We start from the raw sequence: 56,461 nt of genomic DNA, 5'->3' as shown, positions 1-56,461 counted from the left end.
TTACAGGGTCCATGTCGACGAACCGTCTCTGGAAGACATTTTTTTGGACCGTGAACAAGAAAACAGCGGATATTAGGCAGCCTCCGGAAAGGCACGGTACTGGAAAAATACGCCCGCACATAGAAGAGGAAGTGCTTGAATGTTTATCAAGTATAATGAATATGACCTTTTAGAACTTTTTGAGAATGAACCGGTAATTATCACACATCAAGATGCTGGTGAATTTAATTATACATATGAAGATAATCAAAATTTTAAATTGATTTTAACCCTGGAAGTCTATCAAAAAACGTGCGGCCTTAGCATAACATATAACGATTGCATCGTTTTTGCAGGTGATTTTATAAATGTTACCAGAATAAAAAAAGCTGACAAACATTCAATGGTGATATTCGTTGAGAATGAAGAGAAAGTAAGGGTAAAGTTCTCTAAACAGGTTGGGATAGAACTGCTGTAACTGTTGCTGCGAATATGAAATATAAAAAAGACCCCGCGGCAGGATAACCTTTTGCACAACAATCGGGTGTGAAAGGTTGTCCGGCCGCTTTGCTTTACAATCAACACAGCGGAGCTTTTCCGTTCAACAAACTATTCAACGATCCCGTTCCGTATCGCAAAAACGACGGCCTGCGTCCTGTCCTGGGCGCTGCATTTTTGCAGGATGCGGTGGACGTGCGTCTTGACGGTGCTTTCGCTGACGAAAAGCTTGTCTGCGATGTCTTCGTTTCTTAAGCCATAGGCCATTTGCTGGAGCACCTCCAGCTCTCTTTTTGTAAACGGCTCAAGCAGGTCTCCGTCCTGCGGTTGATATTGTTGTTTTGTCCGGAACGTTTCGCTGATGATTCTGGCGGCTGTGGCGGTCCGGAAGATGGCTTCTCCTCTGGCTGCGGCGCGAATGGCGTCAATCAGTTCTTCGGGAAGGGTATCTTTCAGCAGATAGCCGACTGCACCCGCGCGGATGCCTTCAAATACATATTCTTCAGTGTCAAAGGTCGTTAAAATGACGATTTTCGTATCCGGATATGCAGACATGATCTGTTTCGTCGCTTCAATGCCCGAGCAAGACGGCATTTGGACATCCATGAGGATGACATCGGGTTTTGTTTGTTTTGCGAGTGATGTGATTTCGTCTCCGTCGCCTGCTTCGCATGATACGGTCATATCGTGTTGTGCATTGATGACATAGCGGAAGCCTTCGCGTACAAGCGGCTGGTCGTCGGCGAGCGCGACGCGGATTTTATGATCGTTCATCTGCTTCCTCCTTATTGATTTGTTGCGAAAGCGGCAACTGTAATTCGACTTGCATGCCGCTCGGCTGGAGTGCCTTGATAGAGAAGGAGCCGCCTGCTTGCTCGGCGCGCTCTTTCATGCCTGTCAATCCGAACCCGAATGTGAGATCTCCGCTGAATTTGCCGTCGTCTGAAACAGTCATATTCAGACGGCCTTCATCGTTTGACAGGACGATGTCCGCACGGGAAGCGCCTGCATGGCGCAGAATATTTGTCAGCGATTCCTGCAAAACGCGGTATACCGTCTCGCTGATGTTTTGCGGCCATGATTCTTCTTGCAGGCCGGACGTATCCAAAGAAATGGCCAAATCGCTGCGTTCCCCGGTTTGGTGAATAAGGCTCCGGATCGCGGCGAGTCCCACCATGGCTTCGCTTTTGCCCATTTGATGTACGACCGATCGGACTTCCTGAAGGCATCCCCTTGCGACGGTGAGCACGTTTTGGATGACTTTTTCCGGATCTTCGGCGCTTCCTTTCAATACATACGGAAGCGATTGGAGCTGGACGATGACAGACGTCAGTTCATGGCCGATGCTGTCGTGTATGTCGCGGGCGATCCTCGTCCGTTCTTCAAGGACGGCATACCGCAAGGAAAGGACTGATGCTTCCTTGAGTTCAAGGTGTGCCTGTTGAAGCTCTGCGTGTGCTTTCTCTAATTCCTTGTGCATGTGCGCCAGCTTGGCGTGATTTCGCTCCGTCTCTTACCGGGCTTCTTTTCTGATGCGGAAAGAGGTAAAGAGAATATACAGCCCGGTGATCACCGCTGCGTTATCGACGAGCACACCCAAACCGCTATGATAAACGCTAAAGACCAGCAAGCTGTTGAATATGACCAAAAACGCAACGAATATCGCTGATAGCCTTCCCGGAAGCTTTGAAGAGACATAGACGGTTAAAAAGGCCATTAAAAATAACGCAGACCCTTGTTCATGCCCGGACACGATCCATAACAAGCCTGCCGAAAGCCAAAGGACTGCAAATATACTTAAAAGGGCAGCAACCGGCGTTAGGCGGGGAATGATCCAGACTGCCGCCACAAAGAGCGCGAATACCGCCGCAGTAAAGAGCGGATCGGCATTGGCAGGAGAAGAAAGAGATTGTATGAGATTTGCAATAAGAATGGAGCTCGGCAAAAGCGGTCGATAATGCCGAGCTGAAAATTGTCTGACCATGCAGATCCTTCTTTCAGTTAGTGAATCTGTGCTTTGACCTTTGTGAGCCTGCTGTATTCCTTGAACAGCATGAAATTGCGGGCGGCAATGGTGCCGAGCGGGACGAACAGCATGGAATGGACAATCGCTGAAAACCATTCGTTATCCTCTGGCAGCCATGTTCTTAAAGCCATCCGAAGCAGCAGTACGGCTATGATGAGGATGACACTACCGAGAGAACCGCGTGATGTAATATTTCCGCTTTCCTCATCAATTCGAACGGTCACCATTTTTCCGATGGCACATCCGATTCCCAAGCCGATGACCAGTAAAATGCCGCTTATTATGATGTGCAGTGTAGAATTGAAATATCCCGGCTGAACGGAAGAAGACACCCCCCAAAAAAGCAGAATGGGAAAGAATAGCAGCTTCCAGGGCCGCACTGTCCGTTCACGGTACATATTTAAAATCATAAGGGCAAAAACCACTAAAATGTATGGACCCATTGTCATTGTCATGTTGATCAAATCCTTTCTGCAACGAGTATAACGAACGCTGGAAAGGAATGCGTCAACCGGCAGATTGATTTTTGATCACTACATCTGTTCCTGCCTCAAAAATTCGCATAACATGGCGTGGAATTGTTTAATATGCTCACTGTTTCTTTTCCATATCATATAAGTCTGTGAAGCCGGCAGCTCCAAATGCGGCGTCTCGATCGGCATCAGTCCGTCTTGATCATGCTTGATTTTGAAGGCAAAAAACTTCAATATCTAAAACTAAATGTAGAAAAATTTATAAAGCGTGCTTTGCGTTCTTGAACCAAAAATAATAAAAAAGAGCAGGTGACCCCGACCAAAGAATCACTGCTCCAAACAATAAAGTAAATTTAATTATAGCATAATTGATAGAAGCATTGGTGCACACACAGATTTTGATCATACAGATGTATGATCAAATTACATGAACTTGAAAGCCAAAGTGAGAATATTGTTGTAGGAGACAACATTACCGCATTTTTGCAACAGGAATAGCTATCTTATTTGTCGCATTTCCCCATGTTGTAAAAAGAAAAGGGGAACGCCATGAAAAAGAACAAGAACCTTATTATATACCGAAAACTGCAACTTCTTCACAGCTCACTTTTTGACACGTTTGATCGGGCGCTCAATATTTACGATGGCAAAGGTACGATTAATCCTGTATATGTAAGAATCGATAATGCTAAACAGCTGCTAACAAAATCATTAGAAGCTGCCCCATGTTATATCGAGACATCTATGGACGATATAGATTATGAAAAGACTCAAGCGCAAAATGATGAGAAGTTGTTTTCCTAGGCTTATACAATCAATTTCGCACCCGAAAAAAAGCCAAAAGAGATCATAAGACTCTCGTCTTTCATTTGCGAGCGAATGCCCTTCCGAAGAAGGACATTATGGCCATTGAAAATGGATATAACACCTTGGAATATACAATCAACCAACCAAATCATCTTTACAAAGTCAAAACAAATCCCGGGGCACAACCTTGTCATTGAATTTTTTAGACGGAACAACCGGTGCTGCAAGCTTTATAAAAACTATAGATGTATATCTGATTAAAAAAAGATATTATCATAATGTTTACCAATTAGAAAACCGTAGCAATTCTTTGGCACACAGTTTTTCTGTCATCATTATTCAAGCATAAAGTATCTACATCTGCTGCACCTAAGGGCTTGATGATAGAATAAAAACATCGGTGCAATTCACGAAACACCTTTGTTGTTGTAGATGGAAGAAGAAAAGATCCGTCTGATTTCAGTGGATATACAACCTCCCCTCGTACTTAGCTGCTGGGGAAATGATCATTTAAAATAAGGAGTTTAAACAATGAAAACATGTCCATACTGCGGCAGCAAAGCCGAGAAAATAGACCTTTCACGATATTATTGCGAATTCTGTACCATGAACATTCCTTCAGACCTTGTTAAAGAGGCCGGAGTAAGAATTAGCGTAATTTACAAAGAAGGTGCATCAAAAAAAGACCTAGAAAAAAGCACCCCTGAGTTGATGACACTTCCTACCGTCGATCTTCTATTCTTATTGAAGAAAGCAAGAAAGGTAAGAAACGACATCACAGGTGAGATACGTAAATTAAAGAAGGAAATTCAACAGGCAGGAAGTGCTTCTTCTTTTAAAGAAGCTTATGTGGTACTCAATGAAGATTATATATTCGTCTCTAAAAAAATGTACGTAGTTGAAAACATTATGAAGACCCGATTAGGCTATATACCGCCGAGGTTGGATAAACCCTTTTTTGAAAAATACCTTAAAAACGTGAAGAACAAAAAAAAGAATTTCGAACCAATGATTGATTTCAGCCAATACGATAGTCAAGACATAGATGACATTTTGAATTCTAAATGAAGGGATAACTACATCCTTTGTCGTTCTGCATGCGGGATCCGTTGTAGATTGAGCTCGCCGGTTTTCTTCCTGGAACAACGGCCTTTATCAGGTGATATTACCCTTCTACTGTATTAAAGCCGATTGCGTTATTTGAGGTTTTTTGTAGATTGATTCTAAAAAATACATAAAAGTAAATATATTGTTTATATGTGTCATAGAACAAATTTTTAACTAGTGGTTTGTACGTTATAGAACAAGGGAGTCCGAAGGCATTCAAAACAAAAAAACGCCCTGATAAAAAGGGCGTTATAAAAGGGGGGCAGGCAAGAATTCAGTATCTCCACAAAATCGACATATCACCGGTCGTTTTCTCATAGACGACATTGCCTTTTTTGTCATGTTTGACGACGTACTTGCCGCCGTTCGTGACATTTTTGTATTCAGTTGTTGATGTACCGTCATCGTTTTGTTTCAATGTAAACCGGATGTCTGCAATGAGCGTGTCGCTGTTCAGATCAGCGTAGTATGAATGGAACCTGACATGGCTCCAGTCGTCTTTTTTGTCGGGGATGTCCGAAATGATGCCGACTTTTTCGTGAGGTTCATTCACGATTACTCCGTTATCCTTTTTCAGGCTGCCGGTCTTAATATCAGCATTCTCCAAGACTTGTTGAATCTGGCTAAATTCGGCTTTTGTCGGCACGGTATACTTATCTTCCGGCACGTCTTTCGCAAAGCTGGCAGGCGTACTGAATACGATCGTCAATACGGATAGGATCACCATCAACGACAGTTTTTTCATGCATCTTCCTCCTTTAGCTGATCAATTGATTCGGGTCCCACTCTATCATCGTTAAAATATTTTGTAAAGTTTGAATATTATATCGATTCAACCATTTTTTTCGGGGAGTTTCAGCCGGTTTTTTCCTGTCGATCTGTTCATGCAACGGCCGATCAACTGAAAACTCATGCTCAAATCCTCTTGCATTCTGCAAAAGAAAAGGCGATTTTCCCTGGAAATAGAGAAATATTCTGTTTTTTTAATTTTATCACTCTATTTGTTATTGACAAAGTGAAATTTAGGTCGTATATTAAATGAATAAATTTTCAGGCAAAAAGAAACGCGATGAATGGGAGCAGTAGAAGACAATCATTAGCCAAGAGAGCTGCGGGTCGGTGTGACGCAGCCTAATGAATCTTTGAACTCGCCCGGGAGTGGACTTGCTAACAGGGAAAGACATCAATTCCTGAAGGCTTTACGATTAACCCCCGTTACCGGGTTTACAAGCGGATTCTATTAGTGGAATCAAAAAGAGTGGTACCGCGGTAGGCTTTAATAGCTCATCGTCTCTTAATCTTCAATGATGAAGAAAAGAGACGGTGAGCTTTTTTATTTTCAGCAGAGGAAGTGGCAAAGAATGGAGAAAAAGACGCAGAAACTGGAGAGAACGATGACATCGCGGCACATTATGATGATGGCTTTGGGAGGAGCCATCGGTGCCGGATTGTTTAAAGGAAGCAGCAATGCGATAGATTTAGCGGGGCCGTCGGTTCTGATCGCTTATCTAATCGGCGGAATCATCCTGCTGTTCATCATGCAGGGTCTCGCCGAAATGGCGGTCAAAAACAGCGAAGCGAGAACGTTCAGGGACCTCGTTCAATCGGTTTTAGGACCTTATGCAGCGTATTTTTTGGACTGGATTTATTGGAAAATGTGGGTGTTGAATATTGCGGCAGAGGCTGTCGTGGCGGCGACTTTTTTGCAATATTGGCTTCCGGGCATGCCGGTGTGGGTGCTGGCGCTGTTTGTCGCCCTCGTCATTACAAGCGTCAATTTGCTTTCTGTTAAAAGCTTTGCCGAGACGGAATATTGGCTCGCCTTGATTAAAATCACAGTGATTGTCGTCTTTATTATTGCCGGATTTATTTTATTATTTTTCTCATTTGGCAGTCATACAGCTGTAGGTTTTTCTCATTTAACCGATCACGGCGGGTTCTTTCCGAACGGAGCCGGAGGGCTGGTCACGGCGATGCTTGTTGTCATTTACTCTTACGGAGGAACCGAAATCATCGGCGTGACATTGGCGGAGACAAAAAATCCTGAGCAGGTTGTGCCGAAAGCCGTCCGCGGGACGCTGACGCGGATTATTGCTTTTTATATCCTTCCGTTTTACATCATCGTCAGCCTGATACCGTGGAATCAAGTGAATCAGGTGTCCGAAAGCCCGTTTGTCATGGTGTTTAAATTGATCGGAATTCCAGGGGCGGACCATGTCATGAACGCCGTCATTTTATTGGCGGTCATCTCTTCGATGAACTCCGGACTCTACGGTTCTTCGCGGATATTATATACACAGGCTGCAGACGGCCGGGTGCCGAAAATCTTTTCAAAGCTGTCCGGCAGAAAGGTTCCGGTATATGCGATTTTGCTATGTACTTCTTTCTTATATTTAGGCGTATTGTTTTCAATCTTTGCGGGCAGCCAGGCATTCGAGTATTTGATGGGGTCTTTAGGCTATACGGTGCTGATGATTTGGCTCGTCATCGCCTTCGCCCACTTGAAGTCAAGAAAACGGACTCAGACGGCCCCAGGCGGCTACTATGTCAAATGGTTTCCTTATACGACCTGGCTGGCGATACTGGCGCTTTTGGCAATTTTAATCGGCGTCATTTGGACAACTTCGATTGCTATCACGTTGGTGACGGCAGGAATATACTTGCTCATTACCATCGCTTATCTCGTCAAAGGACGAAAACTGGCGTAAAAATGACTGCCTCCGCATTAAGGAGGCGGTTTTTTTGAATAACGGTTCGAATTTGATCGAACTAATTTCTTTAATTATCATCTTCTGTTGTGGTATCGTCTAAGTACGATATCGAATAGGAAGAAGGAGAAAACATGCCTGGACAGCATTTCAAAAACACCAAATACTCCGTATTGAATTTGTCTCCCGTCGTCCAAGGCGGGACTGTTGAAGAATCCTTTCAGAATTCCATGGATTTGGCCCGTCACGCCGAAAAATGGGGCTATCACCGGTTCTGGCTGGCCGAGCATCACAGCATGGAGGGCGTGGCGAGTTCAGCCACAGCTGTTTTGATCGGCCATATCGCCGGAGGAACAAAAACGATCCGCGTCGGATCGGGAGGCATTATGCTGCCGAACCACTCTTCGCTCGTCATTGCGGAACAATTCGGAACGCTTGAATCCCTCTATCCGGGAAGAATCGATCTGGGGCTTGGCCGGGCGCCGGGCACCGATCAATTAACAGCAAGGGCATTGAGAAGAAACATTAACAACGGCGAGGATTTTCCCGAGCAGCTTGCCGAGCTGCGCAATTATTTTCAGCCGTCCGGTAATGTCCGGAACCATGTGCGCGCCATCCCCGGCGAAGGGCTGAATGTGCCGATATGGCTTCTCGGTTCGAGCGGATTCAGCGCCCGTCTCGCGGGTGAGCTCGGTTTGCCGTTTGCATTTGCGGCTCATTTTTCGCCGGCTAATACGATTCCCGCTTTAGAGCTGTACCGGAGTTCATTTACACCCGGCGTGCTGGATGAACCGTATGCGATGGTCGGAGTGACGGTGATCGCGGCTGATTCTGATGAAAAAGCGCAGCATCTTGCGACATCACACTATCAGAAATTTTTGGATCTCGTCCGCGGGAATTCGACAAAGCTTAAGCCGCCTGTTGACGATATGGACCAGATCTGGTCCCCGCGTGAGAAAGCGATGGTCAATGAACAGCTCAGCTCAACGATCATCGGCGGACCGAAAGAAGTGAAAGCAAAGCTTGAAGACTTTATTCAAACGACACAGGCAAACGAAATCATCGTGAACTCAGAAACCTTTGATCATGCAGACAGGCTGCGGTCCTTCGAAATCATCGCAGACGTCTGGAAAAGCTGACAAAAGCCGAAAAAAAGCAATGGAATGGGAAGCCAATCCATTGCTTTTTTATGTCTATTCAAGTTGAAAGCCGGGAAACATCTGAACGCCGGAGATAATCGTATTTTAATAAAATATTTGCACATTCAGCCTATTAAAATATTGAAAGAGAAACAAAGAATAAGTCGCTGGAAGAGATAGAAAAGCTTTGGGTAAAATAAAAGCGCTTTAAGGCCCTTTCGAGAAAAGGGCTTTTTTTCGTCTGCACCTTTTGATCAGTTGCTGTATAAGCTGGAGAATAATAGGAAACAATTGATGATGACAAAAAAACGTTTTGTCGAAACGGTGCGAATATTGTCAAGGAATTGGTTTCTTAACAGTTGAATAAACATTTTAACCCTGTTACAATAAGACATGTAAGCAGGAGTAATTTTTTTTGGCTGAGGCGGGACGTTTTCAGTCACAGTGGGACATTTTTTGTCCAGGACGAGATGAAAGGAACGTTTTGGCATGAATCAATTAATACAGGCTCAAAAAAAATTATTGCCGGATCTTCTCGATGTCATGCAAAAAAGGTACGAAATCTTGCAGTACATAAGGCTGACTGAACCGATCGGCAGAAGAAGCCTCGCCGCCAGCCTCGGCATAAGCGAACGCGTATTAAGGGCGGAGGTTCAGTTTTTAAAAGAACAAAATCTTCTCGAGATCAAAACGAGCGGCATGACATTGACACCTGAAGGCTCTGACCTGCTGTACATCCTCGAAGATACGATGAAAGACGTTTTAGGGTTGACTCTTTTGGAAAATACATTAAAAGAGAGGCTGAATCTTGAACAGGTTATCATCGTATCCGGAGACAGCGACCATTCCCCATGGGTCAAAAAAGAGATGGGGAGAGCGGCCGTCGCATGCATGAAAAACAGGTTTCAAGGGGAAAATATCGTCGCCGTAACCGGAGGCACGACCCTCGAAGCTGTGGCTGAAATGATGACGCCCGACTCGAAAAATCGCAAACTGCTTTTTGTTCCGGCAAGAGGCGGACTCGGCGAAAACGTCAGAAATCAGGCGAACACGATTTGCGCCCATATGGCTGAAAAAGCTTCCGGTACATACAAACTGTTATTCGTGCCGGGGCAGCTGAGCAAAGAAGCCTATTCTTCTATCATCGAAGAGCCTTCCATCAAGGAAGTGCTGCAAACGATTCGATCATCCAGTATGGTCATCCACGGTATCGGGGATGCTAAAACAATGGCTGAACGAAGGAATACGCCGGAGGAAGATTTGCGGAAGATAGAAGAAAACGAAGCTGTTGCAGAGGCGTTCGGCTATTATTTTGACCGCCACGGAGAAGTCATTCACAAGGTGCACAGCGTGGGCATTCAGCTTGAGGATCTCGATTCGATCCCGAACATCATCGCGGTGGCGGGAGGCTCATCAAAGGCGGAGGCCATTGAGGCCTATTTTAAAAAGCCGCGCAACACGGTTCTGATCACTGACGAAGGAGCCGCAAAACAGTTATTAAGGGAAGTTTCTTCCCTCAATATAAATTAAAATATCTCTTACTTACTTAAAGGAGGAAATCATCATGGCAGTAAAAGTCGGTATTAATGGTTTTGGTCGTATTGGACGCAACGTATTCCGTGCAGCGTTAAATAATCCTGATGTTGAGGTTGTGGCGGTTAACGATTTAACAGACGCTAACATGCTTGCTCACCTATTACAATATGATTCAGTTCACGGCAAACTTGACGCAGAGGTGTCTGTTGACGGAAACAACCTTGTTGTTAACGGTCAAACGATCCAAGTAACAGCTGAACGCGACCCTGCTAAATTAAGCTGGGGAGAAAAAGGCGTTGAAATCGTCGTTGAATCAACTGGTTTCTTCACAAAACGCGCTGATGCAGCTAAACATTTGGAAGCTGGCGCGAAAAAAGTCATCATCTCAGCTCCTGCGAGTGAAGAAGATATCACAATCGTTATGGGTGTTAACGAAGATAAATACGATGCTGCAAACCACCATGTCATCTCTAATGCATCTTGTACGACAAACTGCCTTGCGCCGTTTGCAAAAGTGCTTAACGACAAATTCGGCATCAAACGCGGTATGATGACAACTGTTCACTCATATACTAACGATCAGCAAATCCTTGACCTTCCGCACAAAGACTACCGTCGTGCGCGTGCGGCAGCAGAAAGCATCATTCCGACAACTACTGGTGCTGCGAAAGCCGTTTCTCTTGTACTGCCTGAACTCAAAGGCAAACTGAACGGCGGCGCAATGCGCGTTCCGACTCCAAACGTATCACTTGTTGACCTTGTTGCGGAACTTGATAAAGAAGTAACAGCAGAAGAAGTAAACGCAGCGCTTAAAGAAGCAGCAGAAGGCGAACTTCAAGGCGTTCTTGGCTACAGCGAAGAGCCGCTTGTTTCTAAAGACTACAACGGCAACACAAACTCTTCTACAATCGATGCCCTTTCTACAATGGTTATGGAAGGCAGCATGGTGAAAGTCATTTCTTGGTATGACAACGAAAGCGGCTACTCTAACCGTGTTGTAGATCTTGCAGCTTACATTGCAAAACAAGGTCTTTAATAAAATAGAATCGGACTTGGTTCTTTAAGAGAGAAGCGCTATAATGAAAGCGGACAAGGGAAGGGGACAGACACTCCCTTTCCCTTTTTCCGTATGCGGCGCCTTGGAAGTCGAATGAAAACGCCGCATTTGGGGATTTCCGTTTTCGGGCTTGTAAATCAATCAAAGGAGGATCTCCTAAAAGCCATGAACAAAAAATCAGTAAAAGACATTGATGTAAAAGGCCGTGTTGTTTTTTGCCGCGTTGACTTCAACGTGCCGATGAAAGACGGGAAAGTGACGGATGAGACGAGAATCCGCGCCGCACTTCCGACGATTCAATATTTGACTGAGCAAGGTGCGAAAGTTCTTCTCGCAAGCCACCTCGGCCGTCCAAAAGGACAGGTTGTGGAAGAGCTTCGTTTGACTCCTGTGGCGGCCCGCCTCGGAGAACTGCTTGGCAAAGAGGTGAAAAAAGCGGATGAAGCATACGGCGACGCCGTAAAAGCGCAAATTTCCGAAATGAAGGACGGAGACATTCTCGTTTTGGAAAACGTACGCTTCTATCCGGGAGAAGAAAAAAATGATCCCGAGCTGTCAAAAGCGTTTGCCGACCTTGCGGATGTATATGTCAATGACGCATTCGGAGCGGCCCACCGCGCCCATGCTTCAACAGCAGGAATCGCTGAGCACCTTCCGGCTGTGGCAGGCTTCCTGATGGAAAAAGAGCTTGAAGTGCTTGGAAAAGCCCTTTCAAACCCTGATCGTCCGTTTACAGCGATCATCGGCGGAGCGAAAGTAAAAGACAAAATCGGCGTGATCGAAAGCCTTCTTGAAAAAGTCGACAATCTGATCATCGGCGGCGGTCTTGCTTATACATTCGTCAAAGCGCTCGGCCATGAAGTCGGAAAATCCCTTCTTGAAGAGGACAAAATTGACCTGGCCAAGTCGTTCATGGACCGCGCCAAAGAAAAAGGCGTGAATTTCTACATGCCTAAAGATGTGCTTGTTGCCGACGATTTCTCAAATGACGCCAATACGAAAATCGTTCCGATCAGCGAAATCCCAAGCGACTGGGAAGCGCTCGACATCGGTACTGAGACTCAGAAAACGTATGCCGACGTCATCAAAAACAGCAAGCTTGTCGTTTGGAACGGACCGATGGGCGTATTCGAACTCGATGCGTTCGCTAAAGGAACAAAAGCTGTCGCTGAAGCTTTAGCAGAGGCAAAAGATACATACTCTGTCATCGGCGGCGGAGACTCTGCAGCTGCAGTTGAAAAGTTCGGTCTTGCTGACAAAATGAGCCACATTTCAACAGGCGGCGGAGCTTCTCTTGAGTTTATGGAAGGAAAAGAACTTCCTGGCGTCAAAGCTTTGAACGACAAGTAAGCAAAACACACAGCATAAGGAGTGGAGCACATGAGAAAACCAATTATAGCCGGTAACTGGAAGATGCATAAAGTGCTTTCAGAAGCTGTCAGCTTCGTTGAAGAAGTGAAATCTTCCATTCCCGCAGCAGATAAAGCAGAAGCCGTTGTCTGTGCGCCTGCGCTGTTCCTTGAAAAGCTGACATCAGCTGTAAAAGGCACCGACCTGAAAGTCGGCGCGCAAAACATGCACTTTGAAGAAAGCGGCGCTTTCACCGGAGAAATCAGCCCTGTTGCTCTGAAAGACATCGGGGTTCAATATTGCGTGATCGGCCACTCTGAGCGCCGCGAAATGTTCGCCGAAACCGACGAGACCGTAAACAAAAAGGCGCACGCAGCCTTCAAACACGGAATCGTGCCGATCATCTGCGTAGGTGAAACGCTTGAAGAGCGTGAAGCCGGTAAAACAAATGCCCTTGTTGCAGATCAAGTGAAAAAAGCGCTCGCCGGACTGACGGCTGACCAGGTGTCTGCTTCTGTTATCGCTTATGAGCCAATCTGGGCGATCGGAACAGGCAAATCTTCAACAGCACAAGACGCAAACGAGGTGTGCGCACACATCCGCAAAACGGTCGCTGCAGAATTCGGACAAGCGGCAGCCGACAGCATCCGCATCCAGTACGGCGGCAGCGTAAAACCTGCGAACATTAAAGAATACATGGCCGAGTCTGATATCGACGGCGCTCTTGTAGGCGGCGCAAGCCTTGAGCCTCAGTCTTTCGTTCAATTATTGGAGGCAGGTCAATATGAGTAACAAATTAGCCGCACTCATCATTTTGGATGGGTTTGGACTAAGAAACGAAACTGTCGGAAACGCAGTAGCCCAAGCGAACAAACCGAATTTTGACCGCTATTGGAACAAGTATCCGCATCAGACGCTGACAGCTTCAGGCGAAGCGGTCGGACTTCCCGAAGGGCAAATGGGAAACTCTGAAGTCGGCCACTTGAATATCGGCGCCGGACGGATCGTCTATCAAAGCCTGACGCGCGTCAACGTAGCGATTCGCGAAGGCGAATTTGAGCGGAACGAAACATTTCTAAACGCGATGAAGCACGTCAAAGAAAAAGGCACAAACCTTCACCTGTTCGGACTGCTGTCTGACGGCGGGGTTCACAGCCACATCAACCATTTGTACGCGCTCTTAAAGCTTGCGAAAAAAGAAGGCGTTCAAAACGTCTATATTCACGGCTTCCTTGACGGACGCGACGTAGGTCCGCAAACGGCCGAGAAATATCTCAAAGAGCTTGAGGAACAAATTGAAGAAATCGGCGTCGGCGAAATTGCGACGCTGTCAGGCCGCTATTACTCAATGGACCGCGACAAACGCTGGGACCGTGTTGAAAAAGCGTATCGCGCCATGGTATACGGCGAAGGGCCTGCATACAAAAATCCGTTTGATGTTGTGAAGGATTCCTATGAAAAAGGCATTTACGATGAATTCGTCATCCCTTCCGTCATCACAAAAGAAAACGGAGAGCCTGTTGCGACAATCAAAGACAACGACGCGGTGATTTTCTACAATTTCAGACCGGACCGTGCGATCCAGATTTCCAACACGTTCACGAATGACGATTTCCGCGATTTTGACCGCGGTGACAAGCATCCGAAAAACCTTTATTTCGTCTGCTTGACTCACTTCAGTGAAACGGTTGACGGATACGTGGCATTCAAGCCGGTCAATCTCGACAATACGGTAGGAGAAGTTTTATCCCAAAACGGACTGAAGCAGCTCCGCATTGCAGAGACCGAAAAATATCCGCACGTGACCTTCTTTATGAGCGGCGGACGCGAAGAGAAATTCCCGGGCGAAGAACGGATTCTCATCAATTCGCCGAAAGTTGCGACATATGACTTGAAACCTGAAATGAGCGCCTATGAAGTGAAAGACGCGCTCGTGAAAGAAATCGAGGCTGACAAGCACAACGCAATCATCCTCAATTTCGCCAACCCGGATATGGTTGGACACTCCGGTAAAGTCGAGCCGACGATCAAAGCGATCGAAGCGGTCGATGAATGCCTGGGCGAAGTCGTTGACGCGATTCTTGCAAAAGGCGGCCACGCAATCATCACGGCCGACCACGGCAACGCGGACGTGCTGATTACAGAAGAAGGCAAGCCGCACACCGCCCATACGACAAACCCGGTTCCCGTAATCGTCACAAAAGAAGGCGTGACACTAAGGGAAGGCGGAATTCTCGGAGACCTTGCACCAACGCTTTTAGATTTGCTCGGTGTCGAAAAACCGAAAGAAATGACAGGAACCTCACTAATTCAAAAATAAGATTCAAAGGAGAGAAACAAACATGCCATACATTGTTGATGTTTATGCACGCGAAGTATTAGACTCCCGCGGTAATCCGACGGTTGAAGTCGAAGTATACACAGAATCAGGAGCTTTCGGACGCGCGCTTGTTCCAAGCGGCGCTTCCACAGGCGAATACGAAGCGGTTGAGCTTCGCGACGGCGACAAAGACCGTTACCTTGGCAAAGGTGTTTTAACTGCCGTTAACAACGTAAACGAAATCATTGCTCCAGAGCTTCTCGGCTTTGACGTTACAGAACAAGTAGCAATCGACAAATTGTTGATCGAACTTGACGGAACTGAAAACAAAGGCAAGCTCGGCGCTAACGCGATCCTTGGCGTATCAATGGCCGTTGCCCGCGCTGCTGCTGATTTCTTGCAAATTCCTCTATATCAATACCTTGGAGGATTCAACTCTAAAACGCTTCCTGTACCGATGATGAACATCGTTAACGGCGGGGAGCATGCGGACAACAACGTTGACATCCAAGAATTCATGATCATGCCTGTCGGTGCAGAAAACTTCCGCGAAGCGCTTCGCATGGGAGCTCAAATTTTCCACAGCTTAAAAGCTGTCCTGAAAGCAAAAGGCCTGAACACTGCTGTCGGTGACGAAGGCGGATTCGCTCCAAACCTTGGATCAAACGAAGAAGCGCTTCAAACGATCGTTGAAGCGATCGAAAAAGCCGGCTTCAAACCTGGCGAACAAGTCAAACTTGCAATGGACGCTGCATCTTCTGAGTTCTACAACAAAGAAGACGGCAAATATCATCTGTCCGGAGAAGGCGTTGTGAAAACATCTGCTGAAATGGTTGACTGGTATGAACAGCTTGTTTCTAAATACCCAATCATCTCAATCGAAGACGGCCTTGACGAAAACGACTGGGAAGGCCACAAACTTCTTACTGAGCGCCTTGGCAAAAAAGTTCAGCTTGTCGGTGACGACCTGTTCGTTACAAACACGAAAAAACTTGCTGAAGGCATCAAAAACGGCGTAGGCAACTCTATCCTGATCAAAGTTAACCAAATCGGTACGCTGACTGAAACATTCGATGCGATCGAAATGGCAAAACGCGCAGGATACACTGCTGTTATCTCTCACCGCTCCGGTGAAACTGAAGACAGCACAATCGCTGACATCGCAGTTGCAACAAACGCAGGACAAATCAAAACAGGTGCTCCGTCCCGTACGGACCGTGTTGCGAAATACAACCAGCTTCTTCGCATCGAAGACCAACTGGCTGAAACTGCGCAGTACCACGGAATTCAATCTTTCTACAACTTAAGCAAGTAAGCATAAAAAGAGCTTGGCCGCATGACGCGGCCAAGCTTTATTTGTTGTTCGATGGTTTTAGCAAATAGGCCGGGAGGAATCCGGTAAGACCAATCATGATGAAGCCTATAATAGATAATACCGCTATCATCATTGAGGAGAGAAAATCATGAAGGATATATGCTGTGCTGGATAACATTATTCCCAACCCTAAGCTAATCAGAATTACTTTTTTATTTTTAAAAAGTAAATGTTCTGATTTCCTGATCTTATGATAAATCAAAGGAAGACTAACATAGCACCCGATCATAAGTGTAAATAGCATTGCTAACATAAATTGCGGTAAAGTTGAAAAATCATTTGTTCCAATTATTTCTCCAAATGAAACCGACCAACTGCTTAACATAACAAATCCGAAAAGGTACAAAACCGACAGCACCAGTTTGAACATTTGCAAATCCCCCAATCTCCATTCATCTTACCATCAAAGATGAATAGTCTGCAGGATTTCATATTGACAATCCGCTTACACATTATATAATCTAATTGATAATGAAAATCATTTGAAAAAGGGGATACTTACATATGCCGATGAAACGAATAAAATGGGTTGCGCTTTTTGCGGCGCTTTTCCTGATACTTTCGGCCTGCGGGAATCAGAAATCTGCAGGTTCGAATAAAGGCTCAGGAAAGGCGGAAAGCTCATATGAGGTCAAGCATGCAATGGGAACGGCGACCATTAAAGGAACGCCGAAAAGGGTCGTCGTGTTAACGAATGAAGCGACAGAGGCCGTGCTTGCTCTCGGCGTCAAACCTGTCGGAGCCGTTCAGTCATGGCTCGGTGACCCGTGGTATAAGCACATCAAATCGAAAATGGACGGCGTTGAAAACGTCGGTACGGAAGTGCAGCCGAATATCGAAAAAATCGCCAGCCTAAAGCCTGATTTGATTATCGGGAACAAAGTGCGCCAGGAAGAAGTGTACGACAAATTAAGCGCAATCGCGCCGACCGTCTTTGCCGAAACGCTGTCAGGGGATTGGAAAGGCAACTTTAAGCTGGCGGCTGAAGCGCTGAATCAAAAAGAAAAAGGCGATCAAGTCATCGCCGATTTTGATAAGCGGGTCGAGGACATTCATAACAAGCTCGGTGACAAGGTGAAGCAAAAGGTCTCACTCGTCCGCTTTACAGATGCCGATGCCCGCATTTATCATAAAGCCTCATTTGCCGGAACGATTCTTGACCAGCTCGGCTTTGCAAGGCCAAAAGGGCAGGAAGCCAACGATTTGGGACAATTGAAAGTGACGAAAGAACAAATTCCGGATATGGATGGGGACGTGCTCTTTTATTACACGTATGAGACTGGAGATGACAAAGCAAGCGCGATCGAGAAGGACTACGTCAATGATCAGCTTTTCAAAAACTTGGGCGTTTATAAAAAAGGCAACGTTCATAAAGTAGATGACGCCGTCTGGAATACGGCAGGTGGCGTACTTGCAGCGAATCTGATGCTGGATGATATTGAAAAGTACTTTCTGAAGTAATCGTGTAACACCAAACCAAACGGATGATAGACTAATTCGTTTGGTTTTTTTATTTATGAAAACACTCCTCCTTTTCATAAATATAGTATAAAATAACTATTATAGAAAGAGAATAATAGGAGGAAAGGCATGGATTTTTGTAAAGAATGCGGGCGCGAGCTGGCAGAGCAAGCGCAATTTTGCAAACATTGCGGGACTCCTGTGAATGGCAGGCAAACTGACGCGGAAGAACCCGTCAATCAAGATCCGGTACATAAGCGAAAAATCTCAAGGAAAAGCATGATGATCTGGGCGGCGATTGCCGCGGTATGCGTCCTCCTGTTTGCGGGCTATAAGGCCGGAGAAGCCTTGACGTCAAAGGAAAAATTAATCGGCGACTTTGAAAGCGCGCTGAAGCAAAACGATGAAAAAAAGGTCGCGGAACTGCTTCATTCATCAGACGTGGACTTGACGATTACGAAACAGAACGTCAAACCGCTGATGACATATTTAAACGATCACCCCGATGAGAAAAAAGAACTTATCAAGTCTTTGAAGGATCAGAGCGGGGACGGTCTTGTTTCCATCGAAAAAGCGGGAAAACAATTTTTGATTTATGACCGCTATGTGCTGAATGTGAAGCCGGTTTATTTGACGGTTAAGGCAAGCGAGAAAGGCGCCGGCCTTTACCTAAACAATAAAAAGCTGCTGACAACGGAAAAGGAAAACTTCGAGAAAAAATTCGGCCCGTTCGTTCCCGGTTCGTACGATGTGGAAGCAAAACTGAACTCCGATATCGGCGAACTGAAAAAATCGAAGCATATCAATGCGCTGGACGAGGACGCAAGCGCTGATGTGTCCCTTGATGCGAAAAAAGCGAAGCTCGTCTTTGACGACGGTTATGATAAGCTGAAAGGAACGTTATGGATCAACGGTCAAAAAGTAAAGATCAATCCTTTTCAAGGAACGTCATTCGGTCCCGTTTTGACGGACGGTTCGATGTCTGCCGCTGTCGAAGCGGAGTTTCCGTGGGGGAATCTGAAAAGCGAAAAAACGCCGATTGAAGATGCCGAAATCAAAGTCAATCTCGCTTCTGACCAAGGTTTTATGAACATGATCATGAACACGGTCGTTCAAAATACGAAGGAAACGATGAAGGCTTTTGCAAATGGAAGCGTCAATGGCATGACCGTTGCCGCACCTTCTTTTAAAAGCGATTTAAAAGAGATAATCGGCGGGATGAAGAGCAGCAATACGTATTATAAAGGAACGTACCTATCCACTGCCTTTGACCTTGATTCGTTCCGGCTGTATCACGAGGGCGGCAAGTGGAAAGCGGACGTCGGCGGCATTGAAAAGCACAAATCGGCCTACTATGACGATTACAGCGCGCCGGATTTGGCGGAAAACGAAAACGGCCATACATACACATTGGTATACGCCGAAGACGATAAAAAGTGGCTGGTCGAAAAAAGCGATTCTGCGTTAGTGTATATCAAAAACAAAAAAGAGATCAAAGACGAAAATCCGAAACAATATACATCAGCATGGGCTTCAGCTAAAGGCACTTCCAAAAACGTTCCGGCGGGCGGAGAACTGACAGATCAAAAAGTGACTCAAGCGATTGAAGGGTATGTTTACGACCTGCAAAACGCCGTCAATGGCAATGATTTCGAGCTTGTCGCAGACGATTTGAAAGCAGGAAGCCAGCTATACGCCGACCAAAAAGCGCTCGTTGCGAAACTGAATCACAGCGGCACAAAAGAAGAAGTCGCCGATGTCAGCGTGAAAAGCTGGAGTCAGGACGGCTCAGACGTGACGATAAAAACGCTTGAGAAAATCAACATTATCAAAAACGGAAAAGAGCAGCTGAAAACCTATAATTGGACATATCATGCTGTTGTAGAAAACGGTGAGCTGCTTCTGACATCAATTGAATAATATAAAAAAGCCTTTTTTCCTAAGCGAAAAAAGGCTTTTTTTCTGATTGATTTAAAACAGCGATCCTAACAGGGAGCGCAAGATATCTATTATGTATTCAAGAAACAGATTTCCCATGATCCGGACAGCGATAAACGTCGCCAGGTAAACGAGAAGCGTCGTGTAGATGAAATCGATGGAGCCCGCTGCTTTCTCGCGGTAGCTGAACAGCACGGCCGGCGGAATGAGAAACGCGATGCCGCAAAAAGCGAAAAATAATAGATATAAAAATAAGTCTGTTTTCAAAAGCGATAACAAGAATGAGCAAAGCAATAAAGCCGTAAAAGGAATGAGGGCGGCGCCGAAGCGGCCCATCACTTCCCTAAATGAAGCCTGAATCCCTTGAATTCGCACTCCTGCGTATGTAAACACAAATAATAAGAAAATATAAATAGCAAACGTAAAAGCAGGCTTTACCACGATGTCAAAAAATCCGGGCATGACGCCGGTTCTGCCGAATATTCCGGAATATGTGCCCATAGAAGCGTAAAAACTTTTTAAACCGAAATAAAACATGAGCGGCACGGTCAATGCAAAGATCACCATCGTGATGATGCTGTTCAGCATATGCTCTTCTCCGGCCTTTTTCGTTTCTGCATACGGGCGCTTCATGACGCGCACAAAGAAAGAAAAATACATCGAAGAGGCTTTTTTTGCCGCATCAACGTATTGCTTGGCCTGCACTGATTCTCCGGCCGGCTGCCCGCCGTCGTGTTCAGCGGAAAGGCTTGCTCCGCAGTTTTCGCAAAATTTTCCGCCATCTGTTTGATGGCCGCATTTGGTACATGTCATCAAATATTGTCTCCCTTTTAAAAAAATAGTTATTTTGTACTATGTTGCATTATAAATGAAAAAGATGCTGGTTGTATAGACCTGATCAATGTTTAAGCAAACACGTCCCGAGGTAATGATCGAATATCTTTACGAAAGGAGAGAACCTATGTTTTCTTTTATCATCCATGTTTTCGTCTCATTGTTTGCCGTCACAAATCCAATCGGCAATGTTCCGCTCTTTTTGGCTCTGACTGAGGGCTATCAAGCGGAGGAGCGCACCGCTTTGGCGAGAAAGGCTGCCATTTTGTCATTTCTTATTTTACTTGCGTTTCTCATCTTCGGCGGAATGATCTTTCGCATTTTTGACATTAACATCCACGCCCTGCGGGTTGCAGGCGGCATCTTTATTTTCGGAATCGCCTACAATCTGCTCAATGCCAAGCAATCGCACGTTCAGTCGCTCCACAAAAATGAGCATCAGGAAAGCAAAGAAAAAGAGGATATTTCCGTGACGCCTCTCAGCATTCCGATTATTTCCGGACCGGGAACGATCGCCACTGTAATGAGCCTTTCGGCGGGAAGCCGCAGCCTGATTCATTTCGGCGGAATGATCGTCGGGATCGCCGCCGTACTGTTATTAACCTTTATAGCTTTTCATTATTCCACGTTTATCGCAAAAAGGCTCGGACAGACGGAGATGAACGTCATCACGCGGCTGATGGGCCTGATCTTGGCGGTAGTCGCCGTCGGCATGATCGGAACGGGGCTGAAAGGAATGTTTCCGGTTTTGGCGGGATAAAGCAAAAAAGCTGCACGGTCTGCAGCTTTTTTTACGGCTTGGGTACGTATTTGAAGATGTCTTCGCTTTCAAGGAATTCAATCAGGTTGTCAAGCCATTGGCAGTAATCGAGCCATTTTTTCGTTTCCTCTAGCAGGTCGTTGATCTTCTCCTCTGTTTCGGGTGAAAGACTTTCCTCTTCAAGCGCATCCAGCAGCTCTTTTCTTATCTTTTTTCCGATCATCCGGTTTTTTTTGACGACCTTGCTCCAATTGGCGGTGAACAGTGAAATAAACGTCTGGTAGTAATCCTGTTCGACATCGTACAAGTCTTTGCGGACGCCTTTTTCAAAGACCTTTTCTGCTATATTTAAGTCGAGCATTTCGCGTACGACCTGGCTCATTCTCGTTTTGCTCATGCCCGTCGCCTCGGACAGTTCGTTTAACGTCAGCGGCTTTCTGTTCATGTAGATGATTCCCAAAACGCGGCCGACAGTTGATGATATACCGTACGTATTCATATTTTCAGCGATTTTTTCGATAAAGTGCTCCTTCGCTTGTTCAACCGTTTGCAAAGCTTTTTCTTCCAAAGCATATCATCCCTTCAGACAGCCAATTTTAATGCCAATATATCATAAATGACTTTCCTCTTGAAAACAATAAAACATCAGTAAATGAAAGAAAACGGCAGTTATTTTAAGAATGGCCGATCTCATCAAGACTGAATATATTTTTTTATGTCTTATTCAAATAATATGAACACATTGTAAACTTTTTATTTTACAAAGTGTATTTTATAATGGATGAGATGTTGCAATTTTTAAAAAACATTCAAGCGGAGGTGTGCTGATGCTGAAGTTAGACAATGTATCCAAGGTTTATAAAGGCGGCAAAAAGGCCGTCAGCAATATCAACCTTGATATAGAAAAGGGTGAATTCATCGTCTTTATCGGGCCCAGCGGATGCGGGAAGACGACGACGATGAAAATGATCAACCGGCTGATTGAGCCGACTTCAGGAAGCATTTACATCGATGGAGAAAACATTTTGGATCAGGATCCCGTCCAGCTGCGCCGGAAAATCGGCTATGTTATTCAGCAAATCGGGTTGTTTCCTCATATGACGATCCAGCAAAATATTGCCCTTGTGCCAAAGCTTTTGAAATGGCCGGAAGAAAAAAGAAAACAGCGGGCGGAGGAATTGCTTCAGCTCGTCGATATGGGACCGGAATATTTGAACCGCTACCCGCACGAATTAAGCGGCGGACAGCAGCAGAGAATCGGGGTGCTGAGGGCGCTTGCGGCAGAGCCGCCGTTGATTTTAATGGATGAACCTTTCGGAGCGCTTGACCCGATCACACGCGATTCGCTTCAGGAAGAGTTTAAAAAACTGCAGAAATCGCTGAACAAAACGATCGTGTTTGTCACCCATGACATGGATGAAGCGATTAAGCTCGCCGATCGGATCGTGATTTTGCGGGCGGGTGAAATCGTTCAGGTCGGAACGCCTGATGAGATTTTGCGCCAACCGGCAAACGAATTCGTCGAGGAGTTTATCGGAAAGGAACGGCTTCTTCAGTCGCGGCCCGATGTCGAGTTCGTCGAGCAGGTAATGAACCCGAATCCGGTCACCGTCACAAGCGAAAAAACCCTTTCAGAAGCGATTCAGATCATGAGGCAGCACCGCGTCGATTCATTGCTGGTCGTTGATGAAGCCAATGTGTTAAAAGGCTATATCGATGTCGAAATCATTGACCAAAACCGCAAAAAAGCCGGAACGGTCGGCGAGGTTCTCAATCAGGACGTGTATTCGGTGCAAAAAGACACGCTTATCCGCGATACTGTCCGAAAGATTTTGAAAAGAGGCTTCAAATACGTCCCTGTCCTCGATGAAAACAAGCGTCTTGTCGGCATTGTCACAAGGGCGAGTCTCGTCGATATCGTCTACGATTCGATTTGGGGCGAAGAAAAAGACGTCGTCATGAATAACTAAGGAGGCGGAAGGATGTATCAGGTGATTCAATTTTTGCAGCAGAACGGCGGAGAGATGCTTTATAAAACATGGGAGCATTTATACATTTCCATCTTGGCGGTGCTCTTCGGCATTGTTGCGGCTGTTCCGCTCGGCGTGCTTTTGACGAGGATGAAAAAGGGAGCGGAGGTCGTAATCGGCGCCGTCAATATCGTGCAGACATTGCCGAGTTTGGCGATCTTAGCGTTTTTTATTCCGCTGCTCGGCGTGGGGAAGGTTCCGGCGATCGTCGCATTATTTTTCTATTCAGTCCTACCGATTCTAAGAAATACGTATACCGGTGTAAAAGGGGTCAATCGAAATTTGTTGGAGTCTGGAAAGGGAATCGGTATGACTGCATGGGAACAGATCCGCCTCGTCGAACTGCCCTTGTCGGTTCCGGTAATCATGGCGGGAATCAGGACATCGACCGTCTACTTGATCGGATGGGCGACGCTCGCCTCGTTTATCGGCGGCGGGGGCCTCGGCGACTACATTTTTATCGGGCTCAACCTGTACCAGCCTGAATATATTATCGCCGGAGCGGTTCCCGTTATCATATTGGCCGTGCTGATCGATTATATCCTTCAGAAAACCGAAAGCAAAGTCACGCCTGAAGGATTAAAAGGGATGAAGGAAGTATCGTAAGGAGTTGGCTTATATGCAGAAGAAAACATTGAGGCTGATCTGTGCCGTTATGCTGGTGTTCTCGCTTTTTGCGAGCGGCTGTGCGCTCCCGGGACTGGGCGGGGCGTCTGACAAAACGATTAAAATCGGCGCTCAAAGCATGACGGAATCCGAGATTCTCGCCAATATGCTCTCCCAGCTCATCGAGCATGATACGGATTTAAATACGGTGCTGGTGAAAAATCTCGGTTCAAACTATGTGCAGCACCAGGCGATGCTCAGCGGGGATATCGATATTTCCGCAACGCGCTATTCCGGAACAGACCTGACGAGCACGCTCGGCAGAAAAGCGGAAAAGGACCCGGAAAAAGCGCTCAAAATCGTCCAGAAGGATTTTAAAAAGAAATTTAATTATAAATGGTTTGATTCCTACGGATTTGATAATACGTACGCGTTTACGATCACGAAGAAACTGGCCGAAAAAGAACACTATGAAACGATTTCTGATTTAAAAAAAGACGCGGACACGCTCAAGCTCGGCGTTGACAATGCCTGGCTGAAACGAAAAGGCGACGGTTATGAAGGGTTTAAAAAAACGTACCGCTTCGGGTTCGGTTCAACGTTTCCGATGCAGATCGGGCTTGTCTATGACGCCGTCAAAAACGGCAAGATGGATATCGTCCTCGCTTATTCAACGGACGGCAGGATCAAAGCCTATGATCTGAAAATATTGAAGGATGACAAGCGCTTTTTCCCGCCGTACGACTGCTCGCCCGTCGTTCCGGAGAAAGTGCTGAAGGAGCATCCCGAACTTGAAGGCGTCATCGGTAAATTGATCGGAACAATCGACACTGAGACGATGCAGGAGCTCAATTACGAGGTCGACGGAAAATTGAAAGAGCCGTCTGTCGTCGCCGAAGAATTTTTAAAGAAACACAACTATTTTCAGTAAAAAGGATGGTGATGCAGCAGATGGAAGTCCTTCAACAGCTTTGGACATACTACGCGCAAAACGGAGGCTATGTTCTTCAGGAATTTTTCCGCCACTTTTTAATGTCGGCGTACGGCGTGCTGTTCGCCGCGATCGTCGGCATCCCGGCAGGCATTTTGATCGCGAGGTACCGAAAAATCAGCGGCTGGGTTTTTGCCATTACAAACGTGATTCAGACGATACCGGCGCTGGCGATGCTTGCCGTGCTCATGCTCGTCATGGGGCTGGGGGCAAATACGGTTATCCTTTCTTTATTTCTGTATTCGCTTCTGCCGATCATCAGAAACACCTATACGGGAATCGTCAGCATCGAGCACGCCTATCTCGAATCGGGCAAAGCGATGGGCATGACGAAGCTGCAAGTACTGCGGATGGTTGAACTTCCCCTGGCGATGTCCGTGATCATGGCCGGCCTTAGAACCGCTTTGGTGATCGCGATCGGCATCACCGCCATCGGAACGTTTGTCGGCGCCGGCGGACTCGGCGATATCATCGTCAGAGGATCGAACGCCACGAACGGAACGGCGATCATTCTCGCGGGTGCGATCCCGACCGCGCTGATGGCCGTGATCGCCGATCTTTTGATGGGCTGGGTTGAGCGCGTGTTAAGCCCGGTGAAAAGCAGCAAAGGACGTTCGCCAGGCCCTGGAACCGCATAACCACAGTAAAAAGCCGAAATTTCTTTTAAAAAGGAAATTCGGCTTTTTACTGTTTTCGTTTCTTGGCTTCAGCGACAAGAAAGTGAAAATACTGCTCAAGATGTAAAATATCCTCGCGGGAAAGGCAGTCCCACTTTTCCGCGTCAAACAGCCACAAATCCTCTGCATCCAGTTCATCTGCGATATCGCAAATGGTGCGGTAGCCCGGCGGCTTTTCTCGGATTTCGCCCGCGCTCATGTAGCCTGCGATGTCCATCAGCTGTTCATAAGGAATCTTTAAGGCTTCTGCCAATTTTTTGATCGTCGCGGGTTTCGGGACTCCGCGGTGCCCGTTTTCGATTCTGGAGATCGCGGCAGCGCTCACACCGGCATACATCGCCAGCTGATTAACCGATAATTTCCTTTGTTCCCGCAGTTTTTTAAGCTGCTCTCCAAACGTCGTCATCGCCATAACCTCTCAATCTTATGATATGTACATTTTAAAGTAAATGTTGACTAAAGGAAACAGTTTAACAGGAAAAATATTGACAAAAGTTAACATAAGGGATAAAATAGCAGCAAGAAATGTGTACGGGCTAAAAAGAGGAACGATGGCAGAGGATCAGGATTTGCCGTCCCGGCTTTTTGCTTCCTGAACGAGAAAGTCAAAATATTTGTCAAGGTTTTCAATGTCTTTTTTCGAAAGGAGCTTCCATTTTTCGCTGTCGAACAGAGACAGATTCTCCAAGCCGTGCCTTGAGACGACATCATGGATGGTATCATAGCTGCTCCTTGATTCCTGCACCGTTGAGGCGCTGATATAGCCGGCTGATGCCATCAATTCCTCATACGGAATCTTCAGAGCGTCTGCAAGCTTCCTGATCGTCGCCGGTTTGGGGACACCGCGCTTCCCGTTTTCGATTCTCGAAATGCCGGCGGAGCTGACGCCGGAATACATGGCAAGCTGATTGACGGTTAGTTTTTTTCGTTCTCTTAATTGTCTTAAATGGCTTCCAAAGTTTGTCATGGATAAAACCTCGCAATCTCTTATTATCAAATATTTTAGTATGAATATTGACTATAGGAAACATCTGGATGATAAAAGTATTGACAAAAGTTAACAAAGTGTATATGGTGGATGTAGATAAAAAGAAATATATATTCGCATGAGGGGGAGGTAAAGTGGTAAAGAAGATCCATATCAAAAGAGATTTTGTCCTTCAGTATATGATCGAACATAATCTTTCCTTAAATCAGCTTGCCATCGAAATCGGCGTATCCCCGGCAACACTGAGCAGAGTGTTAAATGGAGAAAGGAGGCCTGGCCAGCTTGTCATCGGCAAAATGATTCATTACTTCAACAAGAAATTCGAAGATCTCTTTTATTATCAGGATGTTGACAAAAGTCAATAAAAAAGGAGAAAAGGAGGCATTTCACAAAGTGAAAAATACCGGAATCGTAAGGAGAATCGACGAGCTGGGAAGGGTGGTCCTCCCGGTTGAAATGCGCAAGGTGCTGAATATCAAGGAAAAGGACCCGCTTGAAATATACAGCGACGGAGACAGCATCATTCTCACGAAGTACGCTGCCAACATGGCATGTCTGATGACTGGAGAAATCACAACGCAGAACAGAGCGTACGCCGGCGGCAAAATCGTGCTCAGCCCGCGCGGTGCAGAGCTGCTTCTGAAAGATATGATGGAGGCGCTGTCGAAAAAGAAATAATGTTACATATCATGAAGCGGCGATCTTTCCGCTTCTTTTTGGTTTAGGGCACAACGGAGCCGCAAAAAATAAAAAAGACGCACGGACAGCTCGTGACATGCACTTCGTTTTCATGTAAAATAAAAATATTGTCAGCCAGTTTGTCTGGAGGTGTAGGGAATGGCCACATTTTTAACCGTCTTATTAGTGATTGTCAGCATCGTACTAATCATTGTCGTTTTGCTGCAATCCAGCAAAAGCGCCGGGCTGTCTGGTGCAATTTCCGGGGGAGCTGAGCAGCTTTTCGGAAAGCAGAAAGCAAGAGGGCTCGATTTGATTCTTCACCGCATTACGGTCGTATTGGTCGTGCTTTTCTTTTTCCTAACGATTGCGCTTGCTTACTTTGTATAAGGCAATGAAGCATGAGGTCTGATGTTGAAGTCAGACCTTTTTTCTTATTTAACGGATGAAAGTTTGTTTCCATTTCAAACGTGGAAGAATAGATATGAAAAGGAGAGACTGTAAATCATGAAAATCGTCAAACCACAACCTTTTACATTTAAAGGCGGAAAAAAAGCCGTCCTTCTTTTGCACGGATTTACCGGAAACACGGCCGATGTGCGCATGCTCGGAAGGTATTTGAATGAAAGGGGCTATACGTGCCACGCCCCGCAATATAAAGGACACGGGGTGCCGCCGGAAGAGCTTGTACATACAGGTCCGGAAGATTGGTGGAAAGACGTCATGGAGGGCTATGACTATTTAAAATCGGAAGGATATGAACAAATTGCGGCTTGCGGACTGTCTCTCGGAGGGGTTTTTTCGCTGAAATTGGGTTACACTGTACCCGTGAAGGGAATTGTCCCAATGTGCGCGCCGATGTACATCAAAAGCGAAGAAACGATGTATCAAGGCGTCCTTGATTATGCCCGGAATTATAAGAAGTTCGAAGGAAAATCCGCTGAACAAATTGACGCGGAAATGGAAGAATTCAAAAAAACGCCGATGAACACATTAAAAGCATTACAGGAGCTGATCGCAGATGTCAGACATCATGTCGACATGATTTATTCGCCGACATTTGTGGTGCAGGCCCGCCATGATCATATGATTAATACGGACAGCGCGAACATTATCTACAATGAAGTCGAGACGGATGATAAGCAAATCAAGTGGTATGAAGAATCAGGACATGCCATCACTTTGGATAAAGAGCGGGACACGTTGCACGAGGATGTGTACAGGTTTTTAGAAACGCTGGATTGGCAGACATAAGGAGGTCTGGTTAGTGGAAAAAGAAGAATTTATGGATAAGCTTCTCGCCTTTATGAAGGAAGAAGCGTATAAACCTCTGACAGTACAGGAACTGGAGGAGATGCTTGAAATTACGGATGCAGATGAGTATAAAGAGCTTGTCAAAGCCCTAGTTACTTTAGAGGAACAAGGGCTTATTGTCAGGACGAGAAGCAACAGATACGGGCTGCCGGAAAAAATGAATTTAATTAAAGGGAAGATTTCAGCGCACGCAAAGGGCTTCGCGTTCCTCCTGCCCGAGGATTCTTCCCTTGACGATGTCTTCATTCCGCCGTCCGAGCTGGGGACGGCAATGAACGGCGATACCGTCCTCGTCCGTCTCAGCACACAGACCGGCGGAACAAAAAAAGAAGGAACCGTGATCCGTATCGTTGAACGAAATATCGAGACGGTTGTCGGAACTTATACTGAGACGAAAAGCTTCGGCTTCGTCATTCCGGATGACAAAAAAATTACGAATGACATCTTCATCCCGAAACACGCCAAAAACGGCGCAGTCGAGGGGCACAAAGTCGTCGTCCGCCTGACAAGCTATCCTGAAGGCCGGATGAGCGCAGAAGGAGAAGTCGTTGAAATTCTCGGCCATAAAAATGATCCGGGAATTGACATTCTCTCCGTCATTCATAAGCACGGGCTGCCGGGAGAATTTCCCCCGGAGGCGATGGAGCAGGCAAACGAAACGCCGGAAACGATCGATGAGAACGACCTTAAAGGAAGACGGGATTTGCGCGATCAAACGATCGTGACGATCGACGGAGCAGATGCGAAAGATTTGGACGATGCGGTCACCGTCACAAAGCTGAAGAACGGCCACTATAAGCTCGGCGTCCATATTGCCGATGTCAGCCACTATGTCACAGAAGGCTCGCCGATCGACAAAGAGGCGTATGAACGGGGAACAAGCGTCTACCTCGTCGACCGTGTGATCCCGATGATCCCGCACAGGCTGTCAAACGGGATCTGTTCATTAAACCCGAAAGTAGACAGGCTGACGATGTCCTGTGAGATGCTGATTAACAAGCAGGGCCAGGTTGTCGAGCATGAAATTTTCCAAAGCGTCATCAAAACGACCGAGCGGATGACGTATTCAGACGTCAACAAAATTCTGGTCGATGATGATGAAGAACTGAAGCAGAAGTATGAAGCGCTTGTGCCGATGTTCAAAGATATGGAAGAGCTTGCCGCCGTTTTGCGCGAGAAGCGGATGGCGCGCGGAGCGGTCGATTTTGACTTTAAGGAAGCAAAAGTGCTCGTCGATGAAGAAGGAAAAGCGAAAGACGTTGTGCTGCGGGAGCGGTCAACGGCAGAAAAGCTGATCGAGGAGTTCATGCTTGTCGCCAATGAAACAGTCGCTGAGCATTTTCACTGGATGAACGTTCCGTTTATTTACAGGATTCACGAAGATCCGGATCAGGAAAAGCTGCAAAGGTTTCTCGAGTTTGTCACGACGTTCGGCTATGTCGTTAAAGGAACAGCGGGGAACATCCACCCGAAAGCACTGCAAAAGGTATTGGATGATGTCAGGGACACGCCTGAGGAAGCCGTCATCTCAACGGTGATGCTCAGATCGATGAAGCAGGCCAAATACGACCCGCAAAGCCTCGGGCATTTCGGGCTGTCGACGGAGTTTTACACGCATTTTACATCACCGATCCGCCGCTATCCCGATTTAATCGTTCACAGGCTGATCAGGACGTATTTAATTCAGGGGAAAACGGATGAGGCGACACGGGAGAAGTGGGCTCATCTTTTACCTGACATCGCGGAGCATACCTCCAATATGGAGCGCAATGCGGTCGATGCAGAGCGGGAAACGGACGATCTGAAAAAAGCCGAATATATGATGGATAAGATCGGCGAAGAATTTGACGGCGTCATCAGCTCGGTCACAAACTTCGGGATGTTCGTCGAACTTCCGAACACAATCGAAGGGCTGGTGCATGTCAGCTTTATGACCGACGATTTTTACCGTTTTGACGAACAGCACTTTGCCATGATCGGCGAAAGAACGGGCAACGTCTACCGGATCGGCGACGAAATCACGGTGCGCGTCGTTGATGTCAATAAAGAAGAGCGAAACATCGATTTCGAAATCGTCGGCATGAAAGGGACGCGCCGCCGGAAGAAACCGGATGCCAAGAAGAAGTCAGACGTCAAGAAAAAACCGGCTTCCGAAGAAAAAGGCGACTGGTTCACCCGGCCGAAAAAGAAAAAAGTGAAGAAAAAACGCGGGTTTCAAAACGCGCCGAAGCAAAAAAGAAAGAAAAAGAAAAAATAGCGGCACACTTCGGAAAAGGCGGCGAATTGTAAGACAGACGCCGATTTGGTAGAATAATACGTATTCGCTACCTTTTCAGGAAGGAAAGAAGCAAGCGGGAGGAGGTTGCCGTATGCCAAAGGGAGAAGGGAAAGTCGTTTCCCAAAATAAAAAAGCAAATCACGATTATTTTATAGAGGAAACATACGAAACAGGCATCGTTCTGCAAGGAACCGAGATCAAATCGATCCGCGCCGGCCGGGTGAACTTAAAGGACTCTTTCGCCAAAATCGAGAGGGGAGAAGTGTTCCTGCATAATATGCACATCAGCCCGTACGAGCAGGGAAACCGCTACAACCACGATCCGCTGCGGACGAGGAAGCTTTTGATGCACCGCAAGCAGATCAACAAGCTCATCGGCTTAACGAAAGAGCAGGGGTATTCGCTCGTGCCGCTCAAATTGTATTTAAAAAACGGCTTTGCCAAAGTGCTGCTCGGTCTTGGAAAAGGGAAAAAGAAATTCGACAAGCGGGAAGACCTGAAGCGGAAAGACGCGAAGCGCGAAATCGAAAGGGCTTTTCGCGACAGGCAAAAAGGGTTGATGTAAAGCCTGGATGTATGTTATCATATTTGAACGTGATCACAGAGATTACCATTTCAATCTCGCCGTGATCTTGTTATAATAATGATGCAGCCAGTTTTTCCGTATACCTTGTTTACAAGGGGACGTTACGGATTCGACAGGGACGGATCGAGCTTGAGCTGCGAGCCGAGAGGCGATCTCGTAAAAACGCACCTAAATATAACTGGCAAATCTAATAACCAGAACTTAGCTTTAGCTGCCTAATTAGCGCAGCGAGCTCTTGCCCGCATCGCCTATGTGCCGGTACAGAGCCCATAACCGAGTAGGCTACGCTTGCGCCTCCGTCTGAGGGCGCAGGAAGAGATTCATCAGACTAGCTCTCCGAAGGCCCGCCCGCAGGCACGACGATGAGCGAATCTAAATATGCAGGGCTACGCTCGTAGACGCTGAAGTATCGACGTTTCTGGACGTGGGTTCGACTCCCACCGTCTCCATACATAGTGATGAACTCGGTGATCCAGGAAGGGTTAAGGCACTCTTTTTGACCGACGAAACGAGATTATGAAAAAACCGCTGATTGTAAACAGCGGTTTTTTTATGTCATAAAATTTTCAGGTATTAAAACCAATTAGTCAAGCTTTAAAGCATTGCTTTAATCGGAGGCTTGTGAAGTTTTTAATGTTATGTAGAAAAAGTTAACTTCATTTCTCCCCAATTGTATAGAAGTACGGCATGAAACCTTAGTGGGAGAAACACTTTTTTATTTTATTTGAGAACGTTAATCTTCCCATTTTATAATTTTTCTTAAGATAAATAATATTACCAGTATAACTACAAAAGAAATTAAAAAGTTTAAAAAGAAATCACCTGTGAAAAAATTGAATGTTCTGTTCAAAAGGGAAAACATAATCTGACTCACTAAAGTTACTGCAAATACCATGCCAACCAATTTCACATTCGTATTTTTCATTACCAAATTCCCCTTTCGTATTAGTAAATTATACCCTTTAACAAAATATCCCTAGATTGTAATGTATAAATATATCAACAAATACAAAAACAGGGGGTATATTATGAAGAAATTTCTAGCCTTATTGATGACATTTTCTATGATAACACTAGTGGTTGGTCAGCAGTCAACTGTCCAAGCAGACGAAAAGTGTAAAACTTGTGAAAGTTCTACGACATTACCTTCACCTTCTTCATCAGACCTAAAACAAGCAGTAGACATTTTAAAGAAAAATGGAATTAAAACATCTTCCTTGAATACGGAAAATTCAACTGTTGTTAAAGATCAAGAAGAGAAAATTGTGATCATATCGGATAATGTAGACAAAGATAAAAAGCAAATGCATTTCAACCAATATTATGTAAATATAAACAACAATAAATATCTAGCTTTAGAGCATAAAATTGAGAAACTAGACAACAATAACTTTAAAGTCGAAATAATTAACTTAAATGTCGGAGCGAAGTATATTGTTAAATTGGACAAAGACGGAAACAAAATTGATGAAAAATTTGTTTCTCCCAAAAATGAAAATAGCTTTCAAACACAAAACTCTTCAAGCCTATGCCGAAAAATTGTCAACGCTGTCTTAGGTACTGGAACAAAAGCAGCCTGTGTTATAGCATGCACAGGTGTTACAGGCGGTTGGGGAGCGATAGCATGTTCGGCACTATGTGGGCTTGTAACTACTGGAGTAAGCTGGGCTGGTGCAAAGAACATGTGTGAGCAATTATTCGGTTAGAAAATTCAGGTCCCTTCTCAAACGAGAGGGGGCTAAATTATTTTTAAGGTGATTTTTATTTAATCCAAGTAGCCCTTTTTTGATAATAATTCTATTTGAAGTTAGATCTAATTATAGTAGGGTGAAATTAATAAATAAACTAACACACCTGTAAAGCTGACATAGAGCCAAATTGGCATTGTCCATCGAACAATTTTTCGATGCTTATCAATTTGCTTCGTTAATCCCCATAATAATGAAAATAGAGCAAGTCCAATCACAATACCTGCAAGAATACTATGAGAAATGAGTATAAAATAATAAAAGTATTTTGAAAGGCCATGCCCCCCATAATGAGTTGTCTCACCAGATAAATAATGATAAGTAAGATAAGAAATAAGAAAAAGTATAGTTGTTGTGAAAGCAGCAAAAATAAATCCCTTATGTATTTTTATGTTTTTCTTTTTAATTGCAAAATAAGCAGCAAGTAAAAAAATAAAAGTAAAGCTATTAAGTATTGCGTTTAACCGAGGGAATATAGAGAGGTCAAAACTTATTTTCCCATGATAACCAAGTGGCGAAAAAAACAGTAATAATATAATGATATTTGCAGTAATAGTGACAGTGATAATCAAGCCAGTGTAATTTCGTTTGCTGGTTGATTGATAAGATGTGTTTTTCATATTTATCTCCTTTCTTTGTTTATAAATCATCGACACGGTTTTTATAATTATATCGTAAAAAAATAAAAGTAAAAAAAGTATAAAGTAGCAATTGAAATGCAAATGGCATGATGAAATGTACCTGAATATTCATTCCAAAAATAGCGGAAGAATGTTTAATATTCAGTTCATTAATTCATCTTTTATCATATGTGATATTCTTTTTTCCTACTGAATGTCTCTTTTATTTTTACCAAAATTAATGTTTATCTCTTTTGAATAAGCACTATGCTATTTACTTAACAATATTTATAAATAAAGGCGATATATCCTAAACGTTATGCATCCTTCATCCGCTTAACAGCCTCCACAATGTTGCCCCTTTCTGTTTCTCTTATGGCAGAAATTTTCGGAGCCTTCGGCACGTTGAAGCCTGCATGGGAATGGAAGAAGTCGAAGAGCAGGGTGCCGGTCAGGTTGTTTTGCCGATCGCTGACGACGATCCCAAAGACCCTTGAACGTTGATCTTCCGTACCCCATTTTTCGATGGAATGTCTGAAATTGAGCGATTTTCCGATCAGAAAATCGCTTTTTTTAGTGTCGTGCGTCGTTTTGAAGCCGCATGCCTCAAGGCTTTCAAATACTGGAGGCATCAGCTTGTCAAGGTAAAGGCCGTAGGTCCTCCAACTCGGGAAAAGTTTTCATTAATTCTTCATAATGGTCATGCAGCGCTTTTTTCCAATTGTTGCTGACGAAGCGCTGCATCTGTTCACCGATTTCCTCCATATTGCAAACCCTCCTTTTTTGATCATGCACCTTTAGCTTATAACATGCATGCAAATGGCAACGTTTTTCACACTTTTGAGCAGTGCAGAAGGGGGCGCTTCGGAAAAACTTTATAATGTGCTATAAGGAAGCCGTAATGCCGCGCTCTCATCCGCAGTTGGGCTATGGTTTATACACAAGGCGGGGATAGAGCATTTTGTCGACGATGAAAAATGATACGGCCATCACGATTTCAGCAGATGTCGACAGATATATGTCATCCAAAAATTCATCAGCTGTAAATACGGCAGTCCATAAAAAAAGGACAGCGGTGATGTCGCTTGCTAGAACGGCTGCCCATTGACGGAGCCGAAGCCTTCTGATCGTGAGGATCATGATCTTTTCGACAGGTTCGATCATAAGTGTCAGCGCGATATATGCGAAAGTAAAAATGAACACGGAGCCGAATGATTGAAAAAAAGCGCCCAATAGCTGAAACAAAACAGAAATTCCTATAAAGTGCCCTGCAAAAATACAAGCCGCTGAGATGCAGCAGACGGCTATTTTTTTGAACATGAGATCACAGCTCCTTTTATGGTATGTAAACAGCCGGAGGGCTTGCGGAAAGCAAGCCCTGGCATCTTTTTATTTACAATGTTTAACGACTGGATGTTTTTGTTTGCAAAGCGTTTTCATCAAGTCTGCGCCCTCATCCAGGTGGTCGCGGACGAGCGTTTCAGGAAGAAGCGCGAGCCATTGATTCAAGGATATGTCTGCGTAATGGTCGTCTTTGAAAATTTCGAGGAAGCGAAGCGGTTTGTCCCCGGTATTTTGAACATAGTGCCCCATGGCAAACGGTACATAGCCGACATCGCCCGCCCGGTAATTAAATGTTCTTGCATGTCCGTCGGAGGCAAACACGGTCATTTTCGCTTCGCCTGAAATGTAATATTGCCATTCATCTGTATTTGGGTGCCAGTGCAGCTCCCTCATTCCGCCCGGCTCGACTTCGACCAAGGCTGCGGCAATCGTTTTCGATGCTTTAAAGTTCGTCGAATCGGCGATCCACACCTTTCCTCCGCTCGATGCGATCGGTTCCTGCTCAAGCAGCCGGTAGCTGAACGATTCAGGCACCGTTCCGTTCGGACTGTCAACCTTGTCATTTTCGAGAGAACCTGGGATCGCTTTTTGGAAAATGTATTTTTCCTCATCTGGAAGCGCTGCGACGATCTCCTCTGAAATTCCGAAGTTGGCGGCTATGACGTCGTCAGGTGTATGGGCCAGCCAATCCGTCACCTGGAAGGTGCTGTTTTCCGAGAAAGAGCCGTCATCGAAGACGAGCAGAAATTCGCAGCCTTCATCAAGAGCTTGTATAGAATGAGGAAGCCCGGACGGAAAATACCATAAATCGCCTTCCTTGACATCTTCGATAAAATTTTTCCCGTCTTGATCAACTGAGGTAATGCGTGCGGAGCCGTACAGCATATATGCCCATTCCGCTTCTTTATGCCAGTGCAGCTCTCTGATCGCGCCGGGTTTCAGCCTCATGTTGACGGAAGCGATATTGTCTGAAACTGGCAGTTCACGGACGGTTACTTCCCTCGCATAGCCCCCTGTTTCAAGACGGTTGTGGACATCGGAAAATGAGAACTTCATGTTTGGAACGGTACCGTGATCGGTTTCAGGCGGAACGAGCATGTCCGGATTTTGCCGGTCGCGTTCGATGTTGTGCGGAATTTTGGTTGTCGCCCCTTTTTCTCCTCTGATCGGTTCTGGAATCTGTTTGTTTTTTTCCATTGTGAACATCTCCTTTTTTGAATTTTGAAGGGAGACTAAAAAGACCTTTCGTTTTCCCCTTCCGTCATGTTAAGTGAAAGAAGCGGCCTGGATGTCAATCGGTGTGTGCATTTTTTTCTTTAATCAATTCGATCAATTCATCAATTTTCTTTTCGAAGCGGGTTAAAAGGTAGATCGCCAATACGGCAGGGAAGCCGACATTTCCGACGTATTCGATCAATGTATTGTCCATATGAAACACCTCCTATTTCTATAAGTGACGAAAGATCGAAAAATGTCAGCGAGGAACGATTTTTGCAAGAAAAGAACTTAGGTTTGCATATTTATGGAAAAGATAAGTTTACTTTTCTTGCATTTCTTTCATTTAACTAAATAGGAGGCGGTGTTTTATGAAGAATTTAGCTTTACTGCGTTCCAAAATGAAGGAAATCAGGGGACATCCGCTTATCAAACATTTCTTGAGCAACCCGAGGTGTGAGCGGCTTTTTCACCATGTCATGGAGCATCCGGATTCTGAAGAGGCTGAATACCTTGATCTTGAGTTCAAAAAATTTTATAAGGATATTCGGATCATCAAGTACATCAATTCTATGATCAGGATATTCTCAATCGATTTTGATAAACGAGTCCGGAAGAACCAGCAGCGGTTTCCGCTGATCATGGACGACTGCGATCATGCGGCCGAACCGCCTCAAGGAGATGTCTTCGATGATGTGTTAAACCGGGAGGAAGATTTGGCCGAGCATATCCAGGACCCGCTGCTTTATGAGGCGTTTATGCAGCTGACAGATAAGCAAAAGCAGGTGTTTGCGCATATCTATATTCACGGCGCTTCTATGCAAGAGATCGCCCGCTCTTTGGGAGAATCGAGGCAAAATATCTCTAAAATTCATAAAAGAGGCATTGAAAAAATGAGAAAATGTCTGAATTCTAAAGGGGAAGGGGAATGATAAAGATGAATCTCTCTAATGACCGGGATTTTGAAGAATGGCTCGAAACCTTCATGCCGATGATCAGGAACAAATTAAAAAACACATCTTTTCAAGAAAGGGAAGACCTTGAGCAGGAGCTGAAAATTAAAATTTATGAAAAAGCGGACATGCTACTTTGTCAGGATGTCCCCGGGTTTTGGGAATTTGTCGCCGACCTGGTAAACAAGCTTTGACCTGAAGTCATGATGCTTGCGTTAAATCACAATTAGTGATAGAATTTGTAGCATTTGATTCGTGGAAGTGTCAAAGCAGCTGTATTGAAATTATTACTATTATTTGTTTTAATATGACTGTGGATTTACAAAGTAAATGGATGATAATTCCATAATATATAATGAATGCGATAGATAAGGTGGTAGGAAACATGGAAAATCAATACCGGGTATTGTTGTACTATAAATATGTTCACATCGACAATCCTGAGCAATTTGCGCAGGATCATCTTACATTCTGCAAAGAGCTGGGGCTGAAAGGGCGGATTCTCGTCGCAGAGGAAGGGATTAACGGCACCGTGTCGGGAACGGTCGAACAGACGGAGACATACATGAATGAAATGAAAAAAGACCCCCGCTTTGAAGATATGGTCTTCAAAATCGATGAAGCGGATCAGCATGCGTTCAAAAAAATGCATGTCCGCCACCGCCCTGAATTGGTGACGCTCCGCCTTGAAGACGACGTAGACCCGAATGAGCTAACAGGGAAATACCTTGAGCCAAAAGAATTTTATGAAGCGCTGCAGCAGGAGGATACGATCGTCGTCGATGCCCGAAATGATTATGAGTATGACCTTGGTCATTTCCGGGGAGCGATCAGACCCGACATCAAAGCGTTCCGCGAATTGCCTGAATGGATCAGAGAAAACAAGGAAAAGCTCGAAGGAAAGAAAATTTTGACTTACTGCACGGGCGGAATCCGCTGTGAGAAGTTTTCAGGCTGGCTGAAAAAAGAAGGATTTGAAGACGTTTCCCAGCTTCACGGAGGGATCGTCACCTACGGGAAAGATCCGGAGGTTCAAGGCGAGCTGTGGGACGGAAAATGCTATGTCTTTGATGAAAGAATCAGCGTTCCCGTCAACCGAAAAGAGCACGTCATCGTCGGCAAGGATTATTTCACGGGCGAACCGTGCGAACGCTACGTCAACTGCGCCAATCCGGAATGCAACAAGCAAATCTTGTGTTCAGAAGAAAACGAACACCGCTATTTGCGGGGCTGTACGCATGAATGCCGGATTCACCCGCACAATTTGTACGTGAAAGAACACGGCCTGACAGAGGAAGAAGTGCGAGAAAGACTAGAAAAGCTGAATGAAGAGGAACATGCAGCAAAGTCATAAAAGCAGTGAATACAGAATATCATATAAAAAATCGAAGATGCCCGCGGCATCTCCGATCGGCATTGCTCCTTTAAATGGAGCCGGCTTTGGTTTGAAATGGGAACGCCTTGAAAGGATCAGGGCGTTCCTGTTTTTTTTTCGCGAAATGAAATTCCCGTCTGAAGGAAAGCTATATGTTGCTGAATATTTGCCATTTGAATGTCTCATACTACAAACAACAATTTAAAAAAGGCAGGTAGGCAGAAATGGCGAAAATCCTTTATATTACCGCACACCCTCATGATGAAAGAGCATCGTACAGCATGGCTGCGGGAAAAGCATTTATCGATTCGTATAAGGAAGCACATCCGGACGATGAAGTAATTCACCTTGACCTTTACCGGGAAAACATTCCGCATATCGATGCCGACGTGTTCAGCGGCTGGGGAAAACTTCAATCAGGATCGGGCTTTGAACAGCTTTCCGAACACGAAAAAGCAAAGGTCGGCCGTTTGAATGAGCTGAGCGAGCAATTTGTTGAAGCTGACAAATATGTGTTCGTCACACCGATGTGGAATTTCTCTTTTCCTCCTGTAATGAAGGCATACTTCGATGCAGTCGCCGTTGCAGGAAAGACGTTTAAATACACGGAGCAAGGTCCGATCGGGCTGCTGACGGATAAAAAGGCGCTGCATATTCAGGCGCGGGGCGGCTACTATTCAGAGGGACAAGCCGCTGAATTAGAAATGGGACACCGCTACATCAGCATTATCATGCAGTTTTTCGGGGTACCGTCGTTTGAAGGCCTGTTTGTTGAAGGGCATAATGCGGAACCTGATAAAGCGGACGAAATCAAAAAAAATGCGATTGCCCACGCAAAAGAATTGGGTAAGACATTTTAAAAACCGCGGGGAAAACCCGCGGTTTTTCGTTATTGATCGGTCGATACTGTCTTTTTTAATTCGCTGCTCGTTCGGGCCGCTTCGATGATGCGGATGACGTTGAGACCTTCCTCTGCTGTAACCGGGAGTTTGCCGCCGTTCTTGATGCTTGCCGCAAGTTCTTTGTAGTATGTCAAATAAGAACCAGGCAGCGTTTCCACGATTTCTTTTTTCACTTCTTCGCCTTCGACAACGGTTAATTCTCCGTAATTCTCCGGTACGTCCGTTCCCCAAGATTCACCGGCCGGTTTTTGTCCGGACCGCAGCGCGTCTTCCTGCCCATCGATGCCGTATTTGATAAAGCTTCCTTTTGAACCGTGAATCTGGTAGCGCGGGCCGTTTGCCGGAACGATCGAGCCGGAGTGCAGAATCGCCTGCAGCTTCCCGTAATGAAGTACGACGTGGAAATAATCGTCTGTTTCAGCGCCTTCTCTTTGGGCGGCCACTTGAGCGGTAACGGCCTCGGGCATGCCAAATAAATGAAGGGCCTGATCGATCAGGTGTGAACCAAGATCATAGAGCGCGCCGGAACCCGGGCCTTTCTGTTCCCGCCAGCGTTGTCTGACATTCGGCCTGAAGCGGTCGTAAGAAGCATGGAATGTATTGACCTCTCCGAGGCGGCCTTCATCGATCAGCTGCTTGATCGTCAAAAAGTCGTTATCCCATCGTCTGTTGTGGTAGACGCTGAGGCGCACGCCTTTTTCTTCGGCGATGTTTATTAACTCCTCTGCTTCTTTGGCTGTAGCCGTCATCGGTTTTTCCAGGACGACGTGCTTTCCGGCGAGAAGGCATTCTTTAGCCGCTTCATAATGAAGGCCGCTCGGCGTTGTGACGATCGCCAGATCAATCTCCGGATCACTCGTGATGTCTTCAATCGAGCTGACCGTTTCCGCTTCCGGAATCTCCCGGTTGACTTGCTCTTTTCGGGAAGTCATCACTTTTTTGATATCGAATTCGTCCAAAACCGATAATAAAGGCGCATGAAAAACAGAACCTGACAGCCCGTAGCCCAATAATCCCGTGCGAATTCTCTCCAACTTCATTCTCCTCTCATCTTTTATTTGTCTATGTAGTGCTGTACGTCTTTATTTTACCCTGTTTGCCGCGATGAACAAACATAAAACCGGCTTCCTGCTAATTTCATCCAATAATTCAGACTTTAGTTAGTGGACATATTCCGTTTTCGGCCTGTAGAATTTTCTAAATAAAGGAGTGAGAAAAGATGGCAAATATTTTGATGATCAATGTTCCGGCTGAGGGCCATGTCAATCCTACGCTAGGTATGGCGAAGGCTTTTGCAGAAAGAGGGGACAATGTCCACTACATTACGACCGAAAAATTTAAAGAAAGGCTTGAAGCGCTCGGCGTCCGCGTTCATCTTCAGCCCGACGTCATGCAAAAACTGAAAGGCGTGGATTCGGTGCTGAAAATCATGATTGAGATTGCAAAAGATACGCTGTCAGCCGTAAGGGAGCTGGCCGAACAGATCGAGTTTGATTTTGTTTATTACGATACATTCGGAGCCGGAAAACTGGTCCGGGATTATTTGGGGATTCCCGGAATTTCTTCATCATCCTCCTTCTTGTTTTCCGAGGAATTTATGAAAAAACACGGACCGATCAAAGCTGCCGAGGGAAACCCGGAAGTTGAGAGGCTCATAAGAGAGATTCGGGACGAGTTCGGCGTGAACGTGGAAAGCCCGGCACAGTTTATGAGAAATGACGGCGAGTTAAATATCGCGTATACGAGCCGCTATTTTCAGCCTGACAGCGATCGGTACGGAGATGAATACGTCTTTGTAGGCCCGAGTTTTCCCGAGCGGAAAGGATCCAGGCGCGGCTTTCCGCTCGAAGAACTCGAAGATGAGCGTGTTCTGTATATTTCGATGGGGACCGTTCTTGCAGATAAAGAAGCGTTTTTCAATATGTGCATTGATGCATTTTCTGATTTTAAAGGGAAGGTTGTTATCGCCGCCGGAGAAAGGACCGATCAAAGCAGGCTGAAAGCATCACCCGACCATTTTATTATTTCTGCTTATGTTCCCCAGTTAGACGTATTACGGCATGCTGACGTTTTCATCACTCACGGCGGAATGAACAGCGTCAATGAAGCGATTCACTTTGAAGTGCCGCTCGTCGTCATTCCGCATGACAAAGACCAGCCCGTCGTCGCGGCGCGTCTAAAAGAGCTTGGAGCAGGCTTTGTATTGTCTGAGGAAGACGTGAATGATGAAACTTTAAAGAAAGCCGTCAATGAAGTAGCAGCAAATGAAGCCTATTTGAAAGGAATCCGCAAGATCAAGGAAAGCTTTCAGGATGCAGGCGGAGTCGCGCGGGCGGTGGCGGCCGTTGACCGGTTTGTTGAAGAAAAGAAGCACAGACTGCCGGCAAATTAAAGAGGTTTCCGCATATCGAAACAGGAAGATTTTATGACAAGTTCGTTTTCTTTGCTGTATCCCCCAGGTTATCGTTGATATCATGGGGGGATTTTTTTGGAGAACCATTGGGGAGCTTTTATAGATAAAGAGCTTTATGTGAAGCCGGAGAACGTCGAGGGGAGCTTGAAGAACAAGACGTTTGCCGTCAAGGATGTGTTTCATGTAAAAGGGCATAAGAACGCCGCTGGAAATCCGGACTGGCTGAGGACGCACGGACCATCGGCAAAAAACGCCGCAGCGGTCGATCTTCTGCTTCGGGAAGGAGCCGGGCTGAAGGGGGCTGCCCATACAGATGAATTGATGTACAGTCTGAACGGGGAAAACGCCCATTATGGAACACCTGTCAATCCCGCCGCCGAAGGGAAAGTTCCGGGCGGCTCATCGAGCGGCTCCGCGGTTGCGGTTGCCGCCGGCTTGACCGATTTTGCCCTCGGAACGGACACAGGCGGCTCCGTCAGAATTCCATCGTCATACTGCGGCATTTTCGGATTTCGGCCGACACACGGGGAGGTATCTGCCGAAGGCATGATTCCGCTTGCCAAAAGCTTTGATACGGTGGGCTGGATGGCGAAAGATATCGGCGTTGTTCATGCCGTCGGCCGCGTTTTATTGAGCGGCCGGGACAGCAGCCGGCCATCCTTTGACAGCATATATTTTGAAAAAGAGGCTTGGCGGCTGCTTGAAGATGAGGATCGGAAGGAAGTCCATGCGCGTGCCGCCGATTTAATCGGCGGCGAATGCGAATGGGTGAATGTGGCAGACAACGGGCTTGCCGAATGGGCTGAAACGTTCAGGGTGCTGCAAGGCTTGGACATTTGGGAAGAACACGGAGAGTGGATCACGCGCGAAAAACCGGTGTTTGGCGCAGGAATTGCAGAGCGGTTTCAATGGGCGTCCACGCTCAAAAAAAGCGATCATGAACACGAATTTGTCAAAAGGCAGGCGATCGCAGACAAGCTGGCCGATTGGCTCGGTGAAACCGGCCTGCTTGTCATCCCTACCGCCCCCGGCACTCCGCCGCTCCGCGGGATTCCGGAATATCGATTGAATGAGAGAAGGGCCAGAACAATGCAGCTCACGTGTATAGCCGGGCTCGCAGGACTGCCGCAGATCACGATCCCTTTATCAGCGAAAAGCGGCGAGCCATTAGGATTATCGTTTATCGCCGGCCCCAAACAGGATTTGAAGCTTCTCTCCTGGGCGGAAAAGTCTGTTTTGTCGTTGAAGCTGTAAAGCATATGTTGCGGGTTTTCATCCTGCAAAATATGCTTTTTTGCTTGCAAAGTTTTTTGTTAACCGGTAAACTATAATATAGTTAACCGGTTAACAAAATGAGAAAGGGATGAATAAAGTGGAAAACAATATTCATGAGCAGGTATTTGAAGCTGTTCAGGATTTTGTCCTGAAAAGAGAGAAACGAATGCAGCACGAACAGCAGAAAGCCGCCGAAGAAGCTTTTAAAGGCGAAGAACATCTGCGTCAACATTGGACGCTCACACAGCTTCACATCGTGTCAGTCATCAATGACAGCGAAGCCTTGGTTAACAACGCGTATCTTGCGGAGCGGCTTCACGTTTCAAAAGCGGCCATCACAAAAGCGACAAACGTTTTGATGAAGCGCTCGATGATTGAGTCTCACAAAAAGCCGAACAACAACAAGGAATTGTATTACACGCTGACAGCGGAAGGCAAAAAGCTGGCGGAGGTCCATGACCGGATGCATGAAATCGCAAAGCAGCGCTATATTGAACTGTTTGAGAAATTTTCGGAATCAGAGCTCAAAACCGTCATCCGCTTTTTAGGCGAATGGTCAAAACATATGGAATGAATCAGACGGGCGGATGGCGGCATCCTGCTGTCCGCGTATCATCAAAATAAAGGCAGGCGTTTTTCAGGTTGAAACATATGAAAGCAAGTCCATCTTTTATTATGTATGCTGTTTGCATCAGCGCGTTTTTTGCTTCGTTAAGCCAAAATATCTATTCGCCCATCATCCCTCTTATCATGGATTCGTTCCGCGTTTCCGCACCAATGGTGAACCTTTCCGTCACTTTGTTTATTTTCGTGACGGCAGTGATGCAGATGATTCTCGGTCCGCTGATTGATCGGAAAGGCGCAGGATTTGTGATGACGGCAGGCATCGCCGTAACGGCTGCAGCCAGCATCGGCTGTGCCGCAGCTCAGGACTTTACGCTGTTTCTGATTTTCAGGGTGCTTCAGGCCGCGGGAACCGCCGCCCTTCCTCTCATTGCTGCGACAACGATCAGCGGTTTATTTGAAGGAACAAAACGGGCGAGCGCGATGGGGACGTATCAAATGCTGTTATCCATCGCCCCCGCAGCGGCGCCGATACTTGGGGGATTCATCGGCGACCGATACAGCTATCCAGGGGTTTTTTGGTTTTTGGCGGGAATATCCGCCATTCTGTTTTTAGTAAACGCCCTGTATGTTCCTCACAGAAAACCGGGGAAGAAAGGGCGCATCACTGCGAACTGCCTCTTCTCCGGCTACAAGGACATTTTCAAAAACAAGACGGGACAGGCGATGTTTAGTTTGAGTTTTTTCATCTTTTTCGTGTATTTTTCAATTATCGTCTATTTGCCTATTTTATTGACTGACAGCTATCATCTCAGTCTGAAAACGGTCGGCTTGCTTTATTTGCCGATCGCTGGAAGCACAATTGCCGGAAGCGTGCTGTTTAAATGGATTCAAAAGAAAGCGCCGCTTGGACGGCTGTTTTTGTACGGCAATCTAACAGCTGCAGGAAGCATTGTCATATTTGGATTCACCCATACCTTCTCGATTTTTTTCATGTCCATCGCCCTTATCCTTTTTGGCATCGCGATGGGGCTTATTCCGCCGCTGTTCTCGACGGTGGTGGCAAACGAATATGAGGAAAACAGGGGCAGTGCATTAGGAATGTTTAACTTCATCAGATACACCGGAATGGCGTGCGGGCCGATGATAACGGCATTTCTGCTGGAACGGCTGCCGTCTGTCTCCGTGTTTTGCTGTTTTGGAGCGCTGTATGCGGGCGCTGTGCTCGTGATGGAGACGGTCATCGGGAAAGCGTACAGACTGAAAACCGAACAGAGACAAAAAACAATCGGTTCTTCCTGAAATGGAGTGATATTATGCTGTTTCTTTCCGGAGGCGGGGACCGGGACCAAACCCGCATGATCGATCAGCGTTTTGCTGAAGAAATCGATAAAGCGAAGCCTTTATTATATATTCCAGCGGCGATGGAGGCTTCACGGTTTGACAGCTGTTTTCAGTGGATAAAAGGGGTTTTCTCTCCGCTTGGCGTAAACGGCATCGTCATGTGGCCGGACGTAAAGAATAAGAGGTTCCGGGATTTGGATCGCTTTTCTGCTGTATATATCGGAGGTGGAAATACGTTTCGTTTATTGAAGCATGTCACAGACACCCGTTTCAACGATATTTTGCAAAGCTATGCAAAGCGGGGCGGGATTGTCTACGGCGGAAGCGCGGGCGCGATCATTCTCGGAAAACATATCATGACATGTTCCCATATGGATGACAACAATGTTGGTTTAAATGAATTCGACGGTTGGGGCTTGCAGGCGGGTATTCGATTTGGTGCCACTACAATCGGGAAGACGACCCGCTGATCAATACATTTATAAAGAAATATGGGACGCCGGTTATTTCATTGCCTGAGGAAACGGCGATTTTGGCCGGCGGTGGCAGAATGCAAGTCATCGGAACAAAGCCCGCCTGTGTATTTGCGGAAGACAGCAAGACCGTTGTCGATGTGAATCACTTTATAAAGAAAAGCTCCACATGAACCGGCATGTGGAGCTTTTTTTCTCTCTATTCCCAGGCTTCGTTCACCTGTTTTTTCTCGGACGCACAAGCGAACATCGTCAGCGTTAAGCCGAATGCAGTCATCAGGGCGCCTCCGGTAGCGAGATATGTGTAGGATTTGGAGGCGTCGAGAATGATGCCGCCGATCCATGCGCCGAGCGCGTTGGCGAGGTTGAAAGCGGCGATGCTGACGGAAGTTGCAATCGTCGTTCCGTGTTCAGATCCTGCAACGACTTTCGTTTGCAAGAGCGGCACCGTTCCGAACGCGCCCGCTCCGAATAAGAAAGTCGCAATGATGGCGCCTGCCGGATGTCCAGAAACAAATGGAAACGCCGCCAGAATGCACATCAATGCGATCATGACACCGATCATAGAACGGGTCAACAGGTGAAACGGCACTTTTCCCGCATAGAAGTTGCCGACAACACCGCCGAAGCCGTATGCGAAAAGGGCTGCCGTAATGCCGAGGCTTCCAAAGCCGGCAGAGTGTCGCAGCATAGGTTCGATGAAGGTGTAGGCGATGAACACGCCTGAATAGCCAAAGATGGTGATGGCAAAGGAATAAAGGACTTGTTTATTTTTAAAGACATCCCATTCATGGATCAATTTCGGCACGACTTTCGGCTTTTTGTGCGGTACGGTCAGCAGGATGCCGAAAAAGCCGATCAGGCCGAGAAGTGCGACCATGAAGAAGACGATCCGCCAGCTGAAAAGGTCACCCAAATAGGAGCCGAATGGGACGCCGAGCATCAGGGCGATCGTCAAACCGCCGTTCATTGATGCAGCAGCAGCGGCCCTTTTTTCAGGCGATACCATTTCGCTGACGAACACCATCGTCGTTGCAAAAAATGCACCGTGAATGGATGCGGATAAAAGTCTGGATATGAGTAAAACGGTAAAGTTTGGCGCAAATATACTGAGTGTATTCGCCAAAACGAAAACGCCCATCAAGCCGAGCAATACAGGCTTTCGCGGAAGCTTTACCGAAAGAAGCGTCACGATCGGCCCCGTCAGACAGACGCTTCCTGCGTAAGCTGTCACCAACAGTCCTGTCGCTGAAATCGGGACAGAGAGATCCTTTGAAATAGAAGTTAAAATGCCCATGACGACGTATTCCGTAAAGCCGATGGAAAACGTGCAGATCATAAAAATCATAATGATCAGCTTGATTGGCGCATTGTGTTTTCTGTTCATCGCTTCATCCCTCCTTTAAAAAACATGAGTTTATATCGTAAAAGATAATGGGAGGAATTTCAACCGCTTTTTTTTATGGAATATGTTTCAACTGAATATCAAAAAAACGATTACAAAAAAACAAAAACATGATACTCTTAAAACAGACATATACAAAAATAAACAAACGAAAACGGAGTGATTGATATGGTGGAATATTTATGGTCCGATGATCAAGCAACAGCATTGGCGCCGGGGCTAGACGAACTCGTATACCGCTCCAACCTGATCGGCTCTGACCGTTCCGTTTGCAATTGGGGCGGCGGCAACACGTCGATGAAAACGACGGAAACAGATTTTCGCGGCAGGAGCATCGACGTCATGTGGGTGAAAGGCAGCGGATCTGATTTGGCAAAAATGAAAGCGGTTAACTTTACCGGGCTGAGGCTTGACGATATCCGTCCGCTGATTGAACGCGAAGACATGACGGATGAAGACATGACAGCTTATTTATCACACTGCATGATCGATAAAAATCATCCGCGCCCGTCAATCGAAACGCTTTTGCACGCTTTTTTGCCGTTTCGGCATGTGGATCATACGCACCCGGGTGCAATCATCAGCATTTGCTGCGCAGACAACGGAAGGCAAATTGCCGAAGAGATTTTCGGAGACCGTTTTGTCTGGGTGCCTTATGTAAGGCCGGGCTTCAAACTCTCGAAAATGATCGCCGAAGGAGTGAAACACAATCCGAAAGCCGAGCTTGTTTTAATGGAGAAGCACGGGCTCGTCACATGGGGTAAGACGTCTAAAGAATGCTATGCCCGGACGATTGCCGTGATTCGCGAAGCGGAAGATTATATCGAGCGACGTTCTGCCGGACATCAGCCATTCGGCGGACAGCAGCATGAACCGTTGCCGGCCCAAGAGAGAAAGCGCATCGCCGCCGACATCATGCCGGTGATACGCGGGGCCGTCAGCGATCAGAAGCAAATGCTCCTGACGTACTGCGATTCGGAAGATGTGCTGGAGTTCGCGGGCAGCAGAAAGGCCCCGGAGCTTTCGCAAATCGGCGCCGCCTGTCCGGATCACCTCGTTCATACAAAACGCGTCCCGGCGTATATCCCGTGGAAACCGGCGGAAGAGGATCAGAACCGCCTGATCGAATTGATAAAAACAGAGATTGCCAAATTTAAAGACGAATATAGAGCCTACTTTGAGAGAAACAAACAGGAAGGCGACGAAATGTTTGAACCTGCGCCCCGCGTCATCCTGATCCCGGGGCTCGGACTTGTCGCATCGGGAAAAAGCCTTGCCGCAGCAAAAGTGAGCAGGGATTTATACCGTCGGGCGATCGCCGTCATGAAAGGGACGGAAGCGCTGGGAAACTTTGTTTCTCTCAATGAAGAAGAATCCTACCGCATTGAATACTGGCCGCTTGAGCTCTACAAATTAACGCTCGCTCCTCCGGAAGCTGAATTTTCCCGCAAGACCGCTTTTGTGACGGGCGGCGCCGGCGGAATCGGCAGCGAGACGTGCCGCAGGCTTGCTTCCGTTGGGGCGCATGTCGTTGTCGCAGACATCAACATCGAAGGCGCAGAAAAAACGGCGCGGGCGATTAATGAACAATACGGCGAAGGCAGGGCGTCCGCCGTTAAACTGGATGTCACGAAAGAAGACGAGGTTCAGGCGGCTTTCAGGGAAAGCGCTTTGCGTTACGGCGGCATTGACATCGTCGTCAACAATGCCGGGCTTGCGACGTCAAGCCCGATCGATGAAACGAGTCTGCAGGAATGGAACTTGAATATGGACGTTTTGGGTACAGGATATTTCCTGGTCGCCCGAGAAGCTTTTAAACAAATGAAAAAACAAAACCTCGGCGGGAGCATGGTGTTTGTCGGATCGAAAAACTCGGTCTATGCCGGCAAAAATGCCGCCGCCTACAGCTCCGCTAAAGCGCTTGAAGTCCATTTGGCGAGATGCATCGCCGCAGAAGGCGGATCATACGGCATCCGCGTGAACTCTGTTCTGCCTGACGCCGTTCTGCAAGGGTCGGCGATCTGGGATTCGAAATGGCGCGAGGAAAGGGCTGCTGCCTACGGAATCGGGCCAGATGAACTCGAAGAGCATTACAGGAAGCGGACCGCTCTTTCCGTAAACATTTATCCGGCCGATATTGCCGAAGCGATCGCTTACTTTGCCTCAGGAAAATCGGCCAAAACGACGGGGTGCATGCTGACTGTCGACGGAGGCGTACCTGCCGCATTTGCAAGATAACCGAAAAGGCGGCAGAGGAGCCGCCTTTTTCAAAAACAAGGGGGAAACGGGAGATGAAAGGAGAGCGTCATTGGATCATTCCGGACGGATTTATCCCGCCGGCAAGCTCAGGCAGTCTGACGAGCCATGAATCGATATGCGTCTTAAATTGCAACGGGAAAGATGCACATCTTGCCATCACCGCCTTTTTCGAAGACCGTCCGCCGCTTGAGGGGATAGCCGAGACCGTCAAAGGAAGAAGAACAAAGCATATTCGCACAAGCTCGCTTCAAGCATCGGGAGAACGGATTCCTGAAAATGTTCCGTATGCCATCGAAATCAAAAGCGATGTACCCGTGATCGTCCAGTACAGCAGGCTGGACGCCACCCAGCCTGAGCTGGCTTTAATGTCGACGATGGCGTATCCGCTAACAACAAACAGGGGGATGAGTGTACATGAATGATCGTATTTACGCCGCATTTGAACAGCAGCAAAAAGACAGAGGGATCAATCTGTATGAAGTAAAAGAAAAAAATGAAAGCGCTTAAAATAGAAACGCCTTCATGGGGATACGGCGACTCGGGTACGCGCTTTAAAGTCTTTCAGCAGGAAGGCGTGCCGAGGAACCCATTCGAAAAAATGGAGGATGCAGCCGTCGTCCATAAGCTGACCGGCGTTTGTCCGACCGTTGCGATTCATATTCCGTGGGATCAGGTTGACGATTATTCCAAATTAAAAGTGCATGCCGAAGAACTCGGAATTGCAATCGGAGCAGTCAATCCGAACCTGTTCCAAGACGATGATTATAAATTCGGAAGCATCACAAACGCAAGCTCCGCTATTCGCAGAAAAGCGACCGCCCATCTGCTTGAATGCATCGATATCGCAAGGCAGACGGGGTCAAAGGAATTAAGCCTCTGGCTTGCCGACGGAACCAACTATCCCGGCCAGGCGGACATCAGAAAGCGGAAGCACTGGATGTATGAATGCCTTTCTGACATGTATGCTGCGCTTGAAGACGACATGCGCCTGTTGATCGAGTATAAATTTTTTGAACCGGCTTTTTACCATACCGATCTGGCGGATTGGGGAATGGCTTACAATCTCGCTCAAAAGCTCGGCCCGCAGGCTGAAGTGCTCGTAGACACCGGCCACCACGCCCAGGGCGTAAACATTGAACATATCGTCGCTTATTTGCTCGATGAACGCCGTTTGGGAGGCTTTCATTTCAACAGCCGCAAATACGCGGATGACGATTTAATCGTCGGTGCGCACAATCCGTATGAGCTGTTTCTCATTTTTTATCAAATTTTGGATGCTTTACAGGACTCTGACCAACATGTCAGGAAAACAGCCGAAAACATTGCATATATGCTTGATCAGTGCCACAATCTTGAACCGAAAATTCCGGCGGTGATCCGCTCGGTCATGAATGTGCAGACATACTATGCAAAAGCGCTTCTCATCAACTATGACGAAGTCAAAAAGGGGCAGGAAAAAGGTGATGTACTCGCTTGCGAGGCGGCCGTCCGCGAAGCGTTTGAAATCGATGTCAGACCGCTTCTGTATGCGGTGCGTGAGGAGATGAACGTTCCGGCCGAACCGCTTGCAGCTTATCAGGAAAGCGGATATGCGGATAAAATTCTGGCGCGCGGCAAAGGCGGTGCAAGCTGGTGACGATCCTCGCGTTTGATCTTGGGGCGGGAAGCGGCAGAGCCTTCAGCGGGCATGTCGACGGCGGACTGATTAAAGCGGAGGAAATCCACCGTTTCCCAAATCAGCCTGTGCAGGCGGGACGGCACCTTTATTGGGACATTCTCCGCCTTTTTCACGAAATCAAGCAAGGCATCTTAAAAGCGAAAAACGATTGCGGCCGCATCAGCTGCATCGGGATCGATTCGTGGGCGGTCGATTTCGGCCTCCTCGATCAAAACGGGGAGCTTTTGGGCAACCCATATCATTACCGCGATCCCCATACTGACGGTATTATGGAAGAAGTATTGGATGTCCTCGGCAAGGAAAAGATATTTTCGCACACAGGCATTCAGCTTTTGCCATTTAACACAATGTATCAGCTTTATGCGCTGAAAAAAGCAAAACCGTCCCTTTTGGAACGGGCAGAGACGCTTTTAATGATTCCCGATTTGCTGCGCTATTTTCTAACAGGCGAGAAAAAAAGCGAATTTACAAATGCAACGACGACCCAGCTTTTCAATCCGAACACCTCGGGCTGGGATTGGGAGCTGATCAGCCTTCTCGGTCTGCCGGCTGCGATTTTTCCAAAAGATTTCCTGAAGCCTGGCGATGAAGCGGGGCGGCTCATGCCGTCTGTATGCGAGGAACTGGGCGTCCCGGCAGCTCCCGTCATCGCCGTCGGCGAACATGATACGGCATCGGCTGTTGTAGGCATTCCCGCCGAAACAAAGGAATTCGCTTACTTCATTTGCGGGACGTGGTCGCTGATCGGGACCGAGCTTGATAAGCCGCTTATGACACAACAGGCGCTCGATTGGAACTTCACAAATGAGGGCGGCGTCGGCGGGACGTACCGCCTTTTGAAAAACATTATGGGGCTGTGGATCTTTCAGCGCTGCCAGGCGGATTGGGAGAAAGACGGAAAGCGGTATGCGAGCGGGGAGCTTGTGAAGCTTGCCGGACAGGCTGACGGGTTTAGGTCATGGATTGACCCGGATCATGAAATGTTCCTCAATCCCGTCAATATGCCTGAGGCGATCAAAGACTTCTGCCGAAAGACGGATCAAAACGTTCCGGAAACACCGGGTGCGATCATCCGCTGTGTGCTGGAGAGCCTTGCGTTGAAATACCGCTTTATCCTGGAACGGATCGAGGCGTTGACAGGGAAGGAATACGAGGGGCTTCACATGGTTGGTGGCGGCATTCGCAATGAACTGCTTTGCCAGTATACAGCGAATGTATTGGCGAGAAAGGTTTGGGCGGGTCCTTCCGAGGCGAGTGCGATCGGCAACATCGCGGTTCAGGCGATCGCACTCGGGATGTTTTGGGATGTTTGGGATGCGAGGCGGGCCATCAAGAAATCCTTTTCCCAAAAAACGTACGCTCCTAAAGATACAGCGGCCTGGGAGAAAGCGTACCGGCATTTTACAGAGCATATTTTAGGCGCTGCTGCCGGCGGAAAGCGTTAAAAACGTTTCCCGGTTCGGCGCTTATGCGCTATGATGGAAGAAACAGTGATTTTGCGTAGAGGAAGGAAGTAAAGGATGCTTGTAGCTGAAAGACATCAAAAAATCGTCGAACTTGTCAATCTGCGCTCGAGCGTACGCGTCACAGAATTGAGCGAGCTCTTTTCCGTGACGGAAGAAACGATCAGGCGCGATTTGGAAAAGCTTGAGAAAGAAAACAAGCTGAAAAGAAGCCATGGAGGGGCAGTCAGCGTACAGACAGAAGAGCCTGAAGTGCATTTTCGGGAGCGGGAAATTACGAATGTTGTCGAAAAAAAGATGATAGCCTATGAAGCGGTCAAGCTCGTAGAAAGCGGCGAACGGATCATTCTCGATGCCAGCACAACGGCGTGGTATATGGCCAAAACGCTGGAGAACATCCCTCTTACCGTTATTACCAATTCCGTCAGGGTGGCGATGGAGCTAAGCAAAAAGGACAAAATCACGGTGATCTCAAGCGGCGGGATGCTGCTTCCGCAATCGATGTCATTCGTCGGGCCGCTGGCGGAGAGATCCCTTGAGATGTACCATGTGAATAAAACCTTCATTTCGTGCAAAGGCGTCGACCCTGCAAGCGGACTTAGCGATTCAAACGAATGGCAGGCCCTTTTGAAAAAGCGGATGATCGATATCGCCGATCAAACGATTGTCATGGCGGACAGCAGCAAATTCGGCAAGCGGGCGTTTTCGCAAATCGATCAGCTTCGGGATGAGCACATGATTATTACCGATTCCGGCATCGACAAAGAATCGCTTGCCGCATTGAAGGAAAAAACAGAAGCCGTCACAATTGTCGGCTGAGCACTTGGTTTTCAAAAAAGGCGCGAATTGGTTACAATAAAAGGGAAAATAAGAAAGGAGATGTTTTTGATGGCAAAAAAGGTATTGATTGTGACAGGTGACGCTGTCGAAGCGCTGGAAGTGTATTATCCGTACTACCGCTGTTTGGAAGAGGGCTTTGACGTAACGATTGCTGCGCCGAAAAAGAAAAAAATCCATACGGTCGTCCACGACTTCTTAGATTGGGATACATACACCGAAAAAACGGGCTATTTAATTGAGGCGCACGCATCGTTTGACGACATCGCCCCTTCCGAATACGACGGCATCATCATTCCGGGCGGCCGCGCGCCTGAATTTATCCGGATGTATGACTCATTGTTAAAGATCGTCGCCCATTTCTTTGAGGAAAATAAGCCGGTCGGCGCCATTTGTCACGCAAGCCTGATTTTCACCAGCTTGAGAGAACATCTGAAAGGACGCGAGCTGACGGCTTACATTGCCTGCAAGCCTGAAGTCGAAGCATCAGGCGCGACGTATATCGAAGAAAAGCTGCATGTTGACGGGAACCTTGTTTCAGGACACGATTGGTCCAATCTTCCCGAGTTTATGAGAGAATTTTTCAAACGCCTTAGAGGATAACCCCGAGCATTTGGGGTTATCTTTTTTAGACACGATCTGTGTTTACGTTTTATAATAGTATCATCGGTACAATTGGAAAGAATAATGAAAGTGAGGTGTCCCAATGTCGGAACATAAGCTGAATCCGAAAAGCTCAAAAGAAAAAGAGCAGATCACAAACCGGTTAAAAAGGATCGAAGGGCAAGTCAGGGGCATTCAAAACATGATTGAAAACGACCGCTACTGCGTCGATATACTCGTGCAAATTTCTGCGGTTCAGGCCGCGATGCAAAAGGTGGCGTTCAGCCTGCTGGAAAATCATACGCATCATTGCGTGGCCAATGCGATTCAAAGCGGAAAAGGCGAAGAAGCCATCGAAGAGCTGCTTGATGTATTTAAACGGTTTTCAAAATCGTGATGAAGAATGTTCTCTTTAAATACCCTACAGGGGTATGGTAATCTGTAATTGAGCAACATCAGAAAACCTTAGGGAGGTATTTGAATAATGGAACAAAAAACGCTTGATGTAAAAGGAATGTCCTGCAACCACTGTGTTCAGGCGGTTGAAGGAAGCGTCGGAAAATTGGCCGGCGTCGAATCCGTCAAAGTCGATTTGGCCGGCGGAAAAGTTGATGTTTCATTTGATTCTGCTAAAGTATCACTGAAAGAGATCGCTGATGTGATCGAGGATCAAGGGTATGATGTCGAAGGATAAGGGAAAACGCGCGCTTTTCAAGCGCGGTTTTTTCTGCTGAATATATACCCGATAGGGGTATATAAGGAGTGAACGATATGAGCGAACGCAAAGAAGCTACACTTCAAATATCAGGAATGACGTGCGCCGCGTGTGCGGCCCGAATCGAAAAAGGCTTAAAAAAGCTTGACGGGGTTGAGGATGCAAATGTGAATTTGGCGCTGGAAAAATCGAAAATCGTCTATGACCCGGCGCAAATCGGAGTCGGACAGCTGGCTGAAAAGGTTGAATCGCTCGGCTACCGCGTACCGGCCGAAAAAGCCGAGTTTGCGATTTCGGGAATGACATGCGCCGCCTGCGCGAACCGGATCGAAAAACGGCTGGAAAAACTGCCGGGCGTAGAGAGCGCACCTGTCAATTTTGCCCTTGAAACAGTGTCGGTTGCATATCTTCCCGGAGCCGTGACTGTCGATGATATGAAAGAAGTTATCGAAAAGCTCGGCTACAAGCTTGAATTAAAAGAAGACCAAAGCGCGGACGGCGCTCTTGAGCAGCGGAAAAAAGAGATTCAGCAACAGACAGGAAAATTCATTTTTTCCGCGATTTTGTCTTTTCCGCTGCTTTGGGCGATGGTCAGCCATTTCAAATTCACGTCATTTATTTGGCTGCCCGGCATGCTGATGGATCCGTGGGTGCAATTGGCCCTGGCTACGCCGGTACAATTGATCGTCGGCAGACAGTTTTACGTCGGCGCCTATAAAGCGCTGCGGAACAAGAGCGCCAACATGGATGTCCTCGTCGCGCTCGGGACGTCGGCAGCTTATTTTTACAGTCTTTATATAAGTATTGCAAGCCTCGGAACCAATCGGCATCCGGAGGGTCTCTATTATGAAACAAGCGCGATCCTGCTGACGTTGATCGTCTTGGGTAAGCTGTTTGAAGCGAAAGCGAAAGGCCGTTCATCCGAAGCGATCAAGAAGCTGATGGGGCTGCAGGCCAAAACAGCGACCGTCATCAGAAACGGCGAAGAAATGACAGTGCCGATCGAACAAGTGCTGGCAGGCGACATCATGCTTGTCAAACCGGGAGAAAAAATTCCGGCTGACGGAGAGATCGTCGAAGGCCGCTCAGCGTTGGATGAATCGATGATTACCGGTGAAAGCATCCCCGTCGACAAAGCGGCTGGTGATAAAGTCATCGGCGCTACGATGAATAAAAACGGCTTTTTGAAAATCAAAGCCGAAAAAGTAGGGAAAGACACGGCTTTAGCGCAGATTATCAAAGTGGTCGAAGAAGCGCAAGGATCAAAAGCGCCGATTCAACGGCTTGCCGACCGGATTTCCGGGGTCTTTGTGCCGATTGTCGTCGCGATTGCCATCATCACGTTTTTCGTCTGGTATGCGTTTGTCAGTCCCGGCGAATTCAGCACGGCGCTTGAAAGTCTGATCGCTGTGCTCGTCATCGCATGTCCGTGTGCGCTCGGGCTGGCAACGCCGACGTCGATTATGGCTGGTTCCGGACGGGCAGCCGAATACGGCATTTTGTTTAAAGGCGGGGAGCATTTAGAGACGGCTCACCGCATCGATACGGTCGTTCTCGATAAAACGGGAACGGTCACAAACGGAAAGCCGGAGCTTACGGATGTACGCCCTGCATCATGGCTGAATGAGACCGAGTTTCTCAAATTGGCCGGCTCGGCTGAAAACCGTTCCGAGCATCCGCTTGCCGAAGCGATCGTTGAAGGTGTCAGACAAAAAGGGATCGATATCATCGATGCAAGCAGCTTTGAAGCGATACCCGG

Annotated in this window: 60 protein-coding genes, 1 other RNA gene, 2 pseudogenes and 1 other annotated feature (2 of these 64 only partly in view); of the genes and pseudogenes, 46 read left to right on the top strand and 17 right to left on the bottom strand. The window is 46.8% G+C overall.

All coding sequences use genetic code 11. The annotated features are described in order from the left end of the window. Together NSQ39_RS16970 and NSQ39_RS16965 are read left to right on the top strand one after the other, a co-directional pair. Positions 1-76: the final stretch of an ABC transporter ATP-binding protein gene (locus NSQ39_RS16970; protein ID WP_175075530.1), read on the top strand. It extends 851 nt beyond the left edge of the window; only the last 76 of its 927 coding nucleotides appear in the window; the start codon falls outside the window, past its left edge; it ends in the stop codon at positions 74-76. Between the two features lie 63 nt (positions 77-139). After that, a complete protein-coding gene (locus NSQ39_RS16965; protein WP_046131032.1) occupies positions 140-457 on the top strand; it encodes a hypothetical protein in 318 nt (105 codons plus the stop codon). Between the two features lie 131 nt (positions 458-588). Here NSQ39_RS16965 and NSQ39_RS16960 read toward each other — a convergent pair whose 3' ends face one another. The 3 genes and pseudogenes from NSQ39_RS16960 to NSQ39_RS16950 all read right to left on the bottom strand — a co-directional run bounded on the left by NSQ39_RS16960 (position 589) and on the right by NSQ39_RS16950 (position 2,952). After that, entirely contained in the window at positions 589-1,251 is a 663-nt protein-coding gene (locus tag NSQ39_RS16960; protein ID WP_046131094.1) for a response regulator transcription factor, read from the bottom strand. Further along, positions 1,238-2,461, bottom strand: a pseudogene (locus NSQ39_RS16955) (sensor histidine kinase). Before NSQ39_RS16955 ends, NSQ39_RS16960 begins: the two are co-directional and overlap by 14 nt. 17 nt (positions 2,462-2,478) lie before the next feature. Continuing rightward, a complete protein-coding gene (locus NSQ39_RS16950; protein WP_046131109.1) occupies positions 2,479-2,952 on the bottom strand; it encodes a DUF1453 family protein in 474 nt (157 codons plus the stop codon). 573 nt (positions 2,953-3,525) lie between these two features. Here NSQ39_RS16950 and NSQ39_RS16940 point away from each other — a divergent pair. Both NSQ39_RS16940 and NSQ39_RS16935 read left to right on the top strand, forming a co-directional pair. Then, positions 3,526-3,780 carry a hypothetical protein gene (locus NSQ39_RS16940; protein ID WP_175075529.1) on the top strand — a complete coding sequence of 85 codons (255 nt, stop codon included), beginning with the start codon at positions 3,526-3,528 and terminating at the stop codon, positions 3,778-3,780. A gap of 534 nt (positions 3,781-4,314) precedes the next feature. Then, positions 4,315-4,851 carry a hypothetical protein gene (locus tag NSQ39_RS16935; protein ID WP_046131097.1) on the top strand — a complete coding sequence of 179 codons (537 nt, stop codon included), beginning with the start codon at positions 4,315-4,317 and terminating at the stop codon, positions 4,849-4,851. A 313-nt stretch (positions 4,852-5,164) separates the two neighbouring features. Here NSQ39_RS16935 and NSQ39_RS16930 read toward each other — a convergent pair whose 3' ends face one another. Next, positions 5,165-5,635, bottom strand: coding sequence for a hypothetical protein (locus NSQ39_RS16930; RefSeq protein ID WP_046131098.1), 471 nt, complete (start codon positions 5,633-5,635; stop codon positions 5,165-5,167). A 315-nt stretch (positions 5,636-5,950) separates the two neighbouring features. Continuing rightward, positions 5,951-6,188, top strand: a binding site (T-box leader). Positions 6,189-6,251: 63 nt separating this feature from the next. Here NSQ39_RS16930 and NSQ39_RS16925 point away from each other — a divergent pair. From NSQ39_RS16925 to eno, 8 genes are all read left to right on the top strand, one after another. Continuing rightward, the gene (locus NSQ39_RS16925; RefSeq protein WP_175075527.1) at positions 6,252-7,598 is read left to right on the top strand and encodes an amino acid permease; all 1,347 of its coding nucleotides are present in this window, start codon (positions 6,252-6,254) and stop codon (positions 7,596-7,598) included. A 134-nt stretch (positions 7,599-7,732) separates the two neighbouring features. Then, the gene (locus tag NSQ39_RS16920) at positions 7,733-8,737 is read left to right on the top strand and encodes an LLM class flavin-dependent oxidoreductase (protein ID WP_046131100.1); all 1,005 of its coding nucleotides are present in this window, start codon (positions 7,733-7,735) and stop codon (positions 8,735-8,737) included. Positions 8,738-9,226: 489 nt separating this feature from the next. Continuing rightward, entirely contained in the window at positions 9,227-10,267 is a 1,041-nt protein-coding gene (locus NSQ39_RS16915) for a sugar-binding transcriptional regulator (RefSeq protein WP_046131101.1), read from the top strand. Between the two features lie 34 nt (positions 10,268-10,301). Further along, complete coding sequence (gene gap, locus NSQ39_RS16910; protein WP_046131102.1) at positions 10,302-11,309, top strand: type I glyceraldehyde-3-phosphate dehydrogenase; 1,008 nt, start codon at positions 10,302-10,304, stop codon at positions 11,307-11,309. 186 nt (positions 11,310-11,495) lie between these two features. Beyond that, positions 11,496-12,680, top strand: a complete 1,185-nt coding sequence (locus NSQ39_RS16905) for a phosphoglycerate kinase (RefSeq protein WP_175075525.1) — start codon at positions 11,496-11,498, stop codon at positions 12,678-12,680. A 30-nt stretch (positions 12,681-12,710) separates the two neighbouring features. Beyond that, complete coding sequence (gene tpiA / locus NSQ39_RS16900; RefSeq protein WP_046131103.1) at positions 12,711-13,472, top strand: triose-phosphate isomerase; 762 nt, start codon at positions 12,711-12,713, stop codon at positions 13,470-13,472. Then, positions 13,465-15,000 (top strand): 2,3-bisphosphoglycerate-independent phosphoglycerate mutase, encoded by a 1,536-nt coding sequence (gene gpmI, locus NSQ39_RS16895; RefSeq protein WP_046131104.1) that lies wholly within the window; start codon positions 13,465-13,467, stop codon positions 14,998-15,000. Before tpiA ends, gpmI begins: the two co-directional genes overlap by 8 nt. Positions 15,001-15,022: 22 nt before the next feature. After that, a complete protein-coding gene (gene eno / locus NSQ39_RS16890; protein WP_046131105.1) occupies positions 15,023-16,315 on the top strand; it encodes a phosphopyruvate hydratase in 1,293 nt (430 codons plus the stop codon). Between the two features lie 37 nt (positions 16,316-16,352). Here eno and NSQ39_RS16885 read toward each other — a convergent pair whose 3' ends face one another. After that, a complete protein-coding gene (locus NSQ39_RS16885; protein ID WP_175075524.1) occupies positions 16,353-16,745 on the bottom strand; it encodes a hypothetical protein in 393 nt (130 codons plus the stop codon). A gap of 140 nt (positions 16,746-16,885) precedes the next feature. On the opposite strand from NSQ39_RS16885, the gene NSQ39_RS16880 reads away from it, so the two are divergent. Next, positions 16,886-17,836 carry an ABC transporter substrate-binding protein gene (locus NSQ39_RS16880; protein WP_082094109.1) on the top strand — a complete coding sequence of 317 codons (951 nt, stop codon included), beginning with the start codon at positions 16,886-16,888 and terminating at the stop codon, positions 17,834-17,836. A gap of 129 nt (positions 17,837-17,965) precedes the next feature. After that, positions 17,966-19,756 carry a zinc ribbon domain-containing protein gene (locus tag NSQ39_RS16875; protein WP_175075522.1) on the top strand — a complete coding sequence of 597 codons (1,791 nt, stop codon included), beginning with the start codon at positions 17,966-17,968 and terminating at the stop codon, positions 19,754-19,756. A gap of 51 nt (positions 19,757-19,807) precedes the next feature. Here NSQ39_RS16875 and NSQ39_RS16870 read toward each other — a convergent pair whose 3' ends face one another. Next, positions 19,808-20,587, bottom strand: a complete 780-nt coding sequence (locus NSQ39_RS16870; protein WP_175075520.1) for a zinc ribbon domain-containing protein — start codon at positions 20,585-20,587, stop codon at positions 19,808-19,810. A gap of 148 nt (positions 20,588-20,735) precedes the next feature. Here NSQ39_RS16870 and NSQ39_RS16865 point away from each other — a divergent pair, with 148 nt between their 5' ends. Continuing rightward, complete coding sequence (locus NSQ39_RS16865) at positions 20,736-21,368, top strand: NAAT family transporter (protein ID WP_046132922.1); 633 nt, start codon at positions 20,736-20,738, stop codon at positions 21,366-21,368. Positions 21,369-21,399: 31 nt separating this feature from the next. On the opposite strand, the gene NSQ39_RS16860 is transcribed toward NSQ39_RS16865, so the two are convergent. Beyond that, a complete protein-coding gene (locus NSQ39_RS16860; RefSeq protein ID WP_175075518.1) occupies positions 21,400-21,936 on the bottom strand; it encodes a GbsR/MarR family transcriptional regulator in 537 nt (178 codons plus the stop codon). A 259-nt stretch (positions 21,937-22,195) separates the two neighbouring features. On the opposite strand from NSQ39_RS16860, the gene NSQ39_RS16855 reads away from it, so the two are divergent. The 4 genes from NSQ39_RS16855 to NSQ39_RS16840 are packed head-to-tail and all read left to right on the top strand — an operon-like array spanning position 22,196 to position 25,633. Continuing rightward, positions 22,196-23,338, top strand: a complete 1,143-nt coding sequence (locus tag NSQ39_RS16855) for a betaine/proline/choline family ABC transporter ATP-binding protein (RefSeq protein WP_175075517.1) — start codon at positions 22,196-22,198, stop codon at positions 23,336-23,338. A 12-nt stretch (positions 23,339-23,350) separates the two neighbouring features. Beyond that, the gene (locus NSQ39_RS16850; RefSeq protein ID WP_046129128.1) at positions 23,351-24,004 is read left to right on the top strand and encodes an ABC transporter permease; all 654 of its coding nucleotides are present in this window, start codon (positions 23,351-23,353) and stop codon (positions 24,002-24,004) included. Positions 24,005-24,053: 49 nt separating this feature from the next. Next, positions 24,054-24,935, top strand: a complete 882-nt coding sequence (opuCC, locus tag NSQ39_RS16845) for an osmoprotectant ABC transporter substrate-binding protein (RefSeq protein WP_236809572.1) — start codon at positions 24,054-24,056, stop codon at positions 24,933-24,935. 20 nt (positions 24,936-24,955) lie between these two features. After that, the gene (locus NSQ39_RS16840; protein WP_046129261.1) at positions 24,956-25,633 is read left to right on the top strand and encodes an ABC transporter permease; all 678 of its coding nucleotides are present in this window, start codon (positions 24,956-24,958) and stop codon (positions 25,631-25,633) included. Between the two features lie 46 nt (positions 25,634-25,679). On the opposite strand, the gene NSQ39_RS16835 is transcribed toward NSQ39_RS16840, so the two are convergent. Both NSQ39_RS16835 and NSQ39_RS16830 read right to left on the bottom strand, forming a co-directional pair. Then, positions 25,680-26,078, bottom strand: coding sequence for a helix-turn-helix domain-containing protein (locus NSQ39_RS16835; protein ID WP_046129130.1), 399 nt, complete (start codon positions 26,076-26,078; stop codon positions 25,680-25,682). A gap of 156 nt (positions 26,079-26,234) precedes the next feature. After that, on the bottom strand, positions 26,235-26,639 hold the full coding sequence (locus NSQ39_RS16830) for a transcriptional regulator (RefSeq protein WP_046129131.1): 405 nt from the start codon (positions 26,637-26,639) through the stop codon (positions 26,235-26,237). A 200-nt stretch (positions 26,640-26,839) separates the two neighbouring features. On the opposite strand from NSQ39_RS16830, the gene NSQ39_RS16825 reads away from it, so the two are divergent. The 8 genes from NSQ39_RS16825 (at position 26,840) to NSQ39_RS16790 (ending at position 33,222) form a co-directional block, all read left to right on the top strand. Then, complete coding sequence (locus tag NSQ39_RS16825) at positions 26,840-27,025, top strand: helix-turn-helix transcriptional regulator (RefSeq protein ID WP_096892181.1); 186 nt, start codon at positions 26,840-26,842, stop codon at positions 27,023-27,025. Between the two features lie 28 nt (positions 27,026-27,053). Then, positions 27,054-27,338, top strand: coding sequence for an AbrB/MazE/SpoVT family DNA-binding domain-containing protein (locus tag NSQ39_RS16820; RefSeq protein WP_046129133.1), 285 nt, complete (start codon positions 27,054-27,056; stop codon positions 27,336-27,338). A 159-nt stretch (positions 27,339-27,497) separates the two neighbouring features. Further along, positions 27,498-27,728: a preprotein translocase subunit SecG gene (gene secG / locus NSQ39_RS16815; RefSeq protein WP_046129134.1), complete on the top strand. Its 231-nt coding sequence runs from the start codon at positions 27,498-27,500 to the stop codon at positions 27,726-27,728. Positions 27,729-27,845: 117 nt separating this feature from the next. Further along, positions 27,846-28,592, top strand: a complete 747-nt coding sequence (locus tag NSQ39_RS16810; RefSeq protein WP_046129135.1) for an alpha/beta hydrolase — start codon at positions 27,846-27,848, stop codon at positions 28,590-28,592. A 13-nt stretch (positions 28,593-28,605) separates the two neighbouring features. Further along, positions 28,606-30,909, top strand: coding sequence for a ribonuclease R (gene rnr, locus NSQ39_RS16805; protein ID WP_046129136.1), 2,304 nt, complete (start codon positions 28,606-28,608; stop codon positions 30,907-30,909). Between the two features lie 112 nt (positions 30,910-31,021). Continuing rightward, positions 31,022-31,495 (top strand): SsrA-binding protein, encoded by a 474-nt coding sequence (smpB, locus tag NSQ39_RS16800; RefSeq protein WP_046129137.1) that lies wholly within the window; start codon positions 31,022-31,024, stop codon positions 31,493-31,495. Between the two features lie 115 nt (positions 31,496-31,610). Further along, positions 31,611-31,968: a transfer-messenger RNA gene (gene ssrA / locus NSQ39_RS16795) on the top strand. A gap of 576 nt (positions 31,969-32,544) precedes the next feature. After that, the gene (locus NSQ39_RS16790) at positions 32,545-33,222 is read left to right on the top strand and encodes a hypothetical protein (protein ID WP_175075514.1); all 678 of its coding nucleotides are present in this window, start codon (positions 32,545-32,547) and stop codon (positions 33,220-33,222) included. Positions 33,223-33,329: 107 nt separating this feature from the next. On the opposite strand, the gene NSQ39_RS16785 is transcribed toward NSQ39_RS16790, so the two are convergent. The 6 genes from NSQ39_RS16785 to NSQ39_RS16760 all read right to left on the bottom strand — a co-directional run bounded on the left by NSQ39_RS16785 (position 33,330) and on the right by NSQ39_RS16760 (position 36,657). Then, a complete protein-coding gene (locus NSQ39_RS16785; RefSeq protein ID WP_175075512.1) occupies positions 33,330-33,884 on the bottom strand; it encodes a DUF420 domain-containing protein in 555 nt (184 codons plus the stop codon). Between the two features lie 317 nt (positions 33,885-34,201). After that, complete coding sequence (locus NSQ39_RS16780; RefSeq protein WP_236809549.1) at positions 34,202-34,516, bottom strand: DUF6022 family protein; 315 nt, start codon at positions 34,514-34,516, stop codon at positions 34,202-34,204. Positions 34,517-34,523: 7 nt separating this feature from the next. Further along, positions 34,524-34,649: a hypothetical protein gene (locus NSQ39_RS16775; RefSeq protein WP_272901825.1), complete on the bottom strand. Its 126-nt coding sequence runs from the start codon at positions 34,647-34,649 to the stop codon at positions 34,524-34,526. Between the two features lie 162 nt (positions 34,650-34,811). Further along, a complete protein-coding gene (locus NSQ39_RS16770; RefSeq protein ID WP_046129182.1) occupies positions 34,812-35,204 on the bottom strand; it encodes a YrvL family regulatory protein in 393 nt (130 codons plus the stop codon). 69 nt (positions 35,205-35,273) lie between these two features. After that, positions 35,274-36,425: an oxalate decarboxylase family bicupin gene (locus NSQ39_RS16765; RefSeq protein WP_175075511.1), complete on the bottom strand. Its 1,152-nt coding sequence runs from the start codon at positions 36,423-36,425 to the stop codon at positions 35,274-35,276. A gap of 94 nt (positions 36,426-36,519) precedes the next feature. Continuing rightward, the gene (locus NSQ39_RS16760; RefSeq protein WP_082094021.1) at positions 36,520-36,657 is read right to left on the bottom strand and encodes a YvrJ family protein; all 138 of its coding nucleotides are present in this window, start codon (positions 36,655-36,657) and stop codon (positions 36,520-36,522) included. 157 nt (positions 36,658-36,814) lie between these two features. On the opposite strand from NSQ39_RS16760, the gene NSQ39_RS16755 reads away from it, so the two are divergent. From NSQ39_RS16755 to NSQ39_RS16740, 4 genes are all read left to right on the top strand, one after another. Then, positions 36,815-37,375, top strand: a complete 561-nt coding sequence (locus tag NSQ39_RS16755) for a sigma-70 family RNA polymerase sigma factor (RefSeq protein ID WP_175075509.1) — start codon at positions 36,815-36,817, stop codon at positions 37,373-37,375. Continuing rightward, positions 37,372-37,590 (top strand): sigma-O factor regulator RsoA, encoded by a 219-nt coding sequence (rsoA, locus tag NSQ39_RS16750; protein ID WP_373687989.1) that lies wholly within the window; start codon positions 37,372-37,374, stop codon positions 37,588-37,590. The genes NSQ39_RS16755 and rsoA overlap by 4 nt, the downstream gene beginning before the upstream one ends. A gap of 191 nt (positions 37,591-37,781) precedes the next feature. Then, positions 37,782-38,750, top strand: coding sequence for an oxygen-dependent tRNA uridine(34) hydroxylase TrhO (gene trhO, locus NSQ39_RS16745; RefSeq protein ID WP_175075508.1), 969 nt, complete (start codon positions 37,782-37,784; stop codon positions 38,748-38,750). A gap of 245 nt (positions 38,751-38,995) precedes the next feature. Continuing rightward, positions 38,996-39,631: an FMN-dependent NADH-azoreductase gene (locus NSQ39_RS16740; RefSeq protein WP_046129187.1), complete on the top strand. Its 636-nt coding sequence runs from the start codon at positions 38,996-38,998 to the stop codon at positions 39,629-39,631. Positions 39,632-39,660: 29 nt separating this feature from the next. Here NSQ39_RS16740 and NSQ39_RS16735 read toward each other — a convergent pair whose 3' ends face one another. Beyond that, on the bottom strand, positions 39,661-40,713 hold the full coding sequence (locus NSQ39_RS16735; protein WP_175075506.1) for an oxidoreductase: 1,053 nt from the start codon (positions 40,711-40,713) through the stop codon (positions 39,661-39,663). A gap of 179 nt (positions 40,714-40,892) precedes the next feature. Here NSQ39_RS16735 and NSQ39_RS16730 point away from each other — a divergent pair, with 179 nt between their 5' ends. The 6 genes from NSQ39_RS16730 to NSQ39_RS16705 all read left to right on the top strand — a co-directional run bounded on the left by NSQ39_RS16730 (position 40,893) and on the right by NSQ39_RS16705 (position 45,915). Then, positions 40,893-42,065 carry a macrolide family glycosyltransferase gene (locus NSQ39_RS16730; RefSeq protein ID WP_175075504.1) on the top strand — a complete coding sequence of 391 codons (1,173 nt, stop codon included), beginning with the start codon at positions 40,893-40,895 and terminating at the stop codon, positions 42,063-42,065. A gap of 96 nt (positions 42,066-42,161) precedes the next feature. Next, entirely contained in the window at positions 42,162-43,340 is a 1,179-nt protein-coding gene (locus tag NSQ39_RS16725) for an amidase (RefSeq protein ID WP_175075502.1), read from the top strand. A 118-nt stretch (positions 43,341-43,458) separates the two neighbouring features. Next, positions 43,459-43,935 (top strand): MarR family transcriptional regulator, encoded by a 477-nt coding sequence (locus NSQ39_RS16720; protein ID WP_046129191.1) that lies wholly within the window; start codon positions 43,459-43,461, stop codon positions 43,933-43,935. Between the two features lie 77 nt (positions 43,936-44,012). Next, positions 44,013-45,227, top strand: a complete 1,215-nt coding sequence (locus tag NSQ39_RS16715; RefSeq protein WP_175075500.1) for an MFS transporter — start codon at positions 44,013-44,015, stop codon at positions 45,225-45,227. A gap of 14 nt (positions 45,228-45,241) precedes the next feature. After that, entirely contained in the window at positions 45,242-45,739 is a 498-nt protein-coding gene (locus NSQ39_RS16710) for a Type 1 glutamine amidotransferase-like domain-containing protein (RefSeq protein ID WP_254416469.1), read from the top strand. Beyond that, positions 45,679-45,915 (top strand): hypothetical protein, encoded by a 237-nt coding sequence (locus tag NSQ39_RS16705; protein WP_236809577.1) that lies wholly within the window; start codon positions 45,679-45,681, stop codon positions 45,913-45,915. The genes NSQ39_RS16710 and NSQ39_RS16705 overlap by 61 nt, the downstream gene beginning before the upstream one ends. Positions 45,916-45,941: 26 nt before the next feature. On the opposite strand, the gene NSQ39_RS16700 is transcribed toward NSQ39_RS16705, so the two are convergent. Further along, entirely contained in the window at positions 45,942-47,129 is a 1,188-nt protein-coding gene (locus NSQ39_RS16700) for an MFS transporter (protein ID WP_175075498.1), read from the bottom strand. Positions 47,130-47,315: 186 nt separating this feature from the next. Between NSQ39_RS16700 and NSQ39_RS16695 the strand changes: the two genes are divergently transcribed. From NSQ39_RS16695 to NSQ39_RS16655, 9 genes and pseudogenes are all read left to right on the top strand, one after another. Beyond that, the gene (locus tag NSQ39_RS16695) at positions 47,316-49,385 is read left to right on the top strand and encodes a bifunctional aldolase/short-chain dehydrogenase (RefSeq protein ID WP_175075496.1); all 2,070 of its coding nucleotides are present in this window, start codon (positions 47,316-47,318) and stop codon (positions 49,383-49,385) included. A 53-nt stretch (positions 49,386-49,438) separates the two neighbouring features. After that, a complete protein-coding gene (locus NSQ39_RS16690; RefSeq protein ID WP_175075495.1) occupies positions 49,439-49,828 on the top strand; it encodes a sensory rhodopsin transducer in 390 nt (129 codons plus the stop codon). Next, positions 49,821-51,042, top strand: a pseudogene (gene rhaI / locus NSQ39_RS16685) (L-rhamnose isomerase). The gene NSQ39_RS16690 and the pseudogene rhaI overlap by 8 nt, the downstream one beginning before the upstream one ends. Continuing rightward, entirely contained in the window at positions 51,039-52,529 is a 1,491-nt protein-coding gene (locus tag NSQ39_RS16680) for an FGGY-family carbohydrate kinase (RefSeq protein ID WP_175075494.1), read from the top strand. Before rhaI ends, NSQ39_RS16680 begins: the two are co-directional and overlap by 4 nt. Positions 52,530-52,604: 75 nt before the next feature. Beyond that, complete coding sequence (locus NSQ39_RS16675) at positions 52,605-53,366, top strand: DeoR/GlpR family DNA-binding transcription regulator (protein ID WP_175075492.1); 762 nt, start codon at positions 52,605-52,607, stop codon at positions 53,364-53,366. 69 nt (positions 53,367-53,435) lie between these two features. Beyond that, positions 53,436-53,987 carry a DJ-1/PfpI family protein gene (locus NSQ39_RS16670; RefSeq protein WP_175075490.1) on the top strand — a complete coding sequence of 184 codons (552 nt, stop codon included), beginning with the start codon at positions 53,436-53,438 and terminating at the stop codon, positions 53,985-53,987. A 103-nt stretch (positions 53,988-54,090) separates the two neighbouring features. Further along, positions 54,091-54,384 carry a copper-sensing transcriptional repressor CsoR gene (gene csoR, locus NSQ39_RS16665; RefSeq protein WP_046129199.1) on the top strand — a complete coding sequence of 98 codons (294 nt, stop codon included), beginning with the start codon at positions 54,091-54,093 and terminating at the stop codon, positions 54,382-54,384. A gap of 87 nt (positions 54,385-54,471) precedes the next feature. Continuing rightward, positions 54,472-54,681 (top strand): copper chaperone CopZ, encoded by a 210-nt coding sequence (gene copZ, locus NSQ39_RS16660; RefSeq protein ID WP_046129200.1) that lies wholly within the window; start codon positions 54,472-54,474, stop codon positions 54,679-54,681. Positions 54,682-54,758: 77 nt separating this feature from the next. Then, on the top strand, positions 54,759-56,461 hold the 5' portion of the coding sequence (locus tag NSQ39_RS16655) for a heavy metal translocating P-type ATPase (RefSeq protein WP_175075488.1). The gene runs 733 nt beyond the window's last position; 1,703 of the gene's 2,436 nt are visible here — the first part of the coding sequence; it begins with the start codon at positions 54,759-54,761; its stop codon lies beyond the right edge, outside the window.

The sequence above is a fragment of the Bacillus sp. FSL W8-0848 genome (assembly GCF_038007805.1).
GTDB lineage: Bacteria > Bacillota > Bacilli > Bacillales > Bacillaceae > Bacillus > Bacillus glycinifermentans.
The sequence above is the reverse complement of the archived record's forward strand: the minus strand, read 5'-3'. Positions and strand labels throughout refer to the sequence as shown.

Coding starts and splice junctions, on each gene's coding strand:
- NSQ39_RS16920 (WP_046131100.1), top strand. CDS start 7,733: ATGCCTGGACAGCATTTCAAAAACACCAAATACTCCGTATTGAATTTG.
- NSQ39_RS16715 (WP_175075500.1), top strand. CDS start 44,013: ATGAAAGCAAGTCCATCTTTTATTATGTATGCTGTTTGCATCAGCGCG.
- NSQ39_RS16965 (WP_046131032.1), top strand. CDS start 140: ATGTTTATCAAGTATAATGAATATGACCTTTTAGAACTTTTTGAGAAT.
- NSQ39_RS16905 (WP_175075525.1), top strand. CDS start 11,496: ATGAACAAAAAATCAGTAAAAGACATTGATGTAAAAGGCCGTGTTGTT.
- NSQ39_RS16830 (WP_046129131.1), bottom strand. CDS start 26,639: ATGACAAACTTTGGAAGCCATTTAAGACAATTAAGAGAACGAAAAAAA.
- secG (WP_046129134.1), top strand. CDS start 27,498: ATGGCCACATTTTTAACCGTCTTATTAGTGATTGTCAGCATCGTACTA.
- NSQ39_RS16765 (WP_175075511.1), bottom strand. CDS start 36,425: ATGGAAAAAAACAAACAGATTCCAGAACCGATCAGAGGAGAAAAAGGG.
- NSQ39_RS16960 (WP_046131094.1), bottom strand. CDS start 1,251: ATGAACGATCATAAAATCCGCGTCGCGCTCGCCGACGACCAGCCGCTT.
- NSQ39_RS16710 (WP_254416469.1), top strand. CDS start 45,242: ATGCTGTTTCTTTCCGGAGGCGGGGACCGGGACCAAACCCGCATGATC.
- NSQ39_RS16675 (WP_175075492.1), top strand. CDS start 52,605: ATGCTTGTAGCTGAAAGACATCAAAAAATCGTCGAACTTGTCAATCTG.
- NSQ39_RS16785 (WP_175075512.1), bottom strand. CDS start 33,884: ATGAAAAACACATCTTATCAATCAACCAGCAAACGAAATTACACTGGC.
- NSQ39_RS16950 (WP_046131109.1), bottom strand. CDS start 2,952: ATGACAATGGGTCCATACATTTTAGTGGTTTTTGCCCTTATGATTTTA.
- NSQ39_RS16700 (WP_175075498.1), bottom strand. CDS start 47,129: ATGAACAGAAAACACAATGCGCCAATCAAGCTGATCATTATGATTTTT.
- NSQ39_RS16735 (WP_175075506.1), bottom strand. CDS start 40,713: ATGAAGTTGGAGAGAATTCGCACGGGATTATTGGGCTACGGGCTGTCA.
- NSQ39_RS16670 (WP_175075490.1), top strand. CDS start 53,436: ATGGCAAAAAAGGTATTGATTGTGACAGGTGACGCTGTCGAAGCGCTG.
- NSQ39_RS16865 (WP_046132922.1), top strand. CDS start 20,736: ATGTTTTCTTTTATCATCCATGTTTTCGTCTCATTGTTTGCCGTCACA.
- NSQ39_RS16875 (WP_175075522.1), top strand. CDS start 17,966: ATGGATTTTTGTAAAGAATGCGGGCGCGAGCTGGCAGAGCAAGCGCAA.
- csoR (WP_046129199.1), top strand. CDS start 54,091: ATGTCGGAACATAAGCTGAATCCGAAAAGCTCAAAAGAAAAAGAGCAG.
- NSQ39_RS16695 (WP_175075496.1), top strand. CDS start 47,316: ATGGTGGAATATTTATGGTCCGATGATCAAGCAACAGCATTGGCGCCG.
- NSQ39_RS16730 (WP_175075504.1), top strand. CDS start 40,893: ATGGCAAATATTTTGATGATCAATGTTCCGGCTGAGGGCCATGTCAAT.
- smpB (WP_046129137.1), top strand. CDS start 31,022: ATGCCAAAGGGAGAAGGGAAAGTCGTTTCCCAAAATAAAAAAGCAAAT.
- rsoA (WP_373687989.1), top strand. CDS start 37,372: ATGATAAAGATGAATCTCTCTAATGACCGGGATTTTGAAGAATGGCTC.
- NSQ39_RS16915 (WP_046131101.1), top strand. CDS start 9,227: ATGAATCAATTAATACAGGCTCAAAAAAAATTATTGCCGGATCTTCTC.
- NSQ39_RS16740 (WP_046129187.1), top strand. CDS start 38,996: ATGGCGAAAATCCTTTATATTACCGCACACCCTCATGATGAAAGAGCA.
- NSQ39_RS16870 (WP_175075520.1), bottom strand. CDS start 20,587: ATGACATGTACCAAATGCGGCCATCAAACAGATGGCGGAAAATTTTGC.
- NSQ39_RS16780 (WP_236809549.1), bottom strand. CDS start 34,516: ATGCCTCCAGTATTTGAAAGCCTTGAGGCATGCGGCTTCAAAACGACG.
- NSQ39_RS16775 (WP_272901825.1), bottom strand. CDS start 34,649: ATGGAGGAAATCGGTGAACAGATGCAGCGCTTCGTCAGCAACAATTGG.
- NSQ39_RS16770 (WP_046129182.1), bottom strand. CDS start 35,204: ATGTTCAAAAAAATAGCCGTCTGCTGCATCTCAGCGGCTTGTATTTTT.
- NSQ39_RS16850 (WP_046129128.1), top strand. CDS start 23,351: ATGTATCAGGTGATTCAATTTTTGCAGCAGAACGGCGGAGAGATGCTT.
- eno (WP_046131105.1), top strand. CDS start 15,023: ATGCCATACATTGTTGATGTTTATGCACGCGAAGTATTAGACTCCCGC.
- NSQ39_RS16760 (WP_082094021.1), bottom strand. CDS start 36,657: ATGGACAATACATTGATCGAATACGTCGGAAATGTCGGCTTCCCTGCC.
- NSQ39_RS16930 (WP_046131098.1), bottom strand. CDS start 5,635: ATGAAAAAACTGTCGTTGATGGTGATCCTATCCGTATTGACGATCGTA.
- gpmI (WP_046131104.1), top strand. CDS start 13,465: ATGAGTAACAAATTAGCCGCACTCATCATTTTGGATGGGTTTGGACTA.
- NSQ39_RS16855 (WP_175075517.1), top strand. CDS start 22,196: ATGCTGAAGTTAGACAATGTATCCAAGGTTTATAAAGGCGGCAAAAAG.
- NSQ39_RS16690 (WP_175075495.1), top strand. CDS start 49,439: ATGAAAGGAGAGCGTCATTGGATCATTCCGGACGGATTTATCCCGCCG.
- NSQ39_RS16935 (WP_046131097.1), top strand. CDS start 4,315: ATGAAAACATGTCCATACTGCGGCAGCAAAGCCGAGAAAATAGACCTT.
- NSQ39_RS16885 (WP_175075524.1), bottom strand. CDS start 16,745: ATGTTCAAACTGGTGCTGTCGGTTTTGTACCTTTTCGGATTTGTTATG.
- NSQ39_RS16825 (WP_096892181.1), top strand. CDS start 26,840: ATGATCGAACATAATCTTTCCTTAAATCAGCTTGCCATCGAAATCGGC.
- opuCC (WP_236809572.1), top strand. CDS start 24,054: ATGCTGGTGTTCTCGCTTTTTGCGAGCGGCTGTGCGCTCCCGGGACTG.
- NSQ39_RS16925 (WP_175075527.1), top strand. CDS start 6,252: ATGGAGAAAAAGACGCAGAAACTGGAGAGAACGATGACATCGCGGCAC.
- trhO (WP_175075508.1), top strand. CDS start 37,782: ATGGAAAATCAATACCGGGTATTGTTGTACTATAAATATGTTCACATC.
- NSQ39_RS16835 (WP_046129130.1), bottom strand. CDS start 26,078: ATGACGACGTTTGGAGAGCAGCTTAAAAAACTGCGGGAACAAAGGAAA.
- copZ (WP_046129200.1), top strand. CDS start 54,472: ATGGAACAAAAAACGCTTGATGTAAAAGGAATGTCCTGCAACCACTGT.
- tpiA (WP_046131103.1), top strand. CDS start 12,711: ATGAGAAAACCAATTATAGCCGGTAACTGGAAGATGCATAAAGTGCTT.
- NSQ39_RS16840 (WP_046129261.1), top strand. CDS start 24,956: ATGGAAGTCCTTCAACAGCTTTGGACATACTACGCGCAAAACGGAGGC.
- NSQ39_RS16790 (WP_175075514.1), top strand. CDS start 32,545: ATGAAGAAATTTCTAGCCTTATTGATGACATTTTCTATGATAACACTA.
- NSQ39_RS16810 (WP_046129135.1), top strand. CDS start 27,846: ATGAAAATCGTCAAACCACAACCTTTTACATTTAAAGGCGGAAAAAAA.
- NSQ39_RS16940 (WP_175075529.1), top strand. CDS start 3,526: ATGAAAAAGAACAAGAACCTTATTATATACCGAAAACTGCAACTTCTT.
- NSQ39_RS16880 (WP_082094109.1), top strand. CDS start 16,886: ATGAAACGAATAAAATGGGTTGCGCTTTTTGCGGCGCTTTTCCTGATA.
- NSQ39_RS16755 (WP_175075509.1), top strand. CDS start 36,815: ATGAAGAATTTAGCTTTACTGCGTTCCAAAATGAAGGAAATCAGGGGA.
- gap (WP_046131102.1), top strand. CDS start 10,302: ATGGCAGTAAAAGTCGGTATTAATGGTTTTGGTCGTATTGGACGCAAC.